This is a genomic window from Sneathia sp. DSM 16631 (assembly GCF_014892235.1).
In the GTDB taxonomy this organism is placed as follows: domain Bacteria; phylum Fusobacteriota; class Fusobacteriia; order Fusobacteriales; family Leptotrichiaceae; genus Sneathia; species Sneathia vaginalis.
Map to the genome: position 1 here is coordinate 96,581 of NZ_JADBHL010000002.1, position 52,349 is coordinate 148,929.

Here is a 52,349-nt window from a genome sequence, read left to right on the forward strand (position 1 = left end):
ATCTGCTACACTACTTTGTAATGCTCCATCAATTTTTGTTTTTAATTCATCTGCAAGTGCAACTGTATATTTATTATCTGTAGAAGTTACCTTTATTCCTTCTCCTTGTTCTACACTTACTTTTGAAGCATTTATTTTTTCATTTAACTTAGTATCATCTATTCCAAGTTTATATGTTACTGAACTTATTCCATCATCTGTACTTGGTGTTGTTGTTAATGTTATTATATCTCCTTCTTTTTCAACTTTTGTCTTTGAATTCTTAATAGCATTATACACTGTCTTCCCTGTTACTAAATTTGTTTCATTAGTTGTAATAGATCCTGTTCCTAGTTTTTCAGCCCATTTATTTACAGTTATATTATCTGCATCTACTTTGGCATATTCAGTTGCTAAGTTTGTTGTTCCTGCTATTTCTTTTACTTTTGATTCATCTAATTTTATCTTATATGTATCTTTATGACTATTTTTATCTTCTGACTTTGTAATAACTATTCCTGAATCATTTTTACTACTTTCTTTTTTATCTTCAACTATTTCTATTGATTCTTTTGCTTTATCTTTTATTGTATTCTTTGCTGTTTCATCAATATTCGATAATGAAATGTTTGCATATTTTCCATCTGCTACACTACTTTGTAATGCTCCATCAATTTTTGTTTTTAATTCATCTGCAAGTGCAACTGTATATTTATTATCTGTAGAAGTTACCTTTATTCCTTCTCCTTGTTCTACACTTACTTTTGAAGCATTTATTTTTTCATTTAACTTAGTATCATCTATTCCAAGTTTATATGTTACTGAACTTATTCCATCATCTGTACTTGGTGTTGTTGTTAATGTTATTATATCTCCTTCTTTTTCAACTTTTGTCTTTGAATTCTTAATAGCATTATACACTGTCTTCCCTGTTACTAAATTTGTTTCATTAGTTGTAATAGATCCTGTTCCTAGTTTTTCAGCCCATTTATTTACAGTTATATTATCTGCATCTACTTTGGCATATTCAGTTGCTAAGTTTGTTGTTCCTGCTATTTCTTTTACTTTTGATTCATCTAATTTTATCTTATATGTATCTTTATGACTATTTTTATCTTCTGACTTTGTAATAACTATTCCTGAATCATTTTTACTACTTTCTTTTTTATCTTCAACTATTTCTATTGATTCTTTTGCTTTATCTTTTATTGTATTCTTTGCTGTTTCATCAATATTCGATAATGAAATGTTTGCATATTTTCCATCTGCTACACTACTTTGTAATGCTCCATCAATTTTTGTTTTTAATTCATCTGCAAGTGCAACTGTATATTTATTAGCTGTAGAAGTTACTTTTATTCCTTCTCCTTGTTCTACACTTACTTTTGATTCATTAATTTTACTATATACTTCCTTAACAGCTCCTTCTGTTGCTGCTCTTCCTATGTTTGTTCCTGTTCCATAATCAGTATCTTTAGAAGCTCTTCTATCTTTTAGATAGTTTATTGTTCCTATTCCATAGTCTTCTTTTGGGGGATTTGGGTCAAGCTTTCCACCTGATTTTTTATTTTTTACTGGTCTGTCAAATTCTATTCGTGTTTCTTCATTACCATCAGTTCCTTTTGTTAATATTTTTACTGATTTACCTTTATTTTTTAATATTAATTTATCCTTCTTTAACTCTATCTTTGAATTTTCATTAGCATCATCTTCATTACCACCTGATATTGATGTTATTCCTGTTAAATTACTATTAACATCTACTTTAAATGTTGCTTTATTATTATCCTTTGATAATGATACTGTTGTATTTGTTCCATTTGCTATTTCTAATGTATCATCTTTTAGACTTAAATCTTTTGTTGTTGGATTTGTTTGTTTTCCGTCACTTAATTTTAATTTTGAATCTACAGCACTTCCAACACTGCCACCTTTATTGTCAGCAATTGCTTTCTGCAATTGTGCAACAGTAACTGCATCAGATAAATCTTTACCATCTGCAACATTAGTTAGTCTTCTTTTTCTATCTTCTTTTCCAAATGAAACTGTTTCTCCACTTGTATGATCAACGTCTGTAAATGCACTCTTACCATTACTTTCAACTGCCAATGAATCTGCTCCTATTGCTACTGAACCACTATGTTCTACAGCAGATCCTTTTCCTATAGCAACTGAATTTTCTGATTTTTCTCCTCCAACTTCTATTCGATAAATTTTGCTAAGATCTTTTTTCTTTTCTAATTCTTGTTTTGCTGCCTCAAGAGTATCAAATTTTTCAGTTTTTTCTTCTTTGTCCTTACCCTCAATTGTTTTAAGAACATACTTTATTTTCCCAGTTCTAGATCCTTCTCCTATAGCAACACTTGATTCTCCAAATATTTTAGAATTTTTACCTATTGCTACTGAATTTTTTCCTTCTGTATCTGCATTTTCTCCTATTGATACAGCACTTTCAAATCCAGATATAGCTCCTTTACCTATTGCAATTACATTATCAGCAAAAGCACTTGCATTTTTACCTAATGCTATCGCATTTTCTACTGGTTTCGCTTCAAATGTATAATTCCTTTTATCATCATCATCAGGTTTATAGAATTGTTTTGCAATATCATTCCAATTTCTCGCCTCTATTTCTGCCCCATTTTTATTAGAAAGAGTTCCACCATCCTGCAAACTAATTAATGTTAGTCTTTTCTTCATTGCAACAGCATTATCACCTATAGCTATATTTGAATTACCACTTGATTTAGTTCCGTCTCCTATAACTATTGTTTTTTTGTACTCTACATCGCCTTCATTTTCAAATTTAACTATTGTATTTGGATTATTTAAGATTCTAGCTATTTGTTGACCTATTTTTCCTTTAAAAGTTTTACTAAATAGTGTCGCATCTCTTCCTATAGCTATATTACCTTCTCCACTTGCATTTGTAGCTTTACCAAGTGAAATTGAATCTTTCCCTGATAGTGTATCAACACCTATAGCTATGCCATTTTCACCACTTATTTCAGCACCTTTACCTATAGCTATACTATGTGCAAAATCTATTCCTAAATTATTAAAGTTTGAACTTAGCTTATTAATTTTATCTATTCTTTCTGTATATTCATTATTAATTTCTTCAATTTTTTTATCTTTATCACTATTTTTTGATTTTTTAAAACTTCCTTCAATTTCATTTGTTACTTTTTGGGATATTAATTTATTCCCTTCTTTTAATTTCTCCATTGGTGTTTTTAATTTTTTTATTTTATCTTTTATTTCATTTATTTTATTTTGATCTTTATTTTTACCATTCGCTTCTTCTAATGCCCTTTCTTTTAAACATTTTATTTTTTCTTTCAATAAGTCTAAATATTTATAATAATCTTCATACTCTTTAACATCCTCTTTACTATAATGTACTGACACAAAATGTAGACTATTTGGATAATCGTAGTTTTTTAAGTCTTTAATTGTTGCTGGTTTTGTTTCATCTACTGTCTCAGAAAAGTTTACTTGAGATAATAGTAATCCACCTGTCATTAAAAAAAATATTACCATTCTTTTGGTAACTTTCACTCTATTTTTACAAATTTTCTTTAAAAATTTTAATGCTTCATTTTTCATTTGTTTGTCCCCTTACTTTTGTTAACGTTACATCTCAATTATATTCCAAAAAAAAAAAAAAAAGCACTTTTTTACTAAACATCAGTTTGTTTATTAACTTAAATAATTTTTTACATATTTCCCTTAATGTTTACTAGCGTTAAGTAATGGGCGTTTTTTAACTAAAAATCACAAAAATACAAATTTTTATTAAGAATTTGATATAAAAAAACAAGACACAACCCTGTGCCCTGTCCTTTATTTATTTAATCTAGAGTAAAGTTTATTGAACTTATATAGTTTTTCTGCATTTTCTTTTGTTAAATATTTTTTATCTAATCTAAATGTCCAATTTCCTAATGTAGATGGTAGATTCATTCTGTAATCATTATTCAATAGGAAAAAGTCTTGTATTTGAGTTATTGCAATATTTGCAACACTACTCCATGCAGCACGCAATATTCCCCAAGCATATCCTTCTTCTTCAGTTAGATTAAGATATCTTCTTGCAAAGTCTAATGTTGGCGTTCCCTTTTGCCATTCTATCCAACCTTGTAGAGTATCACTATCATGAGTACTACAGTATACTGCCCAATTTCTTTCTATATTATGAGGTAAAAAATCGCTTTCATTATTTGGATCAAAAGCAAACTCTAATACCTTCATACCAGGAAATCCAGTTTCAGTTCTGAATTTTACAACTTCTTTAGTTGTATATCCAAGATCCTCTGCTATTATATCTATATCTCCCAGTTGTTTTTTTACTTCATTAAATAGATCCATACCTGGACCTTTTACCCAGCTTCCAGTACTTGCATTAACACTGCCTTTAGGTATAGCCCAATATGATTCAAATCCTCTAAAATGATCTATTCTTAAGACATCACAAAGTTTTAGGCTCTTTTTTATTCTATTAACCCACCATTTGTATTTGTCTTTTTTCATATATTTCCAATCATATGTAGGATTACCCCACAATTGACCTCCATCTGAGAATGAATCTGGTGGACAACCACCAACTAGGTCTAATCTAAATTGTTTTTCATCTGACCATACGTCACATGAATCTCCTGCACAATATATTGGAATATCTCCAACTATCTTTATTCCCTTATCATTAACATATTTTTTTAAATTTGTATATTGCTTGAAAAATTCATATTGCATAAAATATTGAAATTGTATTTCATTTTTTAATTTTTCACTGTACTTCTTTATTGCATCTTCTTTTCTATTTTTAATATCCTCATCCCAAGTGTCATATGAAGCACCATTGAAATGATTTTTTAATGCGATAAATAGGGCATAATCTTTTACCCAGTCAGAATGTTTTTCAACAAATTCATTTAGTTTGTCAAATTCTTTAAATCTTTCAAACGCTTTTTTTAGTACTGTATATCTGTTATTGTATAATTTAGCATAATCTACTTTTAGTGGATTATCTCCAAAATCTATATTAATATATTCTTCCTCTAATAGCAGTCCATCATCTTTCAAAATATCAAGGTCTATAAAATATGGATTCCCTGCAAATGATGAAAAAGATTGATATGGTGAATCTCCATAACTTGTAGGCCCTAATGGTAATATTTGCCAATAATGAAATCCTGCATCCTTTAAAAAGTCACAAAACTCATATGCTTCTTTACCAAATGTTCCTATACCATATTTTGATGGTAGTGATGAAATATGCATTATTACACCACTTTTTCTATTTGTATTTATTGCCTTATAATCATAATCCTTATCTAACATTATTCCTCCCATAGTATGTTTGCTTCGATAATAGCATAATTTTTTTTCATTAATCTATTTTCTATTTTTTGTATCAATAGTTCACAAGCTTTTTTACCTAACTCTTTTACTTTTATGTCTACTGTTGTGAAGTTATAGTTTGAAGTTTTCTTCAAGTATGTATTGTTAAATCCTGTAACAATTACATTTCTTTTATTAAGACTCTTACAAGCCTTTATTGAAGCTATAGCTAAAACATCATCCGTTGTGACAATAGCGTCTATTTTTCTATTATTACGTAAATATTCTCTTATTATATCATAAGCTGTGTCAATATTAAATAGAGATTCTATAATATATTCTTTAGATATATTTTTTTCTTTTAAGGCCTTCACATATCCTTTATATCTATAATTTGTAACCTTTAGGTTCATAGGACCTCCAACAAAACAAATATTTTTCTTTTTGTTTTGTTCAATTAACTTTTTAGTAATTGTATATGTTGTCTTTGTATTATCATTATCCACCCATATATATTCACTAGTATCATTAGGAGTCCCTATTATACTAAAAGGAAATTGTATATTTTCTAAATATTTTAATAATTTTTCATCGTCATAGGCACGCAAGAAGATTAGACCATCTAATCTTCTTGAACCTACTAATGATTTAATATATTCTTCTTCAGTTTCACTGTTATTGCAGTGAATGTACAGGGTATAGTAATCCTTTTTTATTAAATAATCACTTATACCACTTAATATTTCTGAAAAGAAATTATTTGATAGGGGATCAATGTCTTTTGAATTCAGCACTATCCCTATTATTTTACTACTATTTCTTGTTAAACTTTGTGCCATAGAGTTTGGAACATAATTCAAATTATCTATAACCTTTTGTACTTTCTTCTTAGTTTCTTTGCTTATTAAACTGCTATTGGCTATAACTCTTGAAACTGTTGCTGTACTAACATTAGCTTTTTTAGCAACATCTGCTAATGTAACTCTATTCAACATAATTCACCTAAATTCTATTTCCTTCTTCATCAAAGTAGTGTAATGCTTCTGTATCAAATGTAAATTTATGTGTTTCACCTACGTTATACTTAAAGTAACTAGGTACTGTTATTATCAATTGAGTGTCATCTGCTAATTTAACATATAGAGCTTTTTCTTTACCTAACATTTCAATAACGTCTATCTTTGCTTCTATAGTATTTTGAGTTCTATCTGCATCGCTTAAGAATCTTTCACTTCTTATACCAACAGTAACTTTTTTACCTTCATATTCTTTAAGTCTTTCATCTACATTAATCTTTACTACACCACTATCACTTACAAATATTCCACCTTGTATCTTACCATTGATTACATTCATTGTAGGTGAACCTATGAATTTTGCAACGAATAAGTTTGCAGGTTTGTTATAGAATTCTTCTGGTTTACCAAATTGTTGTATTACTCCCTTGTCTAATAGGCAAATCTTTGTACCCATAGTCATAGCTTCTGTTTGGTCGTGTGTAACGTATATAGAAGTTGTACCTAGACTTTGGTGTATTCTTACTAATTCAACTCTCATGTGTTCTCTTAATTTTGCATCCAAGTTTGATAAAGGTTCGTCCATTAAGAATACTGCTGGTTTTCTAACTATTGCACGTCCTAATGCAACCCTTTGTCTTTGTCCTCCAGAGATATCAGAAGGTTTAGAATATAGATATTTTTCTATTTGTAATATTTTTGCTGCTTCTAATACTCTTTCGTGTATTATTCTCTTATCCATTTTTCTCATTGCAAGAGAGAATGCCATGTTATCATAAACTGTCATATGTGGGTATAGAGCATAGCTTTGGAAAACCATAGCTATATTTCTATCTTTTGATGCAACTTTATTCATTAACTTACCATTGAATAATAGTTCTCCTTCTGTTATTGAGTTAAGTCCTGCTATCATTCTTAATAATGTTGATTTACCACATCCTGATGGTCCTAATATTATACAGAAATCTTTACTTTCAATATCAAGATTAATATGTCTTATTGTAAATTCTTCTCTACCTTCGTATTTTTTACCTATATTTTTTAACTCTACTTTCATAAATCCTTATCCTTTCACTGATCCACTTGATAATCCAGAAACTAATTGTTTTTGTAAGAATATAAACAATACAACTATAGGTATAGCTGTTAAGAATCCACCAGCAGCAAATACTGGTTCTAATTTTGTTCTTTCGTCATTAATTAATGTAAATAGCCCAGCTGCTAATGTATAACTCTTAGGTGATGTTAATAGTACTTTTGGTAATAGATAATCCATAAATGGTCCTATAAATGACCATAATGCAATTATTGCTATCATTGGCTTTGCAATAGGTAGAATTATCAATCTATATACCTGCATATTAGAACAACCTTCCATCTTGGCTGCTTCGTCTAGTTCAACTGATATTGAATCTATATATCCTTTAAGTATAAAGGTATTACCTGCAACCCCACCGATTGCATATATTAATATTAACATCATTGTTCTTGTGAATAATGGGAATATTGCTTCTACTATTGAGTGCATAGTGTAGTATGCTGCTATACCTGCGAATGCTGGTATAACTTGTATTAGCATTATTGCCATAAGCGAACCTTTTTTACCTTTAAATCTAAATCTTGAATATACATATCCTGTATATGATACTATTATTAAAGTTATAATAGCAGTTAAACATGCTATTACAAGTGTATTTACAACCCATCTTAAGAACAATGTCTTAGTGAATAATATTTTAAATTGTTTTAGTGAAAATTGGAAATCTGATCCCATTACTATATATTGTGATTGTAATCCATTAAATGATGATATAACCATGACTAATAGTGGTATTATTATTAATAAAGCCCATATTATTAATATCGCATAGCTTATTGTTAACCCTATCTTACCAGACAATGTTAAAGGTGGTTTATCTGATAAATATAGATTAGATTTCTTTTGTTTCTTACTAGCCATTATTTTTCCTCCTTGAATGCCTTTGAATTCTTAAATCCTATGTAAGCAAACACCATTAAACCTAATGAAATAAATATAGTTATCGCAGCACCAATTGATTGATATTGTTTTTCTATAGTTAATTTATATATATATGAAATTAATAAATCTGTACTTCCTGCTATATTTCCATAATTACTTGGATCAAATGGCCCTCCACCATTGAATAGATAAATTATAGAGAAATTATTAAAGTTAAATGTATATTGTCCTATTAATAAAGGTGCTGTTTGGAATAAGACTAATGGTAAAGTAATCTTACTTAATTTTTGCCAACCTGTTGCACCATCAATTTCTGCTGCTTCATACAAGTCTTGTGGTATTCCTTGTAATACTCCTGTTGATAATAGGAATATGTATGAACTTCCAAGCCAAGTTTGTAATAATATTAATGCTATTCTAGTTAAATTTGCACTACTCTTTATTGCAAAGTTACCACCAAATATACCTTCTAGTAATTTAGTTATTTGTCCATTTGGTGAAGTCATAATACTAAAGAACATTATTGTTATAAACGCTGGTACAGCCCAAGGTAATAAGAATACTGTTCTAATTATTGACTTACCTTTTATTCTATCATTATTTGCAAGTAATGCTAAGAAGAATCCTACTGCTATTGCACAAGTACTTGAGAATATAGTCCATATTATTGTCCATCCTAAAATTAACCAGAATGGTCCTCCTGCAATACCCTTACCTTCTATTAGTAATAGATAGTTCTTTAATCCTACCCAAGCAAATTTAGATTGGTGTTTAGGATCCATACCTGCAAATGATAACAAGATAGTTGTGAATATTGGTAATAATACTATAAACATTAATAATATACCTGTTGATACAGTTACTATATATGGGAATCCATCATCTTGTATTGAATTAATAATTTCAAAAGTTGTTTTAGGTCTTATACCTTTCGCTTTTGCTTTTAATACATCACGACAATCCATAAATGCTACTGCCATAATAGTTATTGCTAATAGTATTAGTATTACTGCAACTAACCCTTCTATCATGAATATCATTGATTTGTCTAATTTTTTAGCTCCCTTAGCTAAAGTATATAATCCATAGATTCCTTGTCCTCTATAATTACCGTATCCCAAAGCATATGGAATAGCTGCAAAATAGATAAATATTGTACCTATGAATAATAGGCAAGCTTTTAGATATTGTTTGTTTAATAATTGCCCTAATCCTGGTATTATTATTGATAAAATAGGAGCTATTTTATTTACTTTTTCTATTTCTACAGGGGTTTTTCTTACTATATCCGATATATCTTGTTGAAGTATCTTGTATTTTGAATCTACTTCAACTGATGTAATATATTTTGCTACTCTTATTCTACTTTTTAAATCTTCGCTAGGTATTTGTAATTTTAATACTTCTATTTTATCTTTTGCTGCTTGTTTTAATTGGTTAACTTCTTCTTCATAAGCTTTTTCAGAAATTAATCCTTCATTTCTACTATTTTTTAATTTACCTTTATTTTTTTCTAATTCTTTTTTCAAGTCTTCTTTCTTTTGTTCGAATACTTTCTTAGCTTCTTCATTAGCCTTATTATCTAATTCTGATAATTTCTTTTTGAATTGTGCTTCTTCACATATAGTTGAAACATAAAGGTCTATTATTCCTGGAAGTCTTTCTTCCTTTAATTTATTTACTAAATATTCAAGTTCATAATCATAACTTAATTCAGTATATGGTTTATAGAATTCTGTCTTCTTTTTTGATTCCATCAATTCTATTCTTAATTTTGTTTCTTTCTTATCACATGTGCCTTTGTACTCTTGTTTCTTCTTATTTATTTCAGATTTCAATTCTAATAAGAAGGCTTTTTCTTTTTCTTTGAATGAATTTAATTCTTTAAGATATGGGTGAGTACTTTTATCAACTTTTACACCTTTTGCTAAATCTTTTAAGTAAAGATTTTTTCTTTCATGGGCATTACCTATACTATCGTAAACATATTCGTCCATATTATTTCTCCCTTTCTTTAAATACAATTATCCAAATCAGCAATATACATTGTAAAATTATACTTAAAAAGTAAAATATAGTATCTTGAGGATATACAAAAATTTTAAATAAAATATTAGCGATTATAAACAATGAAAATATCCCCTTATATAGTACGTTTATTCTTAATTTTTCATTTAGAAAATAATTATACAAATTAAATATCACAAATAAACTAACTGAACTCATATAGTTAATCATCTGATTTGTTATATACACATCCAATGACGCCCCTGTTCTTTTATGAAATTGTTCAAATAACTCTATACTTTTAACCAAATAAAAACTATTTAATGTTTCAAATAGTACTATACAAAAGGATATTACCATAAAAGCTATCATAGTCTTTTTATCTAATTTCATATATCTCCTTATAATAAAGAAGTAGGTGCTACTCTAACACCTACTCCCCTAATTTATTATTGACCTAAGTTTGTTAATAGTGCCTTAAAGCTTGCTTGTACTTCTTTATATGCATCTTGTGCTGTTTTAGGTTTCTTAGCTTCCCAAGAAATTATTGAGTTCTTCCATGTATCCCATACTTGTCCCCATTCTTCGAATAATGGTCTTGAAACGGCTACATCATAGCTTTCTAGTATAGAAGCTAGAACTTTCTTATCTAATGGGCTTAATTTATCCATCTTTTCATATTCATCTTTGCTTACATTTGGCATAATCTTACCTGTTATCTTGTACATGTCTCCTGCATATTTAGGGTTCATTATTTCAGCTATAACAGCTTCTGCTAATGCCATCTTATCTTTATCTTCTTCATCTCTTGAGTTAATTCCTAATGCCCATCCACTCTTCCAGTGTTTTAATGGTTTTCCTTCCCATGTAGCATGATTTAATCCTATAACATCGAAGTCATCTCCTAGAGCTTCTGCCATTGGATTAGCATCCCATGGTCCAACTATTCTTACAGAACCAGTTTTTCCACTGTTAAAGTTATCTGTAATATATCCATCTACTGCTTTTTCGTCAAACATAGGAAGTTTCTTTTCGTGTGAAGCTTTCCAATAATTGAATAATCCTTCAAACATCTTTTGTTGATCTGGTGTTAATTCGTCCCAGTTCTTTGTTAAGTCAGAGAAGAATTTATCTCCATCTTTACCTAATAATTCAACATCAAATGCATTAGTTATTGCAACTGCATACCAAGCATTAAATACTGGTACCATTGCTACATCTGGGCTTAATGTTGCTAAGTCTATATCTTTAGTTACATCAATTCCTTGAGCAGCTGCATTTTTCTTGTTTAATCCTACTGCAAGTGTTTCAATGTTCATAGGGAATGCAACATAAGAACCATCTTTCTTAAGTTGTCCTCCTAAACCGTTATCGAAATCTTTGAATCCTCCAATTTTATCAGCTAATGCTTTAGCATCAAATGAAGCTAAAACTGATTTACTATTTAAGCTTTCCATTTTGTCTAAAGGTAGAGCAAATACGTCTGCAACGTCCTTATTAGTTGCATCTGTCTTATCAATTATGTCTAAGTGGTCAAATGAACCTATAACCTTTAATTGAATATCTGCATCTGGGTTCTTTTCTTTAACCCTCTTTATTGCTGCTTCATAATATGGTTGCCAAGTGTCTTCTGCTTGTACAACGATACTACCTTTTAATCCTTCTGTTTTTGGACCTTTAGCTTCTTCCTTACCTTTACAAGCTAAGATTGAGAATGCTAACAAAACTGCTGTCAAAATTTTTTTCATTCTATATCTTCCTTTCGTTTATATATGTATGCAATCGTTTGCAATAGTATTATAACTTGAAAGTAAAAAAAGACAACCTTTTTTTTAAAATTTTTAGTAAAAATGCTGTGGACATAATAAAACTATTGTATTATACTAGTTGTGGTGATTTTATGAATAATATATATAACGCAAAAATAATAGGTAATAATGGTAAAGAAATTAAGACACTATGCTTCTTATTAAAAATAGATAATAAGCTTGTGCTTGTTCTACCTAATAATTTTAAAATTATGTTTATAAAAAACATAACAATTTCAAAATTTAGTATCAATTTCATCTTTGATATAGAGGAAGAAAATATACGATATGATAATGATCTAGTATTTATAACTATTGATTGTGTATACTTTGATGAAAATAACATATTAAAGGATAATAGACCTCATTTTTCTATTTGTGATATGCACAAATTAGTTTATGTAACAAGAGAAGATTTTGACTATACACCATACAAAAAAGAAGACTGTTATGTCAATATCTTAAATCACGGCATAGACAAAACAATCCCTTTTACAAATGTAGATTTCTCACTTCTAACAAAGGATAACAAAATATATGGAGTGGTTATAGGGGATAAGATTGTGAATGTTGAGTTTTAATAAAATATAAAAAAATACACCCATATTTGTAGGGTGTATTTATTTTCACTATCTCTTTGAGAATTGTGGGCTTCTTCTTGCCTTTTTCTTTCCGTATTTCTTTCTTTCAACCATTCTTGAATCTCTTGTTAAGTATCCTGCTTCTTTTAAAGCTGGTCTGTAATCTGGATCATTTTCTAGTAAAGCTCTTGCAACACCATGTCTTATTGCTCCTGCTTGTCCTGAGTTTCCTCCACCATATACATTAACTATTACTTTGAATTTATCTAATGATTCTGTTACTTCTAATGGTTGTTCAACAATTTTTGCTAATATTTCTCTTCCTTCGAAATATTCTCTCATGTCTTTTCCGTTAATTTCTACTCCTGTTTGTCCAGGTATAAGTCTTACTCTTGCAACAGAAGTTTTTCTTCTTCCTGTTCCTAAATATTGTCCTTTAGCCATTTACTCTACCTCCTACTTTTCTAACTTTTCTGGTTTTTGTGCACCATGTTTATGTTCAGCTGTTACATAAAGTTTTAATCTATTGATTTGTTGTTTCCCTAATTTGTTCTTAGGTAACATTCTTTCAACTGCTTTTCTTAAAACTTCAGTAGGTTTCTTATCAAGCATTTCTTGTAAAGTTCTAACACTTAGACCACCAGGATATCCACTGTGTCTGTAATATTTCTTGTCAGTTAACTTTTTACCTGTAACTGCAATCTTATCAGCATTAACAACTACTACATAATCTCCTCCATCAACGTGTGGTGTGTATGTAGGTTTGTCTTTACCCATAAGAATTACTGCTATTTCAGTAGCTAATTTTCCTAATATTTTTCCTGTAGCATCAATTTCATGCCATTTTCTTGATACTTCTTCTTTTTTTTGTATTTTTGTATACTTATTCACTTTTTTTCCTCCTAAATTAATACGTGAATAACGGTCCTTTGTGGGAAAGGATTATAGATTCATTCTATAATATTTAATAATATTTGTCAAGTTATCTATTTTTACTTCTTCTACAATTTTTCCGTCCCTAGTTTTTAATTCAACTATACCTTCACTAGCCTTATTTCCTATTATTATTTTTATAGGGAATCCTATTAAATCAGCATCTTTAAATTTAAATCCTGCTTTTTCGTTTCTATCATCATATATTACATCAATATTTTCATCTTTTAATAGCTTATACACTTGTTCAGAAACCTTAACTATATCTTCATTTTTCATGTTTGTAGCTATTATATCCACTTCATATGGTGCAATAGATAAAGGCCAGATTATACCATTTTCATCGTTATTTTGTTCAACTGCTGCAGCAGCTACTCTTGATATACCTATACCATAGCAGCCCATAATTACAGTTTGTAGTTTACCAGTTTCATCTAGTACTTTTGCATTCATAGCTTTACTATACTTATCACCTAATTTGAATATATGACCTACTTCTATTCCACGTGCCATTTTTAAAACACCTTCTCCTATAGGTGACATATCACCAGCACGAGCTTTTCTTACATCTGCTACAACATCATATCTCAAATCTTCTAAATTTACATTAGTGTAGTGATAATTTTCCTTGTTTGCACCAACAACAAAGTTGTATAAGTACTTAACACTTTCATCCATTACTACTTTTACATCTTTATTAAAGTCTTTTAAAGCACCCATATATCCCTTACATATACCTAATTTTTGTATATCTTCATCTGTAACTAATTCTAATTCTACATTAAGGTTAAATGCATTCTTTACTTTAATATCATTTACATCAAGGTCTGATCTAATTATTGCCATATAGTAGTTTGTCTTATCTTCCAATACTTCTTTGAATAGAACAGCTTTTACTATTTTCTTTTTAGAAATATTTAAATATTTTTCTAATTCATCTATTGTTGTTACATTAGGTGTTTCCACTAATTCTTTTTCTTTCTTTTCTTCTTCTGGCATAACTAACTCTATTTTACTTGTTGCCTTTTCTACATTAGCTGCATAATCTGTTGTATCTGAGTATAGTATGTCGTCTTCACCAGCACTAGCTAAAACCATAAATTCATGGCTTTCTGCTCCACCTATAGAACCTGTATCTGCTTCAACTGGTCTAAAGTTAAGTCCACATCTATTGAATATATTACAATATGCTTGTTTCATATTTAAGTATTCTTTATCAAGACTTTCTTTAGTTAAATGGAAACTATATCCATCTTTCATGATAAATTCACGTCCACGCATAAGTCCAAATCTTGGTCTTATTTCATCCCTAAACTTAGTTTGTATTTGATAAAAATTAATAGGTAATTCCTTGTATGACTTTATCAATTCTCTAAATAGATATGTAACTATTTCTTCATGTGTAGGACCTAATACAAAGTCTCTTTGATTTCTATCTTTAAATCTCATAAGTTCTGGTCCATATGCATTCCATCTACCTGATTCTTTCCATAAATCTGCTGGTTGCATTATGGGCATAAGTAATTCTATTGCCCCTGCTTTATCTAATTCTTCTCTTGCTATCTTTTCAATTTTCTTTAGCACTTTTAATCCTAATGGCAAATATGTATAATTTCCTCTTGATACTTGCTTTATCATACCTGCTCTTAGCATTAATTTGTGACTTTGTGTTTCTGCTTCTTTTGGACTTTCTTTATACGTTTTTATGAATGTTTTTGAAAATCTCATTTACCTTCCTCCTAATATATTTTATTACTCCATTAGCTTCTGATAGGATTACTGCTAAAACTATGAATAACCCTCCAAAGCAAACATTTCTTGTTAACTGTTCTTTTAGTACTATATGTGCAAATATTGGTGCAAAAATTGATTCTGTTGCTAAAAATATTGAAGCTCTAACAGAACTTGTATATCTTTGAAATAGTGCTTGTAGAAATAGGCATATACCTGTTGTTACAAGCCCCATGTAAAGTACAGATACAATTTCTTTATTGGATAATATTCTAACCTTTTCATCACCTACATTAAAAATTGTTAAAAATATTACAGCTATTACAAATAGTATTGACGCTAAGCTATTTTGTATTAATATCATCTTCTCAACTGTATATTTTTTTGAATAAAAACCTGTAAGTGCTATATGTATTCCAAAAAATATTGCCGATATTATTACAAATACATCCCCTACATTTAGCGTGAATAAATTTTCTTTGGGTACATAGGAGATAAAGCCAATACCTAATAGACATAGTATAGTTGATAAATATGTAAATACATCTGGTGCTTTTCTATTCAACATCCAAGAAATATATGGAACAAACATTACATTAACTCCTGTATAAAAGGCTGCTTTTGATGCACTTGTATATTTACTCCCTACTATTTGAAACCCATATGCAAAGAACAAAACAAAAGATATTAAAAACATTTTTTTTATATCTTTTAGTTTAATTTTCTTTATTGTATCACGAAATACGAATAATAAAAAGATGGTTGCAATTACAAACCTTAATCCTAGCATATATACAGGGCTTATTCCTTCATTTAACCCTATTTTTGTTACTACAAAACCTGAACCCCATAATAGTCCTACTAGGAGTAATCCTAAATCTGCAAATCCTCTTATCATAAATTCCCTTTCACCTTATGTTTATACTCTATGTCTTTTACTAAAAAATCATTATCTATTTTTCCATTATGTTCTATTAAATACTTAGTTACAAATTCTTTAACATGTTCAATTTCTTTAATATTCTTTACTATATCAAGTAAAACTAAATCAGAAATACCACTTTGCTTTACACCAAATATTTCACCTGAATTACGTATTTTTAAATCTTGTTCAGATATTTTGAAACCATCTGTTTCATTTTCTAAGACTTCCAACCTCTTTTTTGAAATTTCCTTTTCACTGTTAGATTCTATAAAGCAATATCCTCTATTATTTCCTCTACCTACACGTCCTCTTAATTGATGTAGTGTTGAAAGTCCAAATCTTTCTGCATTCTTTATTAGTATAATATTAGCATTACTTACATCTACCCCTACTTCTATAACAGTTGTAGAGACTAACACATCAATTTCTCCATTTTTAAACTTTTCCATTATTTCTTTTTTTTCAGCAGAACTCATCTTACCATGTAGTAGACCTATACTTTTACCTGGAAATTTCTTACTGATACTTTCAAATGTTTCTTTTGCAGATGCAGCATTAATTTTTACACTATCCTCTATTAAATATGAAACGACATATACTTGATTACCCTCATTTATTTTTTTCAAAATGAAGTCATACATCTTTTTCTCTTCTTCTTCATTTTTTATCCACTTAGTTAAAATCTTTTTTCTACCTTCTGGCATTTCATCTATTATACTAACATCTAAATCTCCGTATATAGTTAGTGCAAGTGATCTTGGTATAGGGGTTGCACTCATAACTATTACATTTGATAATACTTCTCTTTTTCTTAATTCATTTCTTTGTTCTACACCAAATCTTTGCTGTTCATCTATTACAGCTAAACCTAAATTATTGTATTCTACCTCACTAGATAAAAGAGAATGTGTTCCTATTAAAATATTAACCTTACCTTGTCTTACATCTTCTAATATTTTCTCTCTTTTTTTACCTTTTATAGAACTAGTTAGTAGTTCAACATTAATATTTAACTTACTAAAGTTTTCAACTACTTTTTCATAATGTTGTCTTGCAAGTATTTCTGTTGGTGCCATTAAAACTGATTGATAATTATTCTCAGCCATGTATAGCATAATTATTAACGCTACTATAGTCTTACCTGAACCTACATCTCCCTGTATTAACCTATTAATATATTTACCTTGTTTTAACTCTGAATATATTGAGGTTATTACCTTCTTTTGTGAATTAGTTAGAGTGAAACTTAAACTTTCTATATATTCCTTAACTAATTTCTTACTATCATCTAGTACATATCTATTAACATTTTTCTTGTTGTCTATATACCTTTTTTCTAAAATCCCCATTTCAAGTAACATTATTTCTTCAAATGTAAATCTTCTAATTGATAAGTCTAATGCCGTCTTATTACTTGGAAAATGTATATTTGATATTGAACTTGTTCTAGACATTATCCTATTATCATACAAAAAATCTATAGGTATATTTTCTTTTAATAAGTCACCATACTTATCCAACGCATTTTTCATTATGCTTCTTAACTTCTTTTGAGTTAGGCCCTTTGTTAAAGAATAAATTGGCTCTAAACTTACATCTTTTTGTATTGTATCTTCTTTAATACTCTTTGTATAACTAGGATTAATTATCTGTAATTTGGGGCTTCTCTTAGCTTTACCTGTTACAAGTAATGTAGAACCTTCTTTTATATTAGAATAAATATATCTATTGTTAAACCATATCAAGTCTATATATCCTGAATTATCCATTAAAGTAGCTGTTACCATTAACCTATTTTTAGATAAATACTTTCTTGTAATTCTTGCTATTGTACCCTTTAGCACAACACTTTCATTATCTTTAACACTAGAAATATCCTTGTAAACAGCACTATTTTCATACCCTTTAGGGAAGTAGTAAAAAAGATCATATACTGTGTATATATTAAGTCTTTTCAAATTATTTATACATGTCTTTGTTAGACCCTTTATTTTAATTTCCTCAATAGAAGAAAAAATATTAGTATAATTCATTTTCAGTCAACCACTTAATTAATTTATCAAATGCTCTTTTTCTATGGCTTACTCTATCTTTTTCTTGTAAACTAGCTAAACCAAATGTCATATGTAGATCAGAACTGAAAAATATAGGGTCATAACCATGACCATTCTTACCCATGCATTCTCTTGTAATTTGTCCCTTAGTTTCTCCACTAAAATGGTAGTATGTCCCATCTGGTTTTATTAGGGTTATAACACAAACGAATTTTGCATCTCTAGTTGTATTTTTTTCATTCACTAATTCTATTAATGCCTTACCTCTTTCTTCATAAGTCAAAAGATCATTTCTAAATCTTGCTGTATGTATTCCAGGCTTTCCGTCTAAACAATCTATACAAAGTCCTGAATCATCTGAAACAACAGCTAATCCATTACTTACTTTCAGTGCTTCTTTTGCCTTAATTAATGAATTTTCTTCAAAAGTACTTCCATTTTCATCTACATCTGGCATTTTTATACTAACAAAATTTATACCATGCTTATTTGCCATTTCATTAAACTCTTTTACCTTACCCTTATTACTAGTAGCAAGTACTATATCTATCATTTCTATCCTTTCTAGAATAAAATGCACACTAAAAAGTGTGCAAATTACTTCATTTTATCTATTACCTTCTTTATTTTTGAATATTCATAACCTTTTCTTGTTAGCTTTAATATTATATTAGGCAATTCTATCTTATTCTCCTTCAATTTAGCTATTTCTTTTTCTAGTTGATCTTCTTCTGTATTTGCTGGTACATCTGTATACGCTAAATCAATATCTGCTTTTTTTATACCCTTTTGCATTAATTTAAAATAGTTTTTTTGTCTACTATTACTATGCGTTAAAATATATGAAAGTGCATAATCTACATCATCAATATATCCACATTCTTCCATATACATAACAGCTTCATTAATTAAGTCAATATTCGTATACTTTGCTTTTAATTTTGAAATTAATTCATAGCTAGTTCTAGGTTTTAAGTAAATGTAAAATATCGCCTTATTCTTTATTGAGGCTAGCAATACATCTGTATACTTATCTGTAATATCATCGCCCTGTCTTAGCTTATACTCATGTATAATATCTGGATTAACATCTATTATCTCTTCATTTGATAGATAAATCTTATTCTTCACTAACTTTATTATTGTTAACATTTAATTTTTCTAATACCTTTGCTTTAATTTCTTCAAATAGTTCCTTATTTTCTTTCAATAAGTTTTCAACATTTATCTTACCTTGACCAAGTTTTGTGTCACCATAGCTAAACCATGCACCACTTTTTTTGCATATTTGTAATTCAATTGCAAGATCTAGTATTTCTCCTTCTTTTGAAATACCTGTTCCATACATAATGTTAAATCTAGCTTCCTTAAATGGAGGTGCAACCTTATTTTTAGTTACTTTTACTAATACTTCATTTCCTACAACATCATCACTTTGCTTAATTTGACCAACTTTTTTTACTTCCATACGTATAGTAGAGAAGAATTTTAAAGCTCTTCCACCTGAAGTTGTTGTTTGAACTCCAGGAACAAAGCTAAATCCACCTATTTTTTCTCTTATTTGGTTTATAAACACAACAACAGTTTCTGATTTACCTATAGAACCTGTTAATTTTCTCAAGGCTTTAGACATTAATCTTGCTTGTAGACCCATTTGTTGGTCTCCCATTTCACCATCTATTTCAGACTTTGGTACAAGAGCTGCAACTGAGTCTATAACTATTACATCTATTGCTGAACTTCTAACTAAAAGTTCTACTATTTCCATTGCTTGCTCACCAGTATCAGGTTGAGAAATTAATAAGTCATCTATATTAACACCAAGTGCCTTTGCATATACGGGGTCTAATGCATGTTCAGCGTCAATAAATGCTGCTATTCCTCCTTCTTTTTGTGCTTGTGCTATAATATTCAATGCTAAAGTTGTTTTCCCTGATGATTCTGCACCATATATTTCAACTATACGGCCTCTTGGAACTCCTCCTATACCAAGAGCTAAATCTAGGTTTAAACTTCCAGTCGATATTGAACTAATATTCATTCTTTGATTTTCGCCTAATTTCATTATAGCTCCATCTCCAAAACTCTTTTGTATTTGTTCAACCGCTGATTTTAACAATCTTTCCTTTTCTTCAACTATATCTGTTTCTTCTTTTTTCTTAGCCATTTTTTTCCTTTCCAAAGTTCAAAATATATATATGATTATATCATAAATTTTGTTGCAAAAAAAGGTTCTATTTGACATTTAAGTGTAAGTTATATATACTTTATTTATTAATAAGAAGGGAGATAAATATGTCACATATTTTAGTAATTTTAAACACAAAATTTTTATCAGCAATTTTTTCTACAATATTCATAATATTAATTGGATATTTTTTAAGAAAAAAGAACAAAGTTACAGAACAAGGGTCAAAAATATTAAGTTCTATACTTTTGTCTGCAGCTTTACCTGCATTAGCATTTAATGCTTTTATGCAAGATATTAAGCCAGAAACATATACAACTGGTATAAATGTATTAATCTTTGGATTTGTTGCATATGTTTTATTAATCTTTTTATCTTACATTTTCTACATTAGATATGAAGGTGATGCTAAGAAAACTATGATAGTATTAACTACATTTGGTTCTACAACATTCTTTGGTATACCTATTATAAACGGTTTACTTGGTAGCACTGGTACACTATATGCAAATATATTCAATATTGCTTATAGAGTATTCCTTTATTCATTTGGGTTAATAATGATGAGTGGTATTAAATTTGAAAAGAAAAATTTAAAACAAATTTTCCTTAACCCTATAATAATTGCAACTTTCTTAGGATTAATTATTTGGATATTCCAAAAATACATACCATTTGCAAGAATAGATAAAACTGCAAAACCTATATTTGCTGGTCTTAAATATTTAGGTAACCTATCTTCACCATTAGCATGGCTTGCAATAGGTATGACTTTAGCAAATATATCATTAAAAGAAGCACTAGAAGAAGTTCAAACTCTTATATATGGTGTTATAAAATTAATTGTAATTCCTTTAATCTTCTTAGTATTATTAATAATACTAAACTCTTTAGGAATACACTTCCAATATGAAGCAATTACAAGTATTATTATTATGCTTGCAACACCACCTGCAACTGTTGCTGTTGCTTATGCTATTAAGTTTGATAAAAAAGCTGTACTTGCATCTAATATTTCATTAGTAAATACTGTATTATCTGTGTTTGCTATAATAATTTGGATAGTTGTATTAACTATTACTCATGGTATGGGATTAATTTAGAAAAGAGGAATAAAAAATGAAAGTCTTATGTTATGGTGTCAGAGATGTAGAAAAACCATTCTTTGAAAAATTAAATGAAAAATTTGGTTTTGATTTAACTCTAGTTCCTGAATACTTAAATTCAGTAGAAACTGCACAATTATCAAAAAATCATGAAGCAGTAATATTACGTGGAAATTGCTTTGCAACAAAAGAAGTCCTTGATATATACAAGGAAAATGGTGTTAAATATGTTTTAACTAGAACTGTTGGTGTTAACCATATTGATAATGCTTATGCTAAGAGTATAGGTTTAAAAACTGCATTTGTACCATTTTATTCTCCTAATGCAATAGCAGAATTAGCTGTTACACATGCTTTAATGCTTTTAAGAAATATGGCTTTAACAACTAGTATGACTTCTAAAAAAGATTTCAGATGTGTTTCACAAATGTTCTCACGTGAAATTAGAAATTGTACAGTAGGTGTAATTGGTTTAGGTAAGATTGGATTTACTGCAGCAAAACTATTTAAAGGACTTGGTGCTACTGTACTAGGTTATGACCTATACAAAAAAGAAAATGTAGAAGATATATTAACTCAAGTAGATCTTGATTATTTAGTAAAAAATAGTGATATCATATCACTTCATATTCCATTTATTAAAGAAAATGGTCAACTTGTTACTAAAGAATTTCTAGATAAAATGAAAGACCACGCTATATTAATAAATACTGGACGTGGTGAAGTAGTTGATACTAAAGCCTTAATTCAAGCACTTAAATCTGGTCACTTGGCTGGTGCTGGGCTTGATACAGTAGAAAAAGAATCTGGAATATTCTTTAAAGATTTTTCAAACGGTTCAATAGGTAACGAAGAATTTGAACAATTAGTTGCTCTTTATCCTAGAGTTACTCTATCTCCACATATAGGTTCATTTACAGATGAAGCTGTTAAGAATATGATAGAAACAAGTTTTGAAAATCTACATGAATATATTTCTACTGGAGATTGTAAGAATAAAATAAAATAAGGAGTTCTATGACAAAATTAAGTGAAATATTAAATACGGCATTTTTATCCGCAATAGCTTGTACTGTTATTATTATACTAATAGGATATTATTTAAGAAAGAAAAATATAGTGCCTGAAAATTGTGCAAATGCTATAAGCTCTATGTCTTTGAGTGCAACATTGCCACCATTAGCTTTTACATCTTTTATGCAAGATATTAGACCTGAAACATTTACTACTGGAATGAACGTTCTAGTTTTCAGTTTTGTTGCATATATATTCTTAATAATGCTAGGGTATTTATTCTACTTTAAATATACTGGTAGATACAAAAAAGCACTAATTGTATTTACAGCTTTTGGTTCAACAACATTTTTTGCAATACCAATTATAGACGGGATAATAGGGTCATCTGGTACTTTATACGCAAATATATTCAATATTGGTTATAGGGTGTTTCTATATACATTTGGTTTAATTATGATGAGTGATATGGAATTTGAGCTAAAAAACCTTAAAAAGATATTTTTAAACCCAATAATTATTGCTACTTTTTTAGGATTAGTTTTCTGGCTTTTACAAAATAGATTCCCCATACTAAGAATTGATAGATCATTTAAACCTTTATTCTTTGTATTAAAATCTTTAGCACAAACATCTGCACCTCTTGCATTCTTTGCAATAGGTATGACATTGGCTAATGTTTCTTTAAAAGAATGTATAAAAGAAAAAATGACAATAATATACTGTATATTACGTTTAGTAGTAATACCTGCAATATTTCTAGTATTACTTGTATTACTAGACTATATAGGAATAAGATTTGAATACAACGCTGTTATAGCTATAATCATCATGCTAACAACACCACCTGCAACGGTTGCTGTTTCTTATGCTATAAAATACGATAATGAGGCTGTATTAGCATCTAATATTTCATTAATTGGAACCTTTATATCAATAATTTTAATAATATTCTGGGTAATAGTCTTAACAATTGCCCATGGTTATGGAATAATATAAAAATAGTCCCTTAAAAATTGGGACTATTTTTTTTGATTCTTTTAGAATTTAATATAGCAACTAGGGCAACTCCTACATCGCCAAACACTGCTCCCCATAATCCTGCAAGACCTAATACTCCAAGAATTATGACAATGAATTTAACTAGTAATATTATTACTATATTCTCTAGTACTATATACTTCATCTTTTTAGCTTTCTTTTTCAAAAGTGACACATTCATTAATGTATCTGTATTAAATACTATATCACTTGCACCTATAGCAACATCGCTTCCAACTCTTCCCATAGCAACTCCCACATCAGCCGCAGCTATTACTGGAGCATCATTGATACCATCACCTAGATACATTATCTTATCAACTAATTTCTTTTCTTCTAAGATTTTTAATTTATCTTTAGGTAGTAGGTTATAGTAACAATCATCTATTGCTAAAGCATTTTTTACTTCAAGTGCTGATAATCTATTATCACCTGTTAGCATTGCAATATTTTTTATACCAACTTGTCTCATACACTTTATTGCTTCTTTTGTATCTTTTTTTATTTTATCTTTAACATATATATTCAATACATATTGTCCATTAAATGCAACGTTTATATTCGTTCCATACTCATCTTTAATATTTTTAGCACTCTCTGGAATGTTAACCTTGTTCTTTTTCATCATATTGTCATTACCAACTAAAACTAAGTACTTATCTGTTTTAAGTTTGATACCTTGACCTGCTATTTCAGACAATTCTATGACCTTTATATCCTTACCAAAAGTCTTATCTTCTGTACCCGCATTTAAACTAAATTCATGATTATTACACAAGTCTTCTTCAGAATGTCCTATACGATGTCTATACTCATCAACATACATTGCCTTATCATTGTTTTTGCTATGATCTTTTGGCTTATGACAACAACCACAGTGCTTACAATAACTAATAAATTCCATATATACATCATCATATTGAACCTTAGTTAATCCATATTTTGCTTTAATAAACTCAATAATACTCTTAGCAATTGGGTGATTAGAGTTATTCTCAGCTATATATATATGCTCAAATATTTCTCTTTCTTCCAAATCTCTAACATTATCGTAATATTCATTTACTTCTGATACATGGAACTTCCCTTCTGTTATTGTACCAGTTTTATCTAAAAATACTGTATCAACTTTTTCTATAGTATCAAATATGTTTATAGCCTTAACCAATATACCCTTTTTAGCTAATGCCCCTACACCTGTAAAATATGTTAATGGAATACTTAATACCAATGCACATGGGCAAGAAATTACAAGTAAGACTATACTACTGTAAATAGACCTCTCAAATGTTACATTTTTCAAAAATAGTGGTGGTAATATTGCTACTAATATAGCTAAAACTATTATACTTGGTGTATACCAATTTGAAAATTTAGTTATGAACTTATCTGCCTTAGTCTTTTTGTGCATAGAACTTTCAATCAACTCTACCAATTTAAACATTGAAGAGTCTTCATATGTATTAGTTACTTTAAGGATAATCTTAGAATTCATGTTTATAGCACCAGCATAAACTTCTTGCCCTATATCTATATGCTTTGGCATACTTTCTCCAGTAAGTGCTGATAAATTAAATTCTCCAGACCCTTTTACTACTATTCCATCCAAAGGTACTTTTTCACCTGGTTTAACTAGAATATATGAATCTTTTTTTACATCTTCTATTTTTACTTCTTCATAAGTTTCAGTTTCATTTAATATTACATTAGCTGTCTTTTCTTTTAATTCAAGTAAATTTTTAATATCTTTTCTTGAATTAATTATTGCTATATTTTGGAAATACTCTCCTATAGCATAAAAAAGCATTACTCCACAAGCTTCTTCAAATGAACCAATTAAAAATGCGGCAATTGTAGAAATACTCATTAATACTTTTTCATCAAAAAAATCTTTTTTTGTCACACAATTATATGCCCCTATTAATATTGGAAGGCCTATAACAAGGTATGCAAAAATATATACGGGTATGAAAAAGTAATATAGCTCATAGTCTACATATCTAAATTTTTGTAATAATTCCACTACAAAAGCAACTACAAATAGACAAAGCGAAATTATTATTAACATACGTTCTTTATCTAATGTAGCTAATTCATGGTCTGCATCTATATCTGCCTTGCTTTTATTTGCTTCCAATACACTAACTTCTGGTTCTATGTATCTTATATCTTCTTTTACTTTTTCTATATCACTAGTCGATATTATCATAGTTTTAGTTGTAAAACTAATACTAACTTCATTGACATAGTCTTTTTTTAATAAATACTTTTCTAATTTTGTTGCACAATCTGCACAATCTAATCCCTCTAGCCTATATTTTTCCATAAAAATACTTTTACCCCCAAACTATTTATAGTCAGATTATACAATATAAAAAAAAAGAAGTCAAAACTTCTAAATATTTATTCTGCTTCTTTTTCTTCTTTAGCATCTGCTAAAACTTTTCTTCCTCTATATAGCCCTGTTTCTAAATTTACTCTATGTGGTCTTCTTACTGTTCCATCTGCCTCAACTATAAATGAAGGTGCTGATATCCCATCATGTGATCTTCTCATATTTCTTTTCGCTTTAGAGGTTCTCTTCTTTGGTACTGCCATTTGAAGACTCCTTTCATTTTTTACGTTAACATAAGAATTATACTCAATTACAGGTTTTTTGTCAAGGAAAAACACTTTATAATTTTTTTTATTTTACATCATTACCATAATAAGCATTTTTACCATGTTTTCTATTGTAATGCTTATCTTGGATGCACTTAGGAGCTTCTTTAACATCTTTATTTATCATCTCAGTTAATATTGCCATTTTTGCTACTTCTTCTAAAACAACTGCATTGTATACAGCTTTTTTTGCATTTTCACCCCATGAAAAAGAACCATGGTTTTTGCATAATATTGTAGGTGTTGCCATATAGTCTAATTTTTCAAATGTTTCTATAATTACCTTACCTGTATTTTTTTCATATGCTTCATTTATTTCTTCTTCTGTTAGGTTTCTACTACAAGGTATATCACCATATATGCTGTCTGCGTGTGTTGTTCCATAACATGGTATATTTCTTCCTGCTTGTGCAAAACTTGTTGCATATGTAGAATGTGTATGAACTATACCTCCAATTTTGCTAAATGCCTTATAAAGTTCTACATGAGTTGGTGTATCAGATGATGGTTTGTATCTACCTTCTACAACGTTACCTTCTAAATCAACTACAACCATATCATCTGGAGTTAATTTATCATAATCAACACCACTAGGCTTTATTACAAACAATCCCTTTTCTCTATCTATTTCAGAAACATTTCCCCATGTAAACTTCACCAAATTATACTTTGGTAAGTCCATATTAGCTTCATATACTCTCTTTTTTAATTCTTCTAACATTTTAATGTTCCTTTTCTATTTCATCTAACATTGTTCTAAATGTACTTACTGCAAACCTTATATCTTTTTCAAAGTCTTCTTGTCCAACATACCACAATTCTGTAACATATCTTCTAACACCTATATTCCACAACTCTTCTAAACACTCTCTAAAGTTTACGTGTCCTGTTAAAAATGGTATTTCTCTATAATGACCTGGAATACTTTCCTTTATATGTGCTGCAACAGTTAAATGTTCACCTTCTTTAATATCATCTAAAACATCCTCGTTATATATCAAAGATGAATTTTTAATATTACCTAAGTCTGGATATATCTTTAAAAATGGTGAATTAATATATTCTACTACTTCTTTAGCTTTTTTTACTGTATCCATAAATGGTGTTTCCATAGTTTCAAAAGCTAACATTACACCATATTTACTAGCTATTTCTGTCGCTTTTTTTAAGTTTTCTAAGAATAATTCTTTAGTCTTTTGGTTACCTTTTTCATAATATACATCATAACCTGCAAGTTGTATTATTCTCACACCTAAACTATCCGCTAACTTAATCGCCTTTTCTATTATCTCCATACTTCTTTTACGAATATTCTCGTCTAAAGAACCCATAGGATATTTTCTTTGTCCTGATAAGCACATACTTCGTATATTAAAGCCTACTTTTCTCATAGCAATAACTACATCATCTACAGTTTCTTTATCCCAATCTAAACGACTTAATTTTTCATCTGTTTCATCTATACTAATTTCCATAAAGTCATAACCAAGTTGTTTAGCTAGTTCTAATTTTTCTTTAATACTTAAACTATTAGGCATAGCTTTTTCATATACCCCTAATACATATTTTTTCATAATTCTCCTATAATATTTGTAAGAATGGTAAATCTGTCTCCATTTCAAATGCATCTTCAAATCCACGTGGGTACATATATTCCATATCATCTTTGTTATCTGGATATATGAACTTACCACCAGGTTGCCAAATATATGGTTTAAACTTGTATTTTAATCTCTTTCTTCTCATTTCCCATAATACTAATATTTCATTTGTATCTGACATAAAGTTAGTCCAGATATCATGGTGTATAGGTATAATTACATTAGTATCTAAACTTTCAGCTACTCTTAATACATCTGAAGCTGTTAATTTATCTGTCATACCTCTTGGATTTTCTCCAAATCCTACAAACGCAACATCAACTTTGTGATCTTTTGCATGTTTTACATAATAGTTTGAATAGTGTGAATCTCCAGCATGATAAATATTTCCTGCATCTGTTTTTACTAGATAATTTACTGCCATATCATCCATATCAGGTGGTAATTTACCTTTCAATACAACATCTTCACTTACTGTTAATAACATTGTTCTATCAAATGATTCTAACATAACTATTTCCATATCTTTGATTTTTACAATATCACCTGGTCTAACACAAACTATTCTTTCTTCAGGCACTCCCCATTTTCTCCATAAATCACAACAACTCTTAGGACCAATAAATTTAGCTTCTGGACAATTTTGTGTTATTGCTGCAGCGACATTTACATCTATATGATCACTATGACTATGAGTTGCTAATATTGCATCTATCTTTGTAATTTTAAATGGATCTATTAAGCAAGGTGTGTTTCTTAAATTTGGTTGTAATTTAACGCAACCACAAGCTCTTTGATGTTGGTGTTTTGGTTTCATAAATTTATTTTTCTTAGTTCTCTTACCAGTTGATAGCCATAAATCTATACAGATATTAGCACCACCATTTGTTTTAATCCATGTACCCATATTTCCAAGCCACCACATAGCGACTTTACCTTTTTCAACAACTTCTTCATCAATTTCTTCATTTAGCCAAGTTCCCCATTCAGGAAATGTGTTTAGAATCCAGCTTTCTCTTGTTATTTCATTAATTTTAGACATTGTATCTCTCCTTATGCTTTTTTTATAGAACGGTTTTTTATATTTATTTACTTACAACTTTATTATATTTCATAAAAGAAATTAAAGAAGTCCAATTTATTACTATTGATGTGTTCAATATTGGGATAAAAAAAAGAAAGGCTTTTAACCTTTCTTGTATATAGCTTTTACGATATTAACCATATCACTATCTTTAAATACACTATCTACTATTACCACTTCTTTTTCTACGTCTAAAACCTCTGTAGATACTATTAAATCTATCTTCGATAAATCTATTTTATATATCTTAGACTTTCTAATAATATCTTCTATTTTGACATTTTTTAATAAATTTTCTATTTTAACTTTTATTAATTTTTTAATAATAGCACTTTCATCTGTTACAATTAATATCCTACACTTTTTCTTTTTATACACTCTTGCAAAAGCCATAGTTAAAACTGCAATATTTTCTGCATTAAAATCATCATCTATTTCTTTTGCAATTTCATAAATTATATCATACAACTCTTTGTATTCTTTTTTTACTTTATCACAATCAATATCAAACGATATTATCTTATACTCTCTTCTAACGTATATAACCTTTAGATATGTAACTATGTCGTTTATAATCTCATCTTTATCATCTATTTTTACCTTAGTCTTTAGACAGAACTTGTCTACCATATCTTTTGCATACTCTATATATTTTTCATACTGTTTACTCTTACTATGCACATCAAGCATTTTGCCTGTACTAAGTACAATTAGAGTAAATAGCATTAATACATTATCGTTATACTCCAATTTAAGATCTACAAACAAATCCTTTAAGTATCTATACTCTAGTCTTTCCTTTAGTATATCTGTTCCTTTTATACACTCATTACTATTATTCAATGAAAATAGATAAAGGTATGGAAAAGAAAATATTAAATTATCTAATTCTTTAGGTGTAATTTCTTTACCTAATTTTTCTTCAAAGTATATTAGCTTCTCTATTAGTAGTGATATAAACTCATCTGTAAATATATAGCCTAAATTACTATACATCATCAAGAAATACTGAATGAACTTAGTATTTTTCGAATTAAATATCTCTTTTAAGATACTGTATAAATACTGAATTTCAAATAGTACTGGACCTTTTAATATATATCCACCTTTTGTAGCTGTCACCAAGTCAAGTTTTTCATTGAATTTTTTTGTTCTTTTCTTAATTTCCTTTATGTCACAAATTACAGTGTTTTTTGTAACTAAAAATTTATCAACCAAATTTTCTACCGTGTGCTTTTTAGGATAAGTTAAAAGATAAACTGCCATAGCTTTTCTTCTCTCATCTGTACTTAATGTATATTCTACATCCTTTATTAGCAATCTTAAGAAGTTTTTCTGACTTTCATTTATACATATCCCTTTTCTTGGTATATTATACACCAAGTCTATTCCATTCTTTTTTAATTCAATATTAACTTTTTCTATAGCATAATATACTATTCTTCTACTCTTCCCTATCTTCAACGCTAAGTCTTTAACAGTTAAATTAGTACTTGAGTTTATGAAATTAAAAATCAAATCATATGTTACATTGTCTATAAACATTATACTCCTACTCTACTATGTATAAAGCAATTTCATTTGTTTCCCTATTAGCAGCTATTAGATATTGTTTACCATCTTTTTCAAAGTAGTTTACGTTTGCTGCACCAACATTTTCGTCAATTATATCATATTCATAGTCATTATTTCTATAACGTAATATTATTGTTCTCATTTCTTCTCTTCTGTGTCCAATAACAACAACTTTTTCTCCATTTAATTCTCCTGCCCATATTGCATGCAAGAACATCATATCTTCAGGAAATTCTTTTACTAACTTATACTTTTTATCTATTAGCTTATACACTCTTAACTTATGACCGTGGAAAGGTGATAGAACTACTAATTCCTTATTACCATCATTATCTAAATCTATTAGTGTTGCATCACTACCTGGATCACTTATCAATTGTTCAACATTCCACTTATCGCCTAATTTTTTAGGTGGTGTGTAAAGATAAACTCCACTATCACATGAAACTATTCCTTTTTCTTGACCATCTTCTACTATTCTGTAATATCCATGATTTTTTAACATATTTTCTTGTATAACTGTACAATCTTTCTCAGTTATGACATCACAATGTTCTAGATCATCTGGTAATACTGTGAAATATGTTTTACCAGGACTACGCCAGTCATCCTTGTATTCATGATTTGTCTTTAATGCACAAATTAAAAGATATTTTGTTCCATCCTCACCTTTTAATACATCAAATCTATGTGCAAATGGTACAATTGCAATTACTCTTGTCTTAAAATTATACTTTCCATCAGAAGTAACATAAACAATTTTTGCATTCTTTGAATCATTAGGTGAATAAAATTGTTGAGTTGCTAAAAACTCTCCATTTGTGCCTTCTAGAGGAACTATACTCATTGTTCCACCTATACCATCCCATATTGTAGCTTTTCTTTCTAAATCATGATTGTAGATGTAGCATTGGTCATCCTTTTCAGCTGCAACTATTATATGATGTTCATTATTATACATAATATTTGCTATACAGTAGCACTTTGTCAATTCATCTAAAACTTTTTTTGTTATCTTCATATACTCTCCTATCTATAAAGGGTGGCACTGCCACCCTATATTATTCCATTTTCTTTTAATCTTTCTTCCATTTCTTTATCAGATATAGGATTTTTTAAACCTATGACTATCTTACCTGCTTCTATAGCTTGATTAAATTCCTTGATGAATGCTAAAGGGCATAGAGTTACATCAAACATCTTTGCTTGACCTTTACCTTCAGATAAAGAACAGTGATGTACCTTTGAACATTGTATATTATTACGTTTAATTACCTTTTCTAAAGTTAATTTCATCATTAAACTAGTACCTGCACCATTTGCACATGAAACTAAAAATGTCATAATCTTATCCTCCTATTTAATATTTTTTCTTCTCTTGTATTCTTCATAATCTTCAGTTATTAAGAAGTAATTTTCTTTGTCTTTCATATATTCTAATTGTGGTATTAGAACTAAAATAACTACTATTAAACCTACACCTATGTAGCTTAAGTACTTCATTAATACTGTGAATACTGGCCAAACAACTGCCCAATCCCACATTCCTAAATATCCACCATAAGCTGCCATTCCAACAAAACTTGCAATAAATGCTGAACCAAATACTTGCAATAATCCTGAAATGAATGGGAAAATTAATGTTGCTTTAAATCCACCTTTACTATTTGCATAAACACCTATTGTTGCATTATCAAAGAATACTGGAACGAATCCTGCTACTATTAAAACTGGTGATTTCAACATAATTAATGTTATTATCGCAACAAATTGACCTATAGCACCTGCTAAAAATCCAATAGTTATTGCATTTGGTGAACCAAAGTTATATGATATAGCACAGTCTACTCCTGGAACAGCACCTGGTAATAGCTTGTCAGATATACCTTTAAATGATTGTGTAAGTTCTGCTATAAATGTTCTAACTCCTAATTGCAATATTGCAAGATAAACTGCAAAGTGTAAGCAAGTTTCTAGAATATAGAAGAAGAAGTTTGCATCTGGTTTTAAGAATTTATGTTCTACTAAGAATGGTTTTCCTAATAGTGTTAGTATAGCTCCAAAGAATATTAGCATTAATACACCAGTTGATACCATATTATCATTGAATATTGACATAAATCCTGGTAAATTAATATCTTCTATTCTCTTACTTCCTTTTCTTCCAGCCTTCATATCTGCCTTTGCCATCTTATCAGCTAAGTATGTAAATAGTGCTACTCCAAACATTTGTTGGTGGGCTATTGTAAATCCTGCACCATCTGTTAATTCTTGAGAATATTTAACTAATAGGTTTGAACCTACTGCCCAGTATAGTCCAAGTAATATAGCCATTACTATTAATAGCTTAATATCGTGAGTTAATAGACCTGGAAGAGCAAATAAGATTAACCAGTATGCTGTTGCTGCTTGTTGTAATTGAACGTGTCCTGTTGTAAATACTGATCTTAATTTTGTTATTCTTGAGAATCTAACAAGTAATAAGTTTGTAATAAAAGCTATTGCTAATAGTAAAACTACTCCTGAGAATCCTTTACCAAATACTTCTTTTACTCCTGCTTCTACAGCATTTTGACCAAAGTATGGGTCTATAACAACTGCATGTAAATTGTATTTTTCTTTTAATCCTACTAATATAGGTCTAAAGTTTTTTACTAATCCTCCTGAACCAACTGATAGAATAAAGTACCCTATAATCGCTTTAAGTGTTCCACTTAAGATTTCATACCATGGTTTTTTCAATAGAATGTAACCTATAAGCACCATAAATCCTATAAAAAATGCTGGTTTAGTTAAAATGTTTGTTAGGAAAAACTTCCAAATCAATGCAATATATTCCATATTGTACCTCCACTATATATCATATTTCTCTGATAATTTCTTTAAATCTTCAATATTATTAATTTTAAATAATTCTTCTTTTAATTCGTCGTTCAATAAGACTTCCATTAATTTTTGTATGTTTTCTATATGAACTTCTTTGTCTTTAGATGCTAATGTGAAAAATAAGGTTGCCTCATTTTCATCATCAAATTTTACGGGCTCTTCAAATTTTGTGAAAGAAATCTTTGTATTATATACATTTTCACCTTGTTCTGTTGAATGTGGCATTGCAATACCAGGTTCTATTACTATATACGGCCCATATTTTTTTATACATTCTATTACTTCTTCACTGTACTTATCACTTACAACCTTATTATCCACCAGTGCTTGACAACTTTTTCTTAAAGCATCTTCCCATGATGAAGCTGAGGTATAAAATGCATAATTTTTTTCTCTTATTATCTCTTTTAACATGTTTTTCTCCAAAAAAAATCTAAAAAAAATGGCTTATACTCAATCACACAAAAATGTGACGACATAAACCGCTCTCTATAATATGTAAGTAAATAACCTTCTACGCAAAGTATACCTTGAAAATAAAAAATGTCAACTTTTTTCTTTGTAAAATATACTTGACATAATATAAAAGTTGTACTAAAATAGAAATATATTGAAGGAAAGAGGTATAATTATGGCAATAATCGGAAAAAAATTAGAAGATTTTACAGTTAATGCTTATCACAACGAAAGTTTAGATGTAATTAACTTTGAAAAAGATATATTAGGTAGTTGGTCACTATTCTTCTTCTATCCTGCTGACTTTACATTTGTATGTCCAACAGAATTAGAAGATTTACAAGATCACTATTTAGAATTCAAGCACTTAGGATTCAAAGTATTCTCTGTAAGTACAGATACTCATTTCTGTCATAAAGCATGGCATGATACATCTGAAAGAATAAATAAGATACAATACTCTATGATAGGAGATAAAACTGGTAAATTAGCACGTATGTTTGATGTTTATGATGAAGAAACTGGATTAGCTAATAGAGGTGCTTTCATTGTAAATCCAGAAGGTGAAATCGTTGCTTGTGATATCACAGCTGATGGAGTTGGTAGAGAAGCAAGTGAAATATTAAGAAAAGCTACTGCTGCTAAGTTCATAGCAGAACACCCAGGACTAGTTTGCCCTGCAAAATGGAAAGAAGGAGAAGAAACTCTAAAACCAGGTCTTGATTTAGTAGGTAAACTATAATGCTCTTAGATGAAAATATAAAGGGACAACTAAGAGAGTATTTCAAGAATATCACAAGACCTATTGTTTTTCATACAAAAAATACTAATGATAAAATGAATGAATTTTTAAATGAAATAATAACTTTAAATGAAAATTTAAAAATTGAAAAAGATGATAACTTAGATTGTCGTGATAATTCTTTTGAAATATTTGATGGTAATACTGCTACTGGCATTGTATTCTCTGGCATACCTGGTGGTCATGAATTTAATAGCTTTATACTAGCAATATTATCAATATTTGGTTTAGGTGAAAAATTAACACAAAGCCAAATAGATTTTGTAAAAGATATACATGATAAAATAAATATAGATGTATTTATCAGTCTATCTTGTACATTCTGCCCTGATGTTGTACAATCTTTAAATAGAATAGCTCTAGTTAACAAAAATATTAGAGTGAATACTATAGACGGTAACGAATATATTGATGAAGTAAGAGAAAAAAGAGTAATGGCTTCTCCTAGTTTGTATATAAACAATAAATTTGTTACATCAGGTGCTCAAAGTACAGATAAATTAATTGATATAATAAGAGGAAGACATGATTAAAGAAGCTTGTATAGGTTCAATAAAAGAAGCTCTACTTGCACAAAAAAATGGTGCAAATAGAATTGAACTTTGTGATAATTTAGAAGAGGGTGGAACAACTCCATCGTATGGGACTATTAAAAAATATATTGATATACTAAATATACCTATAGCTTGTATGATAAGACCTCGTGGTGGGAACTTTACATACACTAAAGAAGAAATTGAAGTTATGATAGAGGACATCAAAGTTTGTAAACAACTAGGTGTTGAATCTGTTGTGTTTGGTGTTTTAAAAGAAGACAACACATTAGATATTGAAAATATGAAAATATTATGTGATGTAGCAAAACCTTTAAATATTGTTTTTCATAAGGCAATTGATGAAACTAAAAACCCTTTAGATTTAGTTGATACACTATATACCCTTGGAGTTAATAGAATCCTTACTTCTGGTACAAAAAATACTGCTATTGAAGGTAGTGATATTATTAATTCTTTAATTGAAAAATGTAGAGATAAAATAACTATAGTTGCTGCAGGTAAAGTTACAAAAGATAATCTAGAGTACTTAAGTAATATATTACATACAGACCAATTTCATGGTAAAAAAATTGTATAAAAAATTGGACTTATTCGGTCCAATTTTTCTTATTCATAATCTTTTTTTTATCTAAAAATGTCTGTAATATTATTGTTGCTGCTACCTGATCAACAACTTGTCTTTTTTGCTTAGCATTTTTCTTAGAAGTTCTTAAATAGAATTCAGCTTGTTTTGTTGTCAATCTTTCATCAATATAATATATATTGATTTTAGGTTCTTTTTTCTTTAATTCTAGTGAAAACTTTTCTACCTTTTCTACCTGTATTTCACTATTACCATTAAGTCTTAAAGGTTTACCTATTACTAACTCGTAGCTATTTTCTTCCTTACAAATTTCTAATATCCTTGTTATAGCATCTTCTTTTTGCCTATTTATCGTACAATATCCAGTAGCTAATATCTCAAGTGTATCACAAGTAGAAATGCCTACCCTTGTATCTCCATAATCAATCCCTATATACTTCATTATCTTCCTTCTATATATTTCTCAAAATCTTCTAGTATTTTAAGTAATGGTTTATCTAAAAATTTTTTTGCTTCCTCTTGCATACTTTTTTCTATACCATAATATGCCTGTGCAACGCCTCCACAAATAGCACCTATAGTATCACTATCTCCACCAATTGAAATTGCATTTCTTATTGCATCTTCAAAACTATTAGATTCAAAAAATGCTTCTAGGGCTTGTGGAACACTATTTTGACAAGTTTCATTAAATTCATAACTGTCTCTTATTTCATCTAATTTAAAGTCGATGTTATAGTAATTTTTAATTACATATTCTTTGATTTCTTCTTTTCTTTTACCTATTCTAGCAAGATATATACAACACGCTATAGCTCTTGCACCCTTTATACCTTCAGGATGATTATGACTTACACCTGTTACAATATCAGATAATTTCACTGCTTCTTCTAAGTCTTTTGATAAAAATCCCACAGCACTTATTCTCATAGCAGCACCATTACCAAAGCTATTATATGGTTTAGGGTTATAGAATATCCAATCAAAAAAGTTAAGTCCATACCCACAATCTGGATAATTTCTACCTATAGTTTGCATATAGTAAATAGCTTTCTCTTTTAAATCTGAATAATCTTTTTTACTCTCCATTAGTGCTTTAGCAATAGCTAAACTCATAATGCTATCATCAGTAAAAAAGCATTCCTTTGAAAAGAACTCAAAATCTTTTTTCCTATAATTATTAAACTCAAAACGTGACCCAACAATATCACCTATAATAGCTCCTAGCATGATTACCTCTTTAACATAATATATTTTCTACTTTTTCTAATGCTTCATTTAATTTTGCAACATCTTTACCACCTGCTTGTGCAAAGTCTGGTTTTCCACCACCATTACCACCTGTAATTTGGGCTACTGTCTTAACTATATCTCCTGCCTTATACTTCTTAGTTAATTCTTTTGATACTCCACAAGCAAATCCTATTTTATCATCATTTACTGTTGCAAGTAGAACTATTACGTTATCTACTTTATTCTTTATCTTGTCTATATAAGTCTTTAAGTCTTTTTGTTCTGCTTTTACCTTTTTAACTATTAGACTTACTCCATTTATATCCTTCTTTTCACTAATTATTCCAGATATTTTATGACTTATTAATTCATCTTTTAAGCTTTCAACTTCTTTTTCTAATTCTGTATTTTTTTCTATGCTCTTTTTAACTGTATCTTGTAATTGATGTACATCAGTCTTAAATTCATCTGCAACATTTTGTAGTAAATCTCTACTTTCGTTTACATAATCATATGCACCAAATCCTGTTACAGCTTCTATTCTTCTAACTCCACTCGCTTTTGCTTGTTCAGATAGAATATAGAAAGAACCTATAACTCCTGTGCTAGGACAGTGTGTTCCTCCACAAAGTTCTGCTGAATATCCAACTATATCTACTACTCTAACTATATCCTTATACTTTTCATCAAACAAGGCTATTGCACCCATTTTATCAGCAACATCCTTTGTTGTGTTAGTAACTTCTAGTTTCATATCTTTTTGTATGATTTCATTAACTCTTCTTTCAATTTTTCTTAGAGTTTCTTTATCTATTGCCTTACCATAAGTAAAGTCAAATCTTAATCCCTTATCATATACTAGTGAACCTGCTTGATTAACATGATCTCCTAAGATTTCTTTTACTGCTCTATGTAAGATATGTGTTGCTGTATGGTTTCTCATTGTCTTAGATCTAAAGTCTTTATCTACTTCTAGTTCTACTATATCTCCAACACTAGGTATTTCACCATCGATTGTAACATAGTGAATGAATATATCAGACTTCTTTATTAAATCTTTAACTGTTGCCTTGAAACTATCGTTATATATCACTCCATGGTCACTTACTTGTCCACCTTGAGCAGCATAAAATGGTGTCTTATCAAATATCATTTCATATGTATCTTCATCTTTTTTTGATATATGCAGAATTTCTGCTCTATCTTTTAGAGTTTCATAACCAGTAAACTTAGTTTCACCATGTTGTTTGTAGAAATTAGAGATAAATTCATCTTTTATCATATCACTCATAACTACTCTTGAGCTTTTTGATCTTTGCACTTGTTCTTCTAACTTCTTATTAAACTCTTCTTCAGAAACTTCTATATTATGTTGTTCACACACTAACTTAGTTAATTCAAATGGGAAACCAAATGTATCGTATAACTTAAATGTTGTACTTCCATCTATTTTTATCCCTTTAGTTATATCATCTAAAAGTAATTCTGTTCCAGCTTTTAATGTCTTAGCAAATTTTTCTTCTTCAGATTGTATAACATCTTTAATTTCTTCTTTTTTATCTACTAATTCTGGATAAGCTTCTTTCATAGTTTCAACTACAGAATCTACTATCTTATACAAGAAAGTTTCACCCTTATTAAATATTTCCTTATTTGCAATACTTCCAGCACCATAAGCTCTTCTTATTAATTTCTTTAAAATATATCCTCTTCCTTCATTTGATGGTAATACTCCATCACAAATTAAAAATGTAGCTGCTCTTACGTGGTCTGCTATTATTCTAATTGCTGTATTATCTTTTTCAGTTAAGTTTACTACATCCTTAATACTCTTAATTATCTTTTCAAATATATCTGTATCAAAGTTATTAGACTTATGTTGTACAACAGAGGCAACTCTTTCTAATCCTGCTCCTGTATCTATATTCTTTTCTGGTAATGGAACTAAACTTCCATCTTCTTTTCTATTCCATTCAGTAAATACTAAATTCCATATTTCAAGGAATCTATCTCCTTCATCTCCAGGCTTGCAATTTATTTCTTCATTGTTTTTACCCATATTTAAAGTGTCATAATATATTTCACTACAAGGTCCACAAGAACCTATAGGTCCTGCTGCCCACCAGTTATCTTCATCACCTAATCTAACTATATGTGTTGGGTCTATACCTATTTCATCTTTCCATATGTTGTATGCTTCATCATCAGTCTTGTACACTGAAACATAAAGTCTGTCTTTATCTATTTTCAACACTTCTGTTATATATTCCCATGACCAACAAATTGCTTCTTTTTTAAAGTAATCTCCAAATGAGAAATTCCCTAACATTTCAAAAAAAGTATGGTGTCTTGGTGTTCTTCCAACATTTTCCAAGTCATTAGTTCTTATACATTTTTGATATGTTGTTACTCTTTTTGTAGGAGCCTTTTTTTCTCCTAAAAAGAACTTCTTAAATGGTACCATACCTGCTACTGTTAAAAGTAGAGTTTTATCTTCTGGTATCAATGAAGCACTCTCAAAATGTTGATGTTTCTTACTTTCAAAAAATTCTATAAAGCTTCTTCTTAATTCATTACCAGTCATAATTTTTTCCTTCCTATTGCTTTTTTCAATTATTATACCACACCTATTCAATATTGTTAACAAAGTCCTTTAAGTCTTGTAAGATATTTAATGCCTTTAATGGTGTTATATTATTAATATCTATCTGTTTAATTTCATCTCTTAATTCTTCTAATTCTTCATTTCTTTTTTCTTCATTCACTTTTTCTACATAACTAGGATTATCAAATAGAGATAATTGCCCTATATTCTCATTTTTCACAACCATGTTGTTTCTATCTTCTAACTTAGAAAGTATTAGCTTAGACTCTCTTAATATACTTTGAGGTAAACCAGCTAATTTAGCAACATATGTTCCATAAGATTTATCAGCACTTCCACAAGTTATTGTTCTCAAGAAAATTACACGAGAATTCTTTTCTTCCACATTTATTCTGTAATTTACCACTCTTTCATACTTAGATTCTAACTCATTTAATTCATGGTAGTGTGTTGCAAATATTGTTTTTGCACGAATATTATCATGTATATATGATGATATTGCTGTAGCTAGTGCCATACCATCATATGTTGATGTTCCACGACCAACTTCATCTAGTATGATAAGACTCTTACTTGTAGCAGTATTTAATATTTGTGAAACTTCACTCATTTCAACCATAAATGTACTTTGCCCAGTTAATATATCATCACTAGCACCTATTCTTGTTAAAAACTTATCTACTATGCATAGATTTGCTGATTTTGCTGGAACATACATTCCAATTTGTGCCATTATACATATTAGTGCTATTTGTTTCATATATGTTGATTTACCTGCCATATTAGGCCCTGTTAGTATTATGAAGTTCTTTTCTTTGGTAAAATGTACATCGTTTTCTATAAACTGAGTGGAGATAAGTTGTTCTACTATTGGGTGTCTACCGTTTAGTATGTGTATTACTCCCTCATCATTAAATTCAGGTAAACAATATCCATTGCTTATACTAACAAATGCATATGATGCCATTACATCTATATACGCCACTATATTAGACAATTGTAGCAAGACATCTTTTTCTTGTTTGATAAGATTGCTTAATTCTTTAAACAAGTTATACTCTAACTCTACTAATCTAGCCTTAGCATTAATTATCTTATCCTCGTATTCCTTTAGCTCTTCTGTTATATATCTCTCACAATTTGCTAATGTTTGCTTTCTAACATATCTACTCGGAACATCCTTTATATTCGTTTTTGACACTTCAATAAAGTAACCAAACACCTTGTTATACTTAATCTTTAAAAACTTAATCCCTGTTTTTTCTTTTTCCTCTTGCTCTATATTCACCAAATACTCTTTACCATGTTTAAGTATCATATTTAATTCACTAATTAAAGGATTAAAGTTTTCATTTATCATACCGCCTTCTCTTACAGAAAATGGTGGATCTAGAACTAAATACCTGTCTATTTCATTACATAATTCTCCTAAAAAATCTGTTTTAATACTAGAGAACTTTTCAGGCCATAGTTCTATTATTTTAATATAGCTTTTGAAAGTATAGTATAGGGCTCTAATGTCCTTTGCATTTTCATTACCAAATACTATTTTACTTAATATTCTTTGCATATCATAAGTACTAGCTAAATTCTCTCTTAAGTCTTCTCTTAAAAGTGTATTATCTATCAAGTATTTAACATCTTTTTGTCTTTCTATTATCTTATCCTTATCTATTAAAGGATAGTTAATATATTCTTTTAAAAGTCTTGTACCCATAGCTGTTTTACACTTATCTAGTACCCATAAAAGACTACCATAGCTTGTTTTATCTCTCTGATTCTTTATTAACTCCAAATTCTTTGATGTATTAATATTTATACCAGCATAATTACCATCATTTATTACCGTAATCTTCGGTATGTTTATATCCACATTAATCTGTGTTTCTAATATATACTCTAGTAAACCTGCACATGAATCTATTAATGTCTTATCATCTAACCCAAAACTATCAAGACTAGTCAAAGAAAAATAGCTACTTAAAAATTCCACAGAATTTTTAGGCTTGTCTATTATACTCGTACTTATTTCTTTCCCATTCAAATATTCCTTAACATTAGGATAAGTATACTTTGTCATTAATAGTTCTTTTACATCTAGCATATATATTAATGAATTAATATTTTTTGTATCTACTATACACGCATTAAACACCCCTGTCGTTATATCCACATAAGAAAAATATGCCTTATCATTTTCTGTAATAACACAAGCTATGTAGTTATTAGACTTTGCATCCAAATTTTCTACATCTATTACAGTACCTGGAGTAATGACTTTAATAACTTCTCTTTTTACTATACCTTTTGCAAGTTTAGGATCTTCCATCTGCTCACATATTGCGACCTTGTAACCTGCATCAACCAATTTTGAGATATATCCACTAACACTGTGGTATGGAACTCCTGCTAAAGGAACATCCTCACCTTTTTCTCTATTTCTCTTGGTTAATGTTAAACCTAAGACCTTAGATGCTATTATTGCATCGTTAAAGAACATCTCATAAAAGTCTCCCAATCTAAACATTAATATCTCATCTTTATACTTTCCCTTTATTTCATGATATTGCTTCATTAAAGGAGTTGTATTATCTTTCATTTCTTACACCTTGCTTTACAACTAACTTAAAAAATACAACCAACATACTGATTATTGTAATTATTGTAACTATTACAAAAATTATCTTTGGATCTTCTTTTACTGACTTTGAAAGTACTACATATATTCTATCACCAAAAAATATTCCAAAGGCAAAAAATGCTTGAAATATACCCATACTAATATTTCTATTCTTTTGTTCAAAATATTGTAGTGCTATTGAGATAAGTGAAATATATGTTCCACCATAACCAAAGCCATTAAATATATATCCAAAAAAGGCTAAGTATGGATTGTTGGTAAATAGGATTATTGCATAAAAGCACAAAAAGCTTCCAAGACTTAGTAATAGTGTCTTTTCTATACCTAATTTTTTCTTAAAATATGTACCAACTAATACACTTGCTATTAACTGTGGTGTTGCAAACATAGTATCAAGATACGCTAGCATTATTGCTGGCATATTTAAGTACTTTCTAGCATACACTATCATATTAGGACCACTTGTTGAAAACTTTACAAATGATATTATTATCCCTATCACACAAACCACTAAAAATCTTTTGTTTGTTAGGACTATTCTAACTTTTTCTCTTGAAAATTGTGATTTGTTCTCGATTTCTCTCATATTCATACTGATGATAAAAGAGATTAGACCTATGGTACAAGAAAATAGCCAAAGATAATTGTAGTTCTTGTAACTCCCATATGTCCCTATATACTGTATAGGTGCTGCCATAAATTCTGCTAATAGAGGAGCAACTGCTAAAATAGACGCTGATACTGATGCATTACTTTCAGAAAATGTTTCAGAAAACATTACATTAAATACTGCTAGCATAGATGCACCTAATCCCATAGCTAATGAAGAATAATATACCGCCTCTATACTTGGTCTTTTAAACACTGTAAACGACGTTACTACTATTATCCCCATAGCAATTTGTATAAATACTTTTCTTTTTTGTAATATATCTGTTAAAAAAAATACTGGAAGTCTTACTATACAGCTAATAAGTCCATATGCAGATGTAACTTGAGAAGCAATTATTAGACTACCTCCAAGTCCTCCCATACTTATTGGGTCTACTATATACACCTTCCTATATGCCCTTATTATACTAATACTTGTCCAAAATAGGACTAACATCCAAAATATTATCTTTTGATTTTTGTTTAATTTGTACTTTTTAGATAATACGTAGATTATCACACCTGTAAATATTACCATTACTATTGATAAAATTATCTTCCCCATTCATTCTCCTAACTTTGTCATATTATCTCTAATTATATCAAAAATACCTAAAAATATCCATATTTGACTAAAAGTTGTAGATATAGTAAAATTTCATCATAGAAAGGACAAAAAATGGAAGGTATAAGACAAAATTTTAAATTTTTAATAGGAGAAACTAAGATACATCCAACTACAAAGATAACACTAGAATATTTAGTTAAACAAGATGCTGTATGTGCTGTAATATTTGATAATACATTAGAAAATGTATATTTAGTTAAGCAATATAGACCTGGTTGTGACGGATTATTACTAGAAATAGTAGCTGGGTTAATAGATAAAGGTGAAGAACCAATACATGCTGTATATAGAGAAATACTTGAAGAAACTGGATTTTCTAAATCAGACTTTTCTAGATTTGTAAAACTAGAAAACGCACAATATGTAAGTCCAGGATATACAACAGAAAAACTGTATTACTATGCTGGGGTACTAAAAAAAGATGCCAAACCTAAAGAACAACATTTAGATTTAGGAGAAGATATTACTGTGGTTAAAATGAGTACTAAAGAAATACTAAAAACATCAGTAGACAGTAAGACAACTTTTGCTATCAGCTATTTTTTAGGAGTATTAAAATGAATTTAATTAATTACATTAGGTCTTTTTTTAAAGAAACTTTAGTAGTTAAAAATGACCTTGGAATTTTAAATAATAGATTTGTAATTAACTTTAAAGATGCAAAAATAGCTATGGTCAATTGTTTGAAAATTGCTATGCAACGTAGTACAGGAAATATTGGGATAATAGACCTAAAGATATCAGTATACACTGAGAATGAACTTGTAAAAGTTAAAGATTTTAAAAATTCTATGAAAATTTTATCTGGAATAAAGAAGTATAATAAGGAGAGCTTCGATTCTTTTCTTAATAAGTTTTTTAACAGTAAGATAAGAGAGACAATTGAAAGTGAATTAAAGAATGAAGATACTTGGCTATGAAATAGAAAGAAAAAGGGTTAAGAATATAAACGTGAGAATTAGACAAGATGGTAGTGTGTACATATCAGCACCTCTTAATTTACATGAAAAATATATAGAAGATTTTTTGATAAAGAAAAGAGACTGGATAGAAAAAAATGTTAGTACATTCAAGAAATTTACAAATGCTAAAAACAATCTAGAACTTTACACCGACACTTCCCTTATACTCTACCTAGGAAAAATATACACTCTTCGTGTATTTCAAAGTCAAAAATTTTTAATCAATATCAATGAAAATGTAGTAGAGATACATACAGATAAAGTGGATAAAGAAAGTATAAAAAACATTGTATATACTAAAATATACTATGCAAATGCCAAAATTCTTTTTAAAAAGCGTATGGACTACTACTTAAATTTGACTAACAACGGTAGTATAAAAGAACTACGTTTGAGTGTTATGAAAACTAAATGGGGTATTTGTACTCCTGCAAAAAGAAAGATAACATTGAATATAGAGCTTATGAAAAAAAGTTTAACTGAGATAGACTCTGTAATAATACACGAAATTGCACATTTAGTTCACCCAAATCACAGCAAAGACTTCTACTTATACATCGATAAATATTTTAAGAACTATAAGGAAATTAATAAAAAATTAAATAAGATATTATAGGAGGAATTATGAACGAAAAAATACAAAAGATTTTTTCAGATCTTAACATAGACGGTTTACTTTTAACCGATTATTACAACAAAAGATATTTCACAGGGTTCACAGGAACTACTGGACAAGCACTAATAACTAAGGAAAAAAAATATTTCTATTCTGACTTTAGATATATAGAACAAGCAACTTTACAAACTAAACCTTATGGATTTACTTTTGTTCGTATTGAAAGAAGAGCAATAGACAATATTATTGAAGGTGTAGAAAAACATAATGTTAAAAGATTAGGATTTGATGATTTATCTATGTCATACAGCGATTATCAAATGTATTCTAAAGCTCTACCAAATGTAGAATTAGTTCCAGCTGGTAATGAAATGTTAAATGCAAGACAAATAAAGAGTCAAAAAGAAATTGAATATTTAAAAAAAGCTGCAAGTATAACTGACATAGCATTTAGTGAAACTCTAAAAATCATAAAAGAAGGAATTACTGAAAAAGAAATTGCTGCTCACTTAGAATATATACAAAGACTAAATGGTGCTGAAGATAAATCATTTGAAACAATAGTTGCTAGTGGTCATAGATCATCTATGCCACATGGTGTAGCAAGTGACAAAAAGATACAACGTAATGAATTCATAACTATGGACTTTGGTTGTTTGTATAATGGATATGCATCAGATATGACAAGAACAATATTCTTCGGTGACAAGGATAAAATATCTAGTGAACAAAAGAGAATATATGACTTAGTATATGAAGGACAAAGCATGGGTATAGAAATGCTTAAACCTGGAGTAATTGGTTCAAGTGTAGAATATGCTGTTAGAGATTACTTCAAGAAAAATGGAGACATGGATAAGTACTTTGGACACAGCTTAGGACATAGCTTTGGTTTAGAAGTTCACGAACCTCCTTACTGTTCAAGAGCTTGTGATGACAAATTACAAGAAAACATGGTTATGACTGTAGAACCTGGTATATATATTGAAAACTTCTGTGGTGTTAGAATAGAAGATGATATACTAATAACTAAAGATGGTCATGAAAGAATAACTAAATCACCAAGAGAATTAATATTTGTTGGATAGGGGGAAAAAACTCCTATCCTTTTTATTTATATGAAATATATAAGGCGTTTCTAATCGTATTCTAAGATTTGCGTGATATACTTTATGTATAAATAAGAATAATAGTAGTTAATAATAATGTTTTTTTCAATCCGTGTGCCTTAGTTAAAACTAAAGCACTTTTTTTATGCTTTTTTAGTATATAATATATTATCCAGAAAGGAGAAATATGAAAAAAATACTACTTTTCTTGCTATTCCCATATATTTTGTCAGCAAAAAATATATTGATTAGTGATAAATACAATATTTTAGATGAAAAATATCTTTCTTTTGAAAATGAAGAAGATTTAAAAAGAGAATTAAATAAATTAACTCTTGAAATGCTAAACAAGGGATATGTGAGTTCACAAATAACACAAGTTAATGGTGAAATATGCGTAAAACCTGGATATATTAACAAGGTGATTTTAAAAGAAGCCAATGCTGATATTAAAAAGAAGTTACTAGGTTTAGAAAGTTTAGAAGGTAAGATACTTAATATATCTGATATAGATAAAATAGTATCTGAGTATGAAAGATTAGAGAATAATGATATAAAGATAGAGATAAGAAAGACTCCAAATAAAGATTTTTATTCTGATATTATCGTTAATAATACTGCAAAAAGAAAGCTTAAATTCGGAGTTGTCGCCTCATATACAGATAAATTTAAATACAATATAAACTTATCAATACTACAACCTTTTTACTTAAATGATAAATTCTCAACTAATTTTAGCATTTTAAATAAAAGTAAATATGTAGGACTTAGCTACTCTTTGCCTATACATTCTAGTGTGGTAGATCTATCCTACTTCTATACTACACAAAAAATAAGTGAACAGGGAAACAGCACTTCACATGAAGTATCTTTATCTGTATCTAAGGATTTGTATAAAGATAAATTAAAAAATTTAAGTTTAGAAACATCAACAAAATTAAATATATCCAAGGAGTATGTTTCTGACATTAAAGTAAAAGATAAAATTTACTTTGACAATGATGTGAATTTGGAATATAATAATGTGCATGTCTTTAAAAATTCAATTTTAAACACTAATTTACAAACAAAAGTTGGTTTAGGATATATGCATAATAAAGAGTTTGAAACTCAGCATTTTCCTGTAACCTTTGATGTAAATGCTAATTTCAAAACAAAATATCTCGATAATACAACACAAGTCTTTGCTTCATTGAATAATAATAACGATTCTAGATATATGTTTTCAAAAGATATAAATAGTATAAATGATATACCACTTAATATACCTAACTCTAGTTACGCATTATCAACTTGTTTTACACTTAAGTATCCTGTAACAGAAAAAGATATACTACTACAACCATTTGTACAATTAGCTGGTTGTGTAGCAAAAGGTGAAGAAAAATATATTAATCTTGGTATGGGAATTGGTATAGACGTGAGAATAAAAGATGTTTTCGCTAAACTAAAATATAGTATAGATAAAGAGAAAAATAAAAGTTTAGGAATACAAATTGGTATAAATAAATAAGGAGGTCGTATGTCTAAATTTAGAAGAGTATTACTAGCACTATTCTTAATTACTTTAGTAAGTTCTGAGGTTATGGCTAAAACAATAGTAGACACTACCAAAAGTAACAAGACAAAAGTAAAAGAAATGAATGGTACTACTGTAATCGATATTGATACACCTAATTCAAATGGCGTATCTGTAAACTATTTTAAACATTTCGATGTTGAAAAAAATGGTACTGTTCTTAATAACAGTAACTCAGATTATGTAACATCAAAGGGACTAAAAATTTCTAAAAATGAAAATTTATCAAGCAATGAAGCTAAAGTCGCCTTGTTAAAAGTAAATGGAACTGAAAAGTCAGCTCTTAAGGGCCTTTTAGAAGCCGCAAGTGGTAGCGAATTAGATGTATATATTTCTAATGAAAATGGATTAGTTGTTGACGGTTTAACATTAGAAAATATACGAAAAGCCGTATTAACTACTGGTAAAATCGATGACAATCTTAACATTACAGTTGAAAAAGGAGATATTAGAATAACTAAAAACGGTCTTAGTGGTTCAAAATTCATTGATCTTTTAACTGTTAAATTAATTAATGAAGGTAAGATAAAGGCAAATGATGAAGTTAGAGTAATTTTAGGATCAAATAACAATGATGCTAAAGTTGATGCATCTAAATTAGGTTCAATGTATTCAAACAAGATAACAATTTCATCACCTAACAAGTTCTTAAATGTTGATACACATGAACTTTTATCTAAAGAAAGTACAAATATAGATATACAAGGTGAATTAACAAATAAAGGGACTATTGCTTCTGAAAAAAATGTAACTATTAAAGCTAAAAATATTTCAAATGAAGGTAAGGTTGATTTTTCAAAAGGTGGTTATGAAATAAAGTGGATAACACCTGATGGAAAGGTATTCTCATTAGAAGATATTAATAGTAAATGGAAGAAAAAATATCACAAATCTTTAACACCTAGTGACACTTTCTTAGCTAACGCTGGAAAGACATTAAGTGGTTTTGTATATGATATTAATTTTACAAAAAAGAATGTAAGACAAGGTGCTTCTTTATACGATAAATTTAACGCTGTACTTGATGAACTAGACAAAGAAGATAAATATACTCTTTTAAGTAGAGAAGAAAGACAAGAATTAAGAAACAAACAAATAGATAGTGGTTTTGTAAATAAGGGAGATTTCTACACTACTGAAGCTGGTGGTAAAAAAGTACTTGAAGCATTTGCAGTAAGTAAGACAAAAGCTGACCAAGCTAAAATACTAGGAGAAAATGTTAACTTAGAAGCAAAAGAAAATGTAATTAATAAGGATGCATTAATATTAGGTAAAGATAAGGTTAGTATAAAAACTAAGAAGTTTGAAAATAAGAACACTTTATCAAATGAAATTGAATTAAAAGATGGATATGAAAATGTTAGCTGGAGAGCTGATATAGATAAAATAAATAATTCTCGTCAATACTATATGCTTAAATACGACATAGACTATGAAAGAGATTTAAGAACAGATTCTAAGACTAGAAAGACTAAAATTGCTGCAGTTAACAAGTCACTAGTATCTGGTAATAGTGTTTCAATTAATGCTGAAAATGTTAATTTATCTGATGAAAAGAATACTGGTATTTCTTTAAAAGGTAAAAATATACAAGTTACTTCTAAGAACTTTAATATTAATGGGCAAAATATAGAAGCAAATAATATTAATATTACTACAGACAAAGCTAATTTAAGCAATGCTGGAATTTATTCAGATAAGGTTAATATAAAGGCTAAGGATATGTCTATTCTAAGCAAAAAAGAAACTGAAATTCTTTTTGATAGAGGAAAAGAAAGTATGCAAAAAGAAAATATTCTTGGTAGCATAATTCAAAGTAATAAAGATATTAATCTTTCTGTAGATAACTTAAAATTAAAAGGTTCTATCATACAATCAAAAGATGGAAAAGTTCATCTAAAAGGTAATAACTTCAACCTTGAAGCAGAAAATATTTCAAAGACATATAACGCTAATTACGATATACCTGAAACATTTAGAAAAATTAAAAATCATGAAAAATTAGAACAAGCTGTTGGAAGCTTTGTATCTGGGAAAGATATAAAGATAGAGTATAAGAAGACAAACACTAAAGGTAGTGGACTTCTAGCTAATAATATTAATATTAATGCTAATAAGGTTAATATTAATACAGCTAATATTAAACATGAATTAGATAGAAGAATAGGTGTAGATAATGGTATTCTTGGTGTAAATTACAATAAAATCAAAAAACAAGAAAATATGAGTATAGGCTCTATTATCCTATCAAAAGGTGATGTAAGTACCAAAGTAGATCAAGAATTTAACTTGATTGGAAGTAAAATTAAAGGTAAAAAAATTAATATCGAAGGTACTTCAATTAATATATCTGGTAAAACAGATACTACAACTACTGATACAGCATCTAGATATCTATTAGCAGGTGATCTACAAGGAAGTTATTCTGGTGGAGTACAAAAAAATGATATAAGTGCTAATGTAGAAATGGAAGTATACAAAAAGACTAAAGGGCATAAGGTTGAAGAAAGCAATAATAAATCACAAATACAAGGTGAAGATGTAAATATTAATGCTACTAAGAAAACTAAAATTGAAGGTTCTGATGTTGAAGGTAATACAGTTAATATACATGGTGAAAATGTAGAAATTACAAGTAAAAAGACTACAAACACAGAACACAACGAAAGTGAAATACATAAAGTAAAAGTTAATGCAAGTGTTAATTTAGGTAAAGATGGTATATCTGCTAATTCAAATAATGAATATAGTGTAGAACATAAAACTACTAACTCTGCTGAAACTACTGAAAATGGAAGCAACATAAAAGGTAAAAACATTTCAATAACTGCAGATAATAAGGTTAAGATTGAAGGTTCTAATGTTGAAGGTAAAGATTCAGTAAAGATTAAAGGTAAAAATGGAGTAGAAATAAGTTCTAAAACTGAAGTTAAAAAATATGAAGCAGCTGTTCAATTATGTAAATTAGTACTAAATGCTAAATTTAAAGAAAAAACTCTAGGTATAGTTGGAACAATAAAGGAATTAGTTGATGAAAGAGATAATATAACTAAATATCTTTTAAATATACCTGGTGCAATAAAGAAATATAAAGATGTTAAAAAGACATTGAAAGAAAATACTGAAAGTATCAAAAAAGCTATAGCCGACATAAAGGCAAATGGTGTTGACCCTAAGACATTAGGAATAAGTGTTGATCTTGAAGGTATGATTTCATACAAACCTGAATATATTAACGCACTTTATACTTCAATAAAAGAAAGTACTATTAGTGCAAAAGAAGTGGAAATCTCTTCTAATAAGGATGTAAACATTAATGGTTCTAAAGTTAAGGGTAATAAGGTTTCAATTGAAGCTGAAAACTTAAATATTAATGGTAGCAACATAGTTGAAAAGACTAACAAAACTGAAGGTAATGTAAGTGTTGGTGGAAAATATAATATAGTGACTAACGAAACATCAGGTTCAGTTGGAGTAAGTGCTACTACTAGTGGAACTAAAAAAGTAACAAATGCAAAATCTGAAATTACAGCTAATGAAGTTAATATAACTACTAAAAAAGACATGAATGTACAAGGAAGCAAAGTAGAAGCTAACTCTGGTCAAATTAATGTAGGAAAAGATTTAAATATTAAACACAAAACAGACAAAAAGACTGAATATACTGCAAATGTAAATGGTACATACAACCCAAATGATAATTCAGGTACTGTTGGTGCTAACTTAAATGTAACTCATGAAAGTAAGAAACAAGAAACTGTAACTAAAGTTAATAATATATCTGTAAATGGTAAGAAAAATGAAACTTCTGAAACAGAAGTTAATGTAAAAGTAGAAGGTAATGTTGCAGTTGACGCTAAAAAAGATGGCACAACAGCTAATGGTAATGTAGGAGCTTCAACTAAACTTAAAGGTGATCATGGAAATGGAGAAATAGGTTTAAATCTTGGTGGACAAGTTGATAAAGACGGTAAACTTGTAAATCCTAAACTTGAATCTCATTCAAAAGGTCAAGTTAATGTTGGTAATACAACAATAAACGTTGAAAATAGTATAACAGGTTCTAAAGATGGAATAACTACAAATACAAATGCTTCTGGTAATACTAATATTTCACTAGATGCTAAACACGCAAAAGGTAATGTAAACATTGGCTTTGGTGGAAATTTATCTTCTAATGAAAAAGGAAAAATAGATGCTAATGGTAACTTTAATACTAATGGTGAAGTAACAATAAAAGGACAAAAAGGTAATGTCAATGGTGAAGTTACACTAGCTGGAAAAATGGATATTACAAAAGGTACTAACAAGCCTACTGTTGCAAGTATAGATGCTAATGGTAAAGGTCATGTTACTGTACAAGGTGAAAACAAACACATCAAAGGTAATGTAACTATTAGTGCTGATGGTAAA

44 protein-coding genes are annotated in these 52,349 nt (G+C 28.9%); 13 read left to right on the forward strand and 31 right to left on the reverse strand.

Annotated features, from left to right (window positions below):
• From IMK15_RS02025 to IMK15_RS02060, 8 genes are all read right to left on the reverse strand, one after another.
• Positions 1-3,588: hypothetical protein (locus tag IMK15_RS02025; protein ID WP_192941698.1), on the reverse strand; the 3,588-nt coding region annotated here is incomplete at its 3' end.
• A gap of 237 nt (positions 3,589-3,825) precedes the next feature.
• Positions 3,826-5,322, reverse strand: coding sequence for a 4-alpha-glucanotransferase (gene malQ, locus IMK15_RS02030; RefSeq protein WP_192941699.1), 1,497 nt, complete (start codon positions 5,320-5,322; stop codon positions 3,826-3,828).
• Entirely contained in the window at positions 5,322-6,317 is a 996-nt protein-coding gene (locus tag IMK15_RS02035; protein ID WP_192941700.1) for a LacI family DNA-binding transcriptional regulator, read from the reverse strand. Before IMK15_RS02035 ends, malQ begins: the two co-directional genes overlap by 1 nt.
• Before the next feature lie 7 nt (positions 6,318-6,324).
• A complete protein-coding gene (locus tag IMK15_RS02040; RefSeq protein WP_046329105.1) occupies positions 6,325-7,395 on the reverse strand; it encodes an ABC transporter ATP-binding protein in 1,071 nt (356 codons plus the stop codon).
• Positions 7,396-7,401: 6 nt separating this feature from the next.
• Positions 7,402-8,298: a sugar ABC transporter permease gene (locus IMK15_RS02045; protein WP_046329106.1), complete on the reverse strand. Its 897-nt coding sequence runs from the start codon at positions 8,296-8,298 to the stop codon at positions 7,402-7,404.
• Complete coding sequence (locus IMK15_RS02050) at positions 8,298-10,316, reverse strand: carbohydrate ABC transporter permease (protein WP_192941701.1); 2,019 nt, start codon at positions 10,314-10,316, stop codon at positions 8,298-8,300. Before IMK15_RS02050 ends, IMK15_RS02045 begins: the two co-directional genes overlap by 1 nt.
• Before the next feature lies 1 nt (position 10,317).
• On the reverse strand, positions 10,318-10,719 hold the full coding sequence (locus IMK15_RS02055; protein ID WP_046329107.1) for a hypothetical protein: 402 nt from the start codon (positions 10,717-10,719) through the stop codon (positions 10,318-10,320).
• A 56-nt stretch (positions 10,720-10,775) separates the two neighbouring features.
• The gene (locus IMK15_RS02060) at positions 10,776-12,074 is read right to left on the reverse strand and encodes an ABC transporter substrate-binding protein (RefSeq protein WP_192941702.1); all 1,299 of its coding nucleotides are present in this window, start codon (positions 12,072-12,074) and stop codon (positions 10,776-10,778) included.
• Positions 12,075-12,226: 152 nt separating this feature from the next.
• Here IMK15_RS02060 and IMK15_RS02065 point away from each other — a divergent pair, with 152 nt between their 5' ends.
• Positions 12,227-12,715 carry a hypothetical protein gene (locus IMK15_RS02065; protein ID WP_192941703.1) on the forward strand — a complete coding sequence of 163 codons (489 nt, stop codon included), beginning with the start codon at positions 12,227-12,229 and terminating at the stop codon, positions 12,713-12,715.
• Between the two features lie 48 nt (positions 12,716-12,763).
• On the opposite strand, the gene rpsI is transcribed toward IMK15_RS02065, so the two are convergent.
• From rpsI to recA, 8 genes are read right to left on the reverse strand one after another with little or no spacing between them, the layout of a single operon-like run.
• A complete protein-coding gene (gene rpsI, locus IMK15_RS02070; protein WP_046329110.1) occupies positions 12,764-13,159 on the reverse strand; it encodes a 30S ribosomal protein S9 in 396 nt (131 codons plus the stop codon).
• Positions 13,160-13,171: 12 nt separating this feature from the next.
• Positions 13,172-13,606: a 50S ribosomal protein L13 gene (rplM, locus tag IMK15_RS02075; protein ID WP_046329111.1), complete on the reverse strand. Its 435-nt coding sequence runs from the start codon at positions 13,604-13,606 to the stop codon at positions 13,172-13,174.
• Positions 13,607-13,657: 51 nt separating this feature from the next.
• The gene (locus IMK15_RS02080; RefSeq protein ID WP_192941704.1) at positions 13,658-15,376 is read right to left on the reverse strand and encodes a proline--tRNA ligase; all 1,719 of its coding nucleotides are present in this window, start codon (positions 15,374-15,376) and stop codon (positions 13,658-13,660) included.
• On the reverse strand, positions 15,342-16,277 hold the full coding sequence (locus tag IMK15_RS02085) for a DMT family transporter (protein WP_192941705.1): 936 nt from the start codon (positions 16,275-16,277) through the stop codon (positions 15,342-15,344). The genes IMK15_RS02080 and IMK15_RS02085 overlap by 35 nt, the downstream gene beginning before the upstream one ends.
• Positions 16,274-18,337 (reverse strand): ATP-dependent DNA helicase RecG, encoded by a 2,064-nt coding sequence (gene recG, locus IMK15_RS02090; protein ID WP_192941706.1) that lies wholly within the window; start codon positions 18,335-18,337, stop codon positions 16,274-16,276. Before recG ends, IMK15_RS02085 begins: the two co-directional genes overlap by 4 nt.
• A complete protein-coding gene (rdgB, locus tag IMK15_RS02095; RefSeq protein WP_046329115.1) occupies positions 18,324-18,911 on the reverse strand; it encodes an RdgB/HAM1 family non-canonical purine NTP pyrophosphatase in 588 nt (195 codons plus the stop codon). Before rdgB ends, recG begins: the two co-directional genes overlap by 14 nt.
• A gap of 44 nt (positions 18,912-18,955) precedes the next feature.
• Positions 18,956-19,510 (reverse strand): RecX family transcriptional regulator, encoded by a 555-nt coding sequence (locus tag IMK15_RS02100; protein ID WP_192941707.1) that lies wholly within the window; start codon positions 19,508-19,510, stop codon positions 18,956-18,958.
• Positions 19,479-20,525 (reverse strand): recombinase RecA, encoded by a 1,047-nt coding sequence (recA, locus tag IMK15_RS02105; RefSeq protein WP_046329117.1) that lies wholly within the window; start codon positions 20,523-20,525, stop codon positions 19,479-19,481. The genes IMK15_RS02100 and recA overlap by 32 nt, the downstream gene beginning before the upstream one ends.
• Positions 20,526-20,653: 128 nt before the next feature.
• On the opposite strand from recA, the gene IMK15_RS02110 reads away from it, so the two are divergent.
• The 3 genes from IMK15_RS02110 to IMK15_RS02120 are packed head-to-tail and all read left to right on the forward strand — an operon-like array spanning position 20,654 to position 23,665.
• Positions 20,654-21,649, forward strand: coding sequence for an AEC family transporter (locus tag IMK15_RS02110; RefSeq protein ID WP_192941708.1), 996 nt, complete (start codon positions 20,654-20,656; stop codon positions 21,647-21,649).
• Positions 21,650-21,665: 16 nt separating this feature from the next.
• A complete protein-coding gene (locus tag IMK15_RS02115) occupies positions 21,666-22,661 on the forward strand; it encodes a 2-hydroxyacid dehydrogenase (RefSeq protein WP_192941709.1) in 996 nt (331 codons plus the stop codon).
• A gap of 8 nt (positions 22,662-22,669) precedes the next feature.
• Positions 22,670-23,665, forward strand: a complete 996-nt coding sequence (locus tag IMK15_RS02120) for an AEC family transporter (protein WP_192941710.1) — start codon at positions 22,670-22,672, stop codon at positions 23,663-23,665.
• Positions 23,666-23,675: 10 nt separating this feature from the next.
• Here the strand turns inward: IMK15_RS02120 and IMK15_RS02125 are convergent, their stop codons facing one another.
• The 10 genes from IMK15_RS02125 to IMK15_RS02170 form a co-directional block, all read right to left on the reverse strand.
• On the reverse strand, positions 23,676-26,033 hold the full coding sequence (locus IMK15_RS02125) for a heavy metal translocating P-type ATPase (protein ID WP_192941711.1): 2,358 nt from the start codon (positions 26,031-26,033) through the stop codon (positions 23,676-23,678).
• Between the two features lie 77 nt (positions 26,034-26,110).
• On the reverse strand, positions 26,111-26,305 hold the full coding sequence (gene rpmF / locus IMK15_RS02130) for a 50S ribosomal protein L32 (RefSeq protein ID WP_046329121.1): 195 nt from the start codon (positions 26,303-26,305) through the stop codon (positions 26,111-26,113).
• An 88-nt stretch (positions 26,306-26,393) separates the two neighbouring features.
• Entirely contained in the window at positions 26,394-27,089 is a 696-nt protein-coding gene (locus IMK15_RS02135; RefSeq protein WP_192941712.1) for an L-ribulose-5-phosphate 4-epimerase, read from the reverse strand.
• A gap of 1 nt (position 27,090) precedes the next feature.
• Entirely contained in the window at positions 27,091-27,942 is an 852-nt protein-coding gene (locus tag IMK15_RS02140; protein WP_192941713.1) for an L-ribulose-5-phosphate 3-epimerase, read from the reverse strand.
• Between the two features lie 7 nt (positions 27,943-27,949).
• Positions 27,950-29,011, reverse strand: a complete 1,062-nt coding sequence (ulaG, locus tag IMK15_RS02145) for an L-ascorbate 6-phosphate lactonase (RefSeq protein ID WP_046329124.1) — start codon at positions 29,009-29,011, stop codon at positions 27,950-27,952.
• A gap of 144 nt (positions 29,012-29,155) precedes the next feature.
• Positions 29,156-30,598, reverse strand: a complete 1,443-nt coding sequence (locus tag IMK15_RS02150) for a BglG family transcription antiterminator (RefSeq protein WP_192941714.1) — start codon at positions 30,596-30,598, stop codon at positions 29,156-29,158.
• Between the two features lie 7 nt (positions 30,599-30,605).
• Positions 30,606-31,649: a hypothetical protein gene (locus IMK15_RS02155; protein WP_192941715.1), complete on the reverse strand. Its 1,044-nt coding sequence runs from the start codon at positions 31,647-31,649 to the stop codon at positions 30,606-30,608.
• A 35-nt stretch (positions 31,650-31,684) separates the two neighbouring features.
• Positions 31,685-31,972 (reverse strand): PTS sugar transporter subunit IIB, encoded by a 288-nt coding sequence (locus IMK15_RS02160; RefSeq protein ID WP_046329127.1) that lies wholly within the window; start codon positions 31,970-31,972, stop codon positions 31,685-31,687.
• Positions 31,973-31,984: 12 nt separating this feature from the next.
• Positions 31,985-33,469, reverse strand: coding sequence for a PTS ascorbate transporter subunit IIC (locus IMK15_RS02165; RefSeq protein WP_046329128.1), 1,485 nt, complete (start codon positions 33,467-33,469; stop codon positions 31,985-31,987).
• Positions 33,470-33,481: 12 nt separating this feature from the next.
• On the reverse strand, positions 33,482-33,928 hold the full coding sequence (locus tag IMK15_RS02170; RefSeq protein ID WP_046329129.1) for a PTS sugar transporter subunit IIA: 447 nt from the start codon (positions 33,926-33,928) through the stop codon (positions 33,482-33,484).
• Positions 33,929-34,145: 217 nt separating this feature from the next.
• Between IMK15_RS02170 and ahpC the strand changes: the two genes are divergently transcribed.
• Genes ahpC through IMK15_RS02185 form a run of 3 tightly spaced genes read left to right on the forward strand, consistent with a single transcriptional unit; the run spans position 34,146 to position 35,906 of the window.
• Positions 34,146-34,712 (forward strand): alkyl hydroperoxide reductase subunit C, encoded by a 567-nt coding sequence (gene ahpC, locus IMK15_RS02175; protein WP_192941716.1) that lies wholly within the window; start codon positions 34,146-34,148, stop codon positions 34,710-34,712.
• The gene (locus IMK15_RS02180; RefSeq protein ID WP_192941717.1) at positions 34,712-35,305 is read left to right on the forward strand and encodes a thioredoxin family protein; all 594 of its coding nucleotides are present in this window, start codon (positions 34,712-34,714) and stop codon (positions 35,303-35,305) included. The genes ahpC and IMK15_RS02180 overlap by 1 nt, the downstream gene beginning before the upstream one ends.
• Positions 35,298-35,906, forward strand: a complete 609-nt coding sequence (locus IMK15_RS02185) for a copper homeostasis protein CutC (RefSeq protein WP_192941718.1) — start codon at positions 35,298-35,300, stop codon at positions 35,904-35,906. The genes IMK15_RS02180 and IMK15_RS02185 overlap by 8 nt, the downstream gene beginning before the upstream one ends.
• Before the next feature lie 10 nt (positions 35,907-35,916).
• On the opposite strand, the gene ruvX is transcribed toward IMK15_RS02185, so the two are convergent.
• Genes ruvX through IMK15_RS02210 form a run of 5 tightly spaced genes read right to left on the reverse strand, consistent with a single transcriptional unit; the run spans position 35,917 to position 43,607 of the window.
• Entirely contained in the window at positions 35,917-36,354 is a 438-nt protein-coding gene (gene ruvX / locus IMK15_RS02190; protein WP_226869162.1) for a Holliday junction resolvase RuvX, read from the reverse strand.
• Positions 36,354-37,142 carry an ADP-ribosylglycohydrolase family protein gene (locus IMK15_RS02195; RefSeq protein ID WP_192941719.1) on the reverse strand — a complete coding sequence of 263 codons (789 nt, stop codon included), beginning with the start codon at positions 37,140-37,142 and terminating at the stop codon, positions 36,354-36,356. Before IMK15_RS02195 ends, ruvX begins: the two co-directional genes overlap by 1 nt.
• A gap of 10 nt (positions 37,143-37,152) precedes the next feature.
• Entirely contained in the window at positions 37,153-39,729 is a 2,577-nt protein-coding gene (gene alaS / locus IMK15_RS02200) for an alanine--tRNA ligase (protein ID WP_192941720.1), read from the reverse strand.
• Positions 39,730-39,772: 43 nt separating this feature from the next.
• On the reverse strand, positions 39,773-42,349 hold the full coding sequence (gene mutS, locus IMK15_RS02205) for a DNA mismatch repair protein MutS (protein WP_192941721.1): 2,577 nt from the start codon (positions 42,347-42,349) through the stop codon (positions 39,773-39,775).
• Complete coding sequence (locus tag IMK15_RS02210; protein ID WP_226869163.1) at positions 42,339-43,607, reverse strand: MFS transporter; 1,269 nt, start codon at positions 43,605-43,607, stop codon at positions 42,339-42,341. Before IMK15_RS02210 ends, mutS begins: the two co-directional genes overlap by 11 nt.
• Positions 43,608-43,721: 114 nt before the next feature.
• On the opposite strand from IMK15_RS02210, the gene IMK15_RS02215 reads away from it, so the two are divergent.
• The 6 genes from IMK15_RS02215 to IMK15_RS02240 all read left to right on the forward strand — a co-directional run.
• Positions 43,722-44,231: an NUDIX hydrolase gene (locus IMK15_RS02215; protein WP_046329137.1), complete on the forward strand. Its 510-nt coding sequence runs from the start codon at positions 43,722-43,724 to the stop codon at positions 44,229-44,231.
• Entirely contained in the window at positions 44,228-44,590 is a 363-nt protein-coding gene (locus tag IMK15_RS02220) for a hypothetical protein (protein ID WP_046329138.1), read from the forward strand. Before IMK15_RS02215 ends, IMK15_RS02220 begins: the two co-directional genes overlap by 4 nt.
• Positions 44,571-45,248 (forward strand): M48 family metallopeptidase, encoded by a 678-nt coding sequence (locus tag IMK15_RS02225; RefSeq protein WP_192941722.1) that lies wholly within the window; start codon positions 44,571-44,573, stop codon positions 45,246-45,248. The genes IMK15_RS02220 and IMK15_RS02225 overlap by 20 nt, the downstream gene beginning before the upstream one ends.
• A gap of 8 nt (positions 45,249-45,256) precedes the next feature.
• On the forward strand, positions 45,257-46,336 hold the full coding sequence (locus tag IMK15_RS02230) for a M24 family metallopeptidase (protein ID WP_046329140.1): 1,080 nt from the start codon (positions 45,257-45,259) through the stop codon (positions 46,334-46,336).
• Between the two features lie 208 nt (positions 46,337-46,544).
• Positions 46,545-47,870, forward strand: a complete 1,326-nt coding sequence (locus IMK15_RS02235) for a ShlB/FhaC/HecB family hemolysin secretion/activation protein (protein ID WP_192941723.1) — start codon at positions 46,545-46,547, stop codon at positions 47,868-47,870.
• Between the two features lie 9 nt (positions 47,871-47,879).
• Positions 47,880-52,349 (forward strand): hemagglutinin repeat-containing protein (locus IMK15_RS02240; RefSeq protein WP_192941724.1); only part of this gene is annotated, 4,470 nt, incomplete at its 3' end.

What these genes read in the sequence shown, in the direction of transcription:
- IMK15_RS02140 (WP_192941713.1), bottom strand. Translation starts at nt 27,942, where the DNA reads ATGAAAAAATATGTATTAGGGGTATATGAAAAAGCTATGCCTAATAGT.
- rdgB (WP_046329115.1), bottom strand. Translation starts at nt 18,911, where the DNA reads ATGATAGATATAGTACTTGCTACTAGTAATAAGGGTAAGGTAAAAGAG.
- IMK15_RS02100 (WP_192941707.1), bottom strand. Translation starts at nt 19,510, where the DNA reads ATGTTAACAATAATAAAGTTAGTGAAGAATAAGATTTATCTATCAAAT.
- recA (WP_046329117.1), bottom strand. Translation starts at nt 20,525, where the DNA reads ATGGCTAAGAAAAAAGAAGAAACAGATATAGTTGAAGAAAAGGAAAGA.
- IMK15_RS02040 (WP_046329105.1), bottom strand. Translation starts at nt 7,395, where the DNA reads ATGAAAGTAGAGTTAAAAAATATAGGTAAAAAATACGAAGGTAGAGAA.
- recG (WP_192941706.1), bottom strand. Translation starts at nt 18,337, where the DNA reads ATGAATTATACTAATATTTTTTCTTCTATTGAGGAAATTAAAATAAAG.
- alaS (WP_192941720.1), bottom strand. Translation starts at nt 39,729, where the DNA reads ATGACTGGTAATGAATTAAGAAGAAGCTTTATAGAATTTTTTGAAAGT.
- ahpC (WP_192941716.1), top strand. Translation starts at nt 34,146, where the DNA reads ATGGCAATAATCGGAAAAAAATTAGAAGATTTTACAGTTAATGCTTAT.
- IMK15_RS02080 (WP_192941704.1), bottom strand. Translation starts at nt 15,376, where the DNA reads ATGAGATTTTCAAAAACATTCATAAAAACGTATAAAGAAAGTCCAAAA.
- IMK15_RS02165 (WP_046329128.1), bottom strand. Translation starts at nt 33,469, where the DNA reads ATGGAATATATTGCATTGATTTGGAAGTTTTTCCTAACAAACATTTTA.
- IMK15_RS02225 (WP_192941722.1), top strand. Translation starts at nt 44,571, where the DNA reads ATGAAGATACTTGGCTATGAAATAGAAAGAAAAAGGGTTAAGAATATA.
- IMK15_RS02170 (WP_046329129.1), bottom strand. Translation starts at nt 33,928, where the DNA reads ATGTTAAAAGAGATAATAAGAGAAAAAAATTATGCATTTTATACCTCA.
- IMK15_RS02135 (WP_192941712.1), bottom strand. Translation starts at nt 27,089, where the DNA reads ATGTTAGAAGAATTAAAAAAGAGAGTATATGAAGCTAATATGGACTTA.
- IMK15_RS02235 (WP_192941723.1), top strand. Translation starts at nt 46,545, where the DNA reads ATGAAAAAAATACTACTTTTCTTGCTATTCCCATATATTTTGTCAGCA.
- IMK15_RS02110 (WP_192941708.1), top strand. Translation starts at nt 20,654, where the DNA reads ATGTCACATATTTTAGTAATTTTAAACACAAAATTTTTATCAGCAATT.
- ruvX (WP_226869162.1), bottom strand. Translation starts at nt 36,354, where the DNA reads ATGAAGTATATAGGGATTGATTATGGAGATACAAGGGTAGGCATTTCT.
- IMK15_RS02035 (WP_192941700.1), bottom strand. Translation starts at nt 6,317, where the DNA reads ATGTTGAATAGAGTTACATTAGCAGATGTTGCTAAAAAAGCTAATGTT.
- IMK15_RS02060 (WP_192941702.1), bottom strand. Translation starts at nt 12,074, where the DNA reads ATGAAAAAAATTTTGACAGCAGTTTTGTTAGCATTCTCAATCTTAGCT.
- IMK15_RS02195 (WP_192941719.1), bottom strand. Translation starts at nt 37,142, where the DNA reads ATGCTAGGAGCTATTATAGGTGATATTGTTGGGTCACGTTTTGAGTTT.
- IMK15_RS02085 (WP_192941705.1), bottom strand. Translation starts at nt 16,277, where the DNA reads ATGATAAGAGGATTTGCAGATTTAGGATTACTCCTAGTAGGACTATTA.
- IMK15_RS02180 (WP_192941717.1), top strand. Translation starts at nt 34,712, where the DNA reads ATGCTCTTAGATGAAAATATAAAGGGACAACTAAGAGAGTATTTCAAG.
- IMK15_RS02185 (WP_192941718.1), top strand. Translation starts at nt 35,298, where the DNA reads ATGATTAAAGAAGCTTGTATAGGTTCAATAAAAGAAGCTCTACTTGCA.
- IMK15_RS02215 (WP_046329137.1), top strand. Translation starts at nt 43,722, where the DNA reads ATGGAAGGTATAAGACAAAATTTTAAATTTTTAATAGGAGAAACTAAG.
- IMK15_RS02115 (WP_192941709.1), top strand. Translation starts at nt 21,666, where the DNA reads ATGAAAGTCTTATGTTATGGTGTCAGAGATGTAGAAAAACCATTCTTT.
- malQ (WP_192941699.1), bottom strand. Translation starts at nt 5,322, where the DNA reads ATGTTAGATAAGGATTATGATTATAAGGCAATAAATACAAATAGAAAA.
- IMK15_RS02155 (WP_192941715.1), bottom strand. Translation starts at nt 31,649, where the DNA reads ATGAAGATAACAAAAAAAGTTTTAGATGAATTGACAAAGTGCTACTGT.
- ulaG (WP_046329124.1), bottom strand. Translation starts at nt 29,011, where the DNA reads ATGTCTAAAATTAATGAAATAACAAGAGAAAGCTGGATTCTAAACACA.
- IMK15_RS02150 (WP_192941714.1), bottom strand. Translation starts at nt 30,598, where the DNA reads ATGTTTATAGACAATGTAACATATGATTTGATTTTTAATTTCATAAAC.
- IMK15_RS02160 (WP_046329127.1), bottom strand. Translation starts at nt 31,972, where the DNA reads ATGACATTTTTAGTTTCATGTGCAAATGGTGCAGGTACTAGTTTAATG.
- mutS (WP_192941721.1), bottom strand. Translation starts at nt 42,349, where the DNA reads ATGAAAGATAATACAACTCCTTTAATGAAGCAATATCATGAAATAAAG.
- rpsI (WP_046329110.1), bottom strand. Translation starts at nt 13,159, where the DNA reads ATGGCTAAAGGACAATATTTAGGAACAGGAAGAAGAAAAACTTCTGTT.
- IMK15_RS02220 (WP_046329138.1), top strand. Translation starts at nt 44,228, where the DNA reads ATGAATTTAATTAATTACATTAGGTCTTTTTTTAAAGAAACTTTAGTA.
- IMK15_RS02050 (WP_192941701.1), bottom strand. Translation starts at nt 10,316, where the DNA reads ATGGACGAATATGTTTACGATAGTATAGGTAATGCCCATGAAAGAAAA.
- IMK15_RS02125 (WP_192941711.1), bottom strand. Translation starts at nt 26,033, where the DNA reads ATGGAAAAATATAGGCTAGAGGGATTAGATTGTGCAGATTGTGCAACA.
- IMK15_RS02065 (WP_192941703.1), top strand. Translation starts at nt 12,227, where the DNA reads ATGAATAATATATATAACGCAAAAATAATAGGTAATAATGGTAAAGAA.
- rpmF (WP_046329121.1), bottom strand. Translation starts at nt 26,305, where the DNA reads ATGGCAGTACCAAAGAAGAGAACCTCTAAAGCGAAAAGAAATATGAGA.
- IMK15_RS02055 (WP_046329107.1), bottom strand. Translation starts at nt 10,719, where the DNA reads ATGAAATTAGATAAAAAGACTATGATAGCTTTTATGGTAATATCCTTT.
- IMK15_RS02120 (WP_192941710.1), top strand. Translation starts at nt 22,670, where the DNA reads ATGACAAAATTAAGTGAAATATTAAATACGGCATTTTTATCCGCAATA.
- IMK15_RS02230 (WP_046329140.1), top strand. Translation starts at nt 45,257, where the DNA reads ATGAACGAAAAAATACAAAAGATTTTTTCAGATCTTAACATAGACGGT.
- IMK15_RS02045 (WP_046329106.1), bottom strand. Translation starts at nt 8,298, where the DNA reads ATGGCTAGTAAGAAACAAAAGAAATCTAATCTATATTTATCAGATAAA.
- IMK15_RS02210 (WP_226869163.1), bottom strand. Translation starts at nt 43,607, where the DNA reads ATGGGGAAGATAATTTTATCAATAGTAATGGTAATATTTACAGGTGTG.